A 56,320-nucleotide genomic window follows, 5' to 3' on the forward strand; every position below is an offset into this window, starting at 1 on the left:
GTGAGTGGTACGGCCCCGTCGCCACGATCACGGTGTCCGCGGCGATCCGGCTCGCATCGGTGGAGACCAGGAAGCCGGTGCCGGCCGGCTGCGCGGTGACCGAGGTGACCTCGGTGCCGAAGCGGACCGGCGGACCGAACGAGGCGGCGTAGTCCTGCAGATAGTCGACCACGCCTGCCCGGCTGAGGAAGCCGTCCGGGTCGTCGCCGTCGTAGCTGAAGCCGGGCAGCCGCAGCGACCAGTTCGGCGAGACAAGCGTGAGCGAGTCCCACCGATCGGTCCGCCACCGTTCCCCGACCTGCCCCGCCCGCTCCAGCAGTACGTGGTCCCGGCCCTGCTCGGTGAGGTGGCGGCTGGCGGCGAGACCGGCCTGCCCGGCGCCGATGACGGCGACCTCGATCCGTTCGTCCACTGTGGACCTCCTGGCTTCGGTGGTCTCCCGACGCTAGGAGTGGCACCGCGCAGGCCGCCTCGGCAGAACGGTCCAAGTCCCGGATTACGCGGTGGGTATTTCTGCGCAGCGGCTCACCGCAGGCCGTGCTCGAAGGCGTAGAGCGCGGCCGCGGTCCGGGACCCCACGCTGAGCTTGGTGAAGATGTTGCTGACGTGGCGGGCCACGGTCCTCTCGCTGAGGACGAGCTCGACAGCGATGGCGTGGTTGGTCCGGCCGGCGGCGATCAGCCGGAGCACCTCGATCTCGCGGAGGCTGAGCCCGGACGCCTCGCCGGCCCGATACCGGCGGGTCAGCGCCTCGATGATGGCGAGGTCGGGGGCGGCGCCCAGCCGGCGGAAGGCCTGCCGCGCGGCGTCCAGCTCCATCGCGGCCGTGTCCTCGTCCCCCAACATCCGGCAAGCCCGCCCGACCAGCACCCGCACCCGCGCCTCCTCGTACGGCGCGTCCAGCTCGCGCCAGAGCTGACACGCCTGGCGGAGAGCGGGCAGCGCGACCTGGGCGCGGCCGTCCCCGAGGTCGACGGCACCCTGCCCGTGCGCCGACCGGGCGCTGAGGGCGGGCCGGTCGTGCTGCCGGGCGATGGCGGCCAGCTCGGTCGCGCCGGCCCGTGCCGCATCGGCGTCGCCGGCCGCCAGCATGATCTCGATCTGTGCCGGCAGCAGGTGCGACCGCTCCAGCGGATCGGTCCGCTCGCCGAGCGAACGCCGGATCGCTGCTCCCGCCAGGTCCGCCCGGCCCTGGGCGAGCCGGAGCAGAGCCAGGCCCGGCTGCGTCTCCCAGCCGTACTGGCTGGCCCGGCGGTAGGCATCCTCCGCGTCGGTGGTCTCCCCGAGCAGCCGGAGTACCTCCGCCAGCTCGTAGAAGGCCGCGCCCGCCAGGCCCGCTCCGTACCCCTGGGTCAGCTGCTCGCAGGCGAGCCGGGCCTCCCGGGCCGCGTCCGACCACGCGCCGCCCAGCCGCAGGAGCTCGGCGCGATGGATCCGACAGACACCCGAGTAGGCGCCGGTGAACTGGGGTTGCGAGTCGCACCAGGCGTTCAGCGCCCTGATCCACTCCCGCGCCCGGCGTACCTCGTGCAGTTCGTGGCAGGCGACGATCGTGCTGCAGTAGACCCAGCCGGTGACGCGGACGGAAGTGTCCCCGGCCGTGACGCCCACCATGGCCTCGTCGAGAAATGCGAGACCCTCGACCGGCCGCTCCTGCTTGATCCGGGCGCGGCCCTGCAGATGGGTGGCCAGAGTGACGAGGTCGAGGTCGCCGCACCGGGTCCCGAGATCCGCCGCGCGGGCAGCCGTCGCGAACGCGGACTCAACGTCACCCCCGGCGAACAGGTGCTCTGCCTCGGGAATCAGCAGGTACCCGGCCTCGTCACCGCCGGACCGGACCTCGGCCAACCGGCCGGCCCTAGCGATCCACCCACCCGCGTGCCCGAACTCGCCGAGCAGCGCCAGTGCCTCATGCAGCCAGAACGCGCACCGCATCGCCGGACCCACCGTCCCGGCGTCGACGTGCGCCCCGTAGGCGCGCTCCAGTAGCCGTGCTGCCTGGTCGCCGCGGCCGAGGATCTGCACCGACTCGGCAAACCGCTCCAGGTCGTCGACCGTCAGCGGCGAGACGGCGTCGACGACAGCGAACTGGTCGCACGCGTCCGCCCACGCTTGCCGGCGGTGTAACTCCCGGGCGCGCTCGAGGTCGGCGAGCTTTTCCATGACGCTCCGCCGACAGTCAAGCGCACAGACGCGGGCTTTGTCATGTCTTTGGACGGCGTGAACTCGTACGTCGTCGACGGTCGACTCACGAGCGGTACGAGGCTGCCCATCCCTACCGGGCTGCCGGCTTCCGGCAGGTACCGCCGCCACAGTCACCTGCCGCCGTCCGTGCTCGTCTCGGGACGGTGTCGTTCCGGCGCGCTTGTCGCGCGACCATGACGACGATCCGCAGCTCAGGCGCGGCCCGTGCCCGCCGGTGAGGCTGATCCGCCACCATGCGGTGGAGCGTTGACCCTTGGCCATCGACCGGCAGCTCCAGTGCGTCTCGCCTTCCGGCTTGGACTCCTGGGCGGCCGGGGTGAGCCCAGCGATGGTGCAGCGTGTGTGGTCTGCTCGTGGGCTCAAGCCGGATCTGGTGCGCACCTTCAAGCCCTCCAATGACCGCCGTTTCGATGAGAAGCTGATCGATGTGGTCGGCGTCTATCTGAACCCGCCCGACAAGGCGGTGGTGCTGTGCATGGACGAGAAGAGCCAGATCCAGGCGCTCGACCGGACGCAGCCGTCGCTGCCTTTGAAGGAAGGCCGGGCCGGAACCATTACCCACGACTACAAGCGCAACGGGACAACGACCCTGTTCGCCGCGCTGAACGTGCTGACCGGAGTGGTGATCGGCCAATGTCTTCCCAGGCACCGCAACGGCGAGTTCTTGAAGTTCTTGCGCACCATTGACCATCAGGTCCCCAAGGGACTCCAGATCCACATGATCCTCGACAACTACGGCACCCACACCCACGACAACGTCGTGGCCTGGCTGGACAAGCATCCCCGGTTCCACCTGCATTTCATCCCGACGTCGAGCTCATGGCTGAACATGGTCGAACGCTGGTTCCGCGAGCTCACCGAGAAAGCCATCCGCCGCGGTGTCTTCAAGTCGGTGCCCGACCTGATCGCTGCGATCGAGGCATACCTCCAAGCCAACAACAACGATCCCAAGCCGTTCGTATGGACCGCCACGGCAGAGGAGATCCTCGAGAAAGTCAGCCGAGGCGGGGTCGCACTCGCATCAATCCCCGGCTAATAACGAGACACCACACTAGATACCGGAGGTTTCCGCGCGGCCGAAGGCGACTTCGGGAATGCGAAGCACCGTCGATTCGTACCCGCACGACGACACGGTGTGAGGCTCACCCGTCCGACGAACTCGTTGTCCCTCCAGGTGATCAGGTAGTCCACCTCGCCCGCCTGCTCCATCGCGAACCGTTCCAGATGGTGACGCCCCTGACGAATAGACTGGCGCTCATGACCGCCGGCGACTGGAGGGATGGCGGGTTCAGGCAGCGTCGGCCCTCCGCGGAGACTCTCGCCTGGGTTGCGGCGTCGATGGGCCGGGGCAGTCGCATCGTTGGCCATCGCCGATTGACCGGTGGCGTCTGCTCCGCCGTGCATCGGCTGACTGTCGAGCGACGTGGAATGCGAACGTTCGTCGTGCTACGGCAGTACCCGGGCGGGCTTGGCCTGCAGGGGAGCTTGGCGAAGGAGATCGCCAACCTTGGTGTGGTGGCGGGAAGCGGGCTCCCGGTTCCGGGCATCCTGGCTGCTGATGTTGCTGGTGCCTCGACGGGTGGCGCGCCATCGTTGCTGATGACACGGTTGCCGGGGCATGTTGACCTCAATCCGGCGGAACCGCGGTCGTGGTTGACGAGGATCGCGGAGATTGCTGTATTGCTGCATTCCCTCGATCTGCCCGCGAAGAAGTTCAGACCTTGGACGGATTCTTGGATCGCTCCTCGAGACGGGTTCCGGGTGCCGGTCGGCGCGCAGAAGCCGGCGGTGTGGAAGGCGGCGTTCGGTGTCATGGCGGCGGCGCCGCCAAAGGACACTGCCGTCTTTCTGCACGGCGATCTTCTGCCCGTCAACATGCTGTGGTCGCGCGGGAAGATTACTGGACTCACCGACTGGAACTCCATCCATCGGGGGCCACGCGCGATTGACGTCGGGCACTGTCGGCGATATTTGGCGGCACTCTATTCGCCCGAGTGGGCGGAGCAGCTTCGGTCGCTCTATGAGTCGATCGCCGGGGCGACTCTCGATCCGTGGTGGGACCTGTATGCCCTGCTGCACTATGACGACAGCGGGCCGAAGTGGATCCGTGGTCAGGTCGCTGGGCGCCGTCCCGTCGATGTGCCCGGCATGACTTCCCGGGTCGAGGTCGCTATCGAGACAGCGCTGCGGCGCCTCGGATAACTGCGGGTTCCCTGCTGGTCGCCCTTCCGGTTCTGGCATGCCGCACAGACCCCTGCACGAAGGCCGGTCGCACTCGCATCAATCACCGGCTAATAACGAGACACCACACTAGGGCAGGACCGGGGCCCCTACAGGTCCACGACGAGGTCGGTGTCGGGCCGGGCGCAGCAGATGAGCACCTGGCCGTCCGGCGGGAGATCCAGCGGCGTGGGGGAGTACGTCACGGCGCCGGCGAGCAGGGTCGTGCTGCAGGTGTGGCAGACCCCGGTCCGGCAACTCCACCGGGTCGGGACGTCGCAGGCCTCGGCGAGTTCCAGCACGCTGGCCGCGGGGGCCGGGTACGGCGTGGCGATGCCGCTGCGGGCGAAGGTGACCAGCGGGCCGGTCCCGGCCGGCCCCGCCGGTTGGTGCGGCGACCGCAGAGCGCTGCCGATCACGCCGGGGTTGATCGGCGGGAGCGTCCCGAACAGCTCGGTGTGGATGCGGCCGGGGTCGACGCCGAGGCCGGTGAGCGCGTCCCGCATGTCGGCCATGAAACCGGCCGGGCCGCAGACGTACGCGTCCGCGCCGGGCGGCAGGCCGAGGCCGGCCAGCGTGCCGGCGGACAGCCGGCCGGACCCGCCGGCCCGATCGGACCGGCTGAAGAACACGTGCTCGTGGGCGTTCCGCAGGGTGGCGAGCAGCGCGTGCGCCTCGGCGCCGAGCGCCTGCTCGCGGGGTTCGCGGGCCCCGTGGATCCACCAGACGTCGCGGTCGGCGTGCGCCTGCGCCAGCGCCTGCAGCATGGCCAGGACCGGTGTCACGCCGATGCCGGCGGAGACGAGCAGGACGGGGCCGGTGCCCTCGCCCAGGACGAACTCGCCGCGCGGCGCCGCCGCGTCGAGGACGGCGCCGGGATGCAGGTCGCGGTTCAGGTAACCGCTGACCACGCCGTGCGGCTCGTGCTTGACGCTGATCCGGTACGTACCGGCGCCCGGTGCGGACGACAGCGAGTAGGAACGCACCGCGGCGGGCGGCCCGACGCCGGGGATCCGCAGGGTGAGGTACTGGCCGGCCAGGGCGGCCGGCAGCGGCTGCCCGTCCGGCGCGGCCAGCTGGATCGAGGAGACGTCGGAGGTCTCGGGCACCACCCCGGTCACGCGCAGCGGCCGGAAGCCGGCCCAGGCGGGCTGGGATCGAGGCGTCGGCTCGAGGCCGGAGGCCGGCGCGGTGCCGCCGGCGAGCATGTCCCGGAACGACTGTTGCCAGCCCGGGCTCAGCGCCGGGATCCCGGCCGCCCGCCGCAGCGTGGCGAGGTCGTGTCCGGGCAGGTAGAGCAGCGCGTCGATGTCGGCGACGCTGAGGGCCTGCGGGCCGACCCTGGTCCGGACGACCTCGTCGCCGGCCCGGACGTGGCCCTCGGTGATGACGCGCAGGTAGAAGCCGGGCCGGTGATGGCTGACCAGCAGTGCGGCCATGTCCGGCTCGCCCAGGCGGAGGCCGACGCGGTAGCAGGTGACCCGGGGCTGGGTCACCTCGAACTCGGCCTCGCCGATGCGGTACCGGTCCCCGATGCAGACCTGGTCGTCCGGCAGCCCGTCGACGGTGAGGTTCTCGCCGAACATGCCGTAGCTGAGGTCCGCGCGCCCGAGGTGCTTCTGCCAGTGCCGGTAGGACTCGGCCTGGTAGACGAGCACGGCCCGCTGCTCGCCGCCGTGCCCGGCCAGGTCGCCCTGTCCGTCGCCGTCGATGTTCAGCCGGCGCACCATCGCCGGACCCGGCACCGGGAACTTCCACGCTCCCGTGTGGACGGTCCGGCCCTGCCAGGCGACGTCCCGCGGCAGGCCGACGTTGACGGACAGCAACACCATCGATGCGTCCTCCCTGGTGGTCCGACCAGGGTCACTATCGCGGGTCTGCGGTGTGCTCGCGCCGGTGTGACTCCCTGGTCGGATGCCGGGGCCGACGGCGTGGGCGCTGAGGACCTCGCTCATGAGCCGACCTGGGCCCGGACGAGGTGCAGCCCGTCAGTCAGCCCGGGCGGGTCTGGAGTCCGGCGGCGTGGTCCGGCACGTAGGTCTGCATGTCGCGGGGCGTGCGGCGGTAGCCGGTCGAGGGCGGCCGGTCCGGTAGCGCCAGGGGCGATGCCGGGACCGGCGCGTACGGAACGGATGTCAGCAGGTGGGAGATCATGTTGAGGCGGGCGCGGCGCTTGTCGTCGGCCTCGACCACGTGCCAGGGCGCTTCCGGTAGGTCGGTGTGCACGAACATCTCGTCCTTGGCCCGGGAGTAGTCCTCCCAGCGCTGTATCGACTCGAGGTCCATCGGCGACAGCTTCCAGCGCCGCATCGGATCGTCCAGCCGGGCCGCGAATCGTTGCTGCTGCACGGCGTCGCTGACCGAGAACCAGTACTTGCGGAGCAGGATGCCGTCCTCGATGAGGAGCCGTTCGAAGATCGGCGCCTGGTGCAGGAACCGCTGGTGCTCCTGCTTGGTGCAGAAACCCATGACCCATTCCACGCCGGCCCGGTTGTACCAGCTGCGGTCGAACAGGACGATCTCGCCGGCCGCGGGCAACTGCTCGACGTAGCGCTGGAAGTACCACTGGCCGCGCTGCCGCTCGGTCGGCGCCGGCAGCGCGGCGATCCGGGCCACCCGGGTGTTGAGGAACTGGGTGACGCGCTTGATCGCGCCACCCTTGCCCGCCGCATCCCGGCCCTCGAAGATCACGACCAGCCGCGCGTTCTCGGCTCTGACCCATTCCTGCATGACGACCAGTTCGCTCTGCAGGCGGACCAGCTCGCGCTCGTAGACCTTCCGCGTCAGTGTCGGGCGCGGCTCGTCGCCGTCGGCCATCGCGTCCCCTCCCCGAGGGCGGCTGCCGTACCGGCCGGTGCCGGAGCGCCGGCCTCAGGCTCTCACCGACCCCGACGCCGGTCCACCGGGACGGTTCCTCCGGGCGGGCAGTCATTTCCAGGCGAAGACCGGCTGCTCGAGGTGGGCGACGCGGGTGTGCCGGCCGTGCAGGGCGACCTGGCAGAACTGGAAGATGATGGCGGCGGTCGGCGCGTGCAGGTACCGGCCGAGGAACGGCAGCTGGATCACCGGCGCGTCCGATTCCGGGATCTGGAGCAGGCGCGGGGGCACGTCGAGATCCGCCAGCGGTACGACGTGGATCCGCTGGACCTCGGTCTCCGCGCCGGCGTAGTCGTCCCGGCCGGGACCGCCCCAGCAGACGACCGGCGTCATCACGTAGCCGGACCGGGTCACGTAGTCGTCGAGCACGCCGAGTACGTCCTCGGGGCCGAGCGCGAGACCGGTCTCCTCGGCGAGCTCCCGCAGGGCGGCACCCTCGGCGGTCTCCGCGGCGTCGCGGCGGCCGCCGGGCAGCGCCCACTGCCCGGCGTGCGCCCGGAGTCCGGCGGCTCGGCGGGTGACCAGCAGGGAGGGGACGGAGTCGGCCCGGACGACGCAGAGGGCGACCGAGGCCGCCTTCAGCTCGGGCCGGTCGCTGGGCCGCCGGTCGAAGCCGGCCAGGTTCGCGCCGATGCGGGCGCGCAGGTCCTCGCTCATGCCGAGCCCCGCAACGCCCGATGGGGCAGGCCGGCCAGGGCGCCGGCGTCGACCGCGATGGCCCGGTCGATCAGTTCCGGACCGATGACGGCGTCGTCGGCGCAGAACGCGTGCACCCCCGGCACCGGGACGTCGGTCTCCCGCAACGCCCGCAGGACCCGGTGTTCTCGCCGCAGGTCGTGGGCCGAGGGCAGGACGGGCCCCAGCGGCGGCCGGCGCAGCACCCACTGCCGCTCGCCCCGGGAGACGAAGAAGGTGAGGTTCGACCGGCCGCCGGGGGCGAGCTCGATGTCCGGGGGCGCCGATCCGTCGGCGCCGGCATTGCCGGCCATCCACCGCCCGAGGGCGGTCACGTCCAGCGCGCCGGGAGGAATGACGGTCACGGTGGGCTCCCAGCGTGCGCTTCGATTGGGCGGACCGACCACCCGTACGCCTGATGAGCAAGCGCTCGCTCACTGTACTATGACGGTGTCCCGCGGGCCCCGGCCCGGGCGCTCGATCGGCTACCGACCGGATCTACGCGATGAATCGGTGAGAGGGAGCGATACCGAAATGCCCAAGGAATCAAGAGCTGCCGAGCAGGTGCGGGCCTTGATCTCCGGAGGTTTCTTCGACAGCCCCTGGCATTCGTCCGACGAGAAGATCTTCCGCGCCGCCCTGGAGCTCTTCGCGGAGAAGGGCTACCACGGCACCTCGACGCGGGCGATCGCGCAACGGGCCGACATGAGCCCGGGCGCCCTCTACTCCCACTACGAGTCGAAGGGCGACATCCTCTACCGCATCGTCCGGATCACCCACGAGGGCATGCTGCGCCAGCTGCAGATCGCCATGACCCGCCAGACCGATCCGATCGAGCGACTCCGGGACCTGGTCGCCTGCCACGTGCGTTACCACGCGGAGATGAGCATCGCCGCCCGCGTGGCGAACTACGAGTTGCACTGTCTCGACCCGGACCGGATGGCGGAGATCTCCCAGCTGCGGCAGCTGATCGAGGCGACGGTGAAGGACACGCTGCTGCTCGCCGAGGGTGCCGGGCTGGTCAAGACCGGCGACATCACGCTGGCCACGATCATGGTGATATCGCTGGGCATCGACGTCTCGCGGTGGTTCCGGCCGGACCACGGAAGCAGCCCGGACGAACTCGCCGCGTTCTACTCCGCCCACGTCATCACCATGTTCCGGGTTCCGTAGGCGGCGGTCCCAGCTCGGCGAGCACGTCCTCCGTGTCGTCGCCCGGCCGCGGCGGCCGCCGGCCGATCCGCGGGGGCGTACGGCTGAAGCGCGGTGCCGGGGCCGGCTGGACGATGCCGTCGATCGTGGTGAACGTCGCCCGGGCGGCCAGGTGCGGGTGCCGCGGGGCCTCGGCCCAGTCCAGGACCGGCTGGGCGCAGGCGTCGGAGTCGCCGACCAGCGCCGCCCACTCGTCCCTGGTCCGCGTCCGGAACAGCGCGGCCCACTCGGCCCGGTGTTGCGCCCACTCCGCCGGCGGCGGCTGCCGGAACCGGTCGTCCCGGCCGGCCCGGAAGCCGGTGCGCTCGACCAGCTCGACGTAGAACCGGTCCTCGATCGCGCCGACAGCGAGGAATCCGCCGTCCGCGCAGCCGTACACGCCGTAGTAGGGGCAGGCGCCGTCGACGACGTTGGCGCCGCGCCGGTCCGTCCACTCGCCGGTGGCCCGCAGCGCGGCGAACAGCGTCGTCAGTACGGCGGTGCCGTCGACCATCGCGGCGTCGATCACCTGGCCGCGGCCGCTGCGGGTGCGCTCCAGCAGCGCGGCGAGCACGCCGACGACGAGGAACATCGCGCCGCCGCCGTAGTCGCCGACGAGGTTGAGCGGCGGGGGCGGCGGCTCGTCGGGCCGGCCGATGGCCCACAGCGCCCCGGTGAGCGCGATGTAGTCGATGTCGTGCCCGGCGCGTGCGGCGAGCGGCCCGTCCTGGCCCCAGCCGGTCATCCGCCCGTAGACCAGCCGCGGGTTCACGGCGGCACAGTCGTCCGGTCCGAGGCCGAGACGCTCCATCACCCCCGGCCGGAAGCCCTCGACGAGTACGTCGGCGCTGCCGGCCAGGCGCAGCGCCAGGTCGCGGCCCGGCCCGGACTTCAGGTCGGCGGTCACCGAGCGCTTGCCCCGGTTGACCACGTCCAGGCGCGGGTCGGGGACCGCCGTCCCGGTGCCGGGCCGGTCCACCCGGATCACGTCCGCGCCGAGGTCGGCCAGCACCATCGTCGCGAACGGGGCCGGACCGATGCCGCCCACCTCGACCACCCGTACGCCGCTCAGCGGTCCACCCGGACCGTCCTCTGTGGACGGTGTCACCGGGCACGCCAGACCGGGGCGCGCTTCTCCGCGAACGCCGCGAGCCCCTCCCGGGTGTCCTCGGTCCGCAGCATCTCCGCCGCCAGCCGGAGCGAGCGCTCCCAGGCCGCGGCCTCCCCGGGCACCCCGTCGGGGTCGAGCCCGAGCGCGATCGTCTTGCTCGCCCGGACGGCGAGCGGCGCGTTCCGGCCGATCCGCTCGGCCAGCTCCAGCGCCGCCGGCAGCACCTCCGCCGCCGGGACGACCCGGTTGACCAGCCCCATCTCCAGGGCCCGCGCGGCCGGGACCGGCTCGCCGGTCAGGATGAGCTCCATGGCCAGCTTGCGGGGTACCTGGTCGGGCAGCCGGAAGACCCCGCCCGCGGCGGCGATGAGACCGCGGCGGACCTCGGGCAGCCCGAACGACGCCTCCTGCGAGGCCACCGCCAGGTCGCTCGCCAGCACGAGCTCGGTCCCGCCGCCGAGCGCGAAGCCGTTCACCGCCGCGATCGTCGGGGTCGCGACCGGGTGCGAGACCCACCCGGCGAAGCCCCACGCGGCCCGCGGGCCGTCGGCCGGCTTGACCGGCTCACCGCGGGCGACGGCCTTCAGATCGGCGCCGGCGCAGAACGAGAGCCGGCCCGCGCCGGTCAGCACGATCGCCCGGATCTCCGGGTCGCGGTCGGCCGCCTCCAGCGCGTCGCCGAGCGCGACCGACACCGCCAGGTCGACGGCGTTGCGCGCCTCGGGCCGGTTGATCGTGAGCACGACCGTGTGGCCGTGCCGCTCACTGAGTACGACAGGCGTCATCGCGGTGCGAGTCCTCTCAGCGCGGCCGTCAGCGCGACCGTCGTCGCGGGTTCGTCCAGCCCGGTCACGGCGACCTGGAGGACCAGCTCCCGGACGCCGCTGCGGGCCAGCGACTCCTCGATCCGCCCCACCTGGTCGCGGCCCTCGGCGGCGGTCCCGGCGATGCAGTAGTCCTCGACCATCTCCTCCGGTACGTCCCGGGCGAGCCGTTCCCAGTCGGGACCGATCTCCCGGAACCGGGCCGCCACCACGGCGGGGACCTGCTCCCACGGCGAGCCTTCGAGGCGGCGCCCGTAGCTGGGCGTGGACAGGTAGAACGCGAGCGTGCGGCGGGCCGTGTCGCGGGCCTGGCCGCCGTCGTCGGAGATCGCGGTGATCACCCATTGGCTCAGCCACAGGTCCGCCGGGTCCGCGGCGGCCAGCGCGGCGCGGACCTGCTGCTGGCCCTGCTCGCTCGCCGCCAGCGGGTGCAGCAGGATGCCGTCGGTCCAGGCCGCGGCGCCGGCCATCATCGCGGCGTTGAAGCCGGAGCCGTAGACCGGCAGCGGCGGCAGCCCGGCGAGCCGGGCCTTGCTGTCGACGCCGTCGACCTCCACGTCGTAGAACGCGCCGTGGAACGACACCAGTCCGGTCGAGGCCTCGAGGACCCGGATGACCGCCACGGTCTCCCGCAGCCGGGCCACCGGCTTCTCGTCCCGGATGCCGAACCACCGCCAGCGCATGCCCTTCGTGCCGGCTCCGAGGCCGAGGGCGAAGCGGCCGCCGGTGGCCTCCTGCAGGTCGAGGGCCGCGGCGGCCAGCGCCAGCGGATGCCGGGTGAAGCCGTACGCGATGCCGGTCCCGACCCGCAGCGTCGTGGTGGCCGCGGCGATCACGCCGCAGCGGACGAGCGCGTCCCGCCCGGGGAACTCGGTGGTCCAGGCCCGGTCGAAACCCGACGCCTCGGCCAGCCGGGCCAGCTCGGGCAGCGGTTTCAGGTGCGGGGTGGCGAAGACGATCGATCTCTGCACGGCCGTCGGCCTCCTCACTGCAGGGCGTCGAGACCGGCCTGGTGCTCGCCCGCGCCGAAGGCGCGGATCGTCTCCTTCAGGCCGTCCCGCAGGATCATCTCGTTGAGGTACCGGACGCTCCTCGTCCCGTGCAGGAAGGCGTCGGTCTCCGCACCGAGCGGCATGATCGTGCTCCAGCCGGCGATGTCGGCGGCCCGGTTCACCGCCGCCTTCTTGATCGACAGCACGTCCGGCGGGGTCAGCGCGATCCGGTGGCCGAGCGCCCGGACGTCGTCGAACACCTCGTCGTCCGGGACGGCGTAGTTGGCCCAGCCCCACTCGGCGGCGGTGGCGCCGCTGATCCGCTGGCCGCCCTGGAACGAGAGCTGCTTGGCCCGCTTGGGCCCGACGAGCGGCACCCACATCGGGCTGACGTAGCCGCCGCCGACCGGGATGCTGGGCACCCCGATCTGGGCGTTCTCGCCGACCACGGTCAGGTCGCAGAGGGTGGCGAGCTGGGTGCCGCCGGCCATGCAGTAGCCGTGCACGGCGGCGATGACCGGCTTCGGGTGCCGCCACGCCTTCATGAAGATCTCGACGTTGCGCTCGAGCCGGCGCCGGTCCTCGACCACCGATCGGTGGGCCAGGCCGGCGATCTCCTCCTCGTCCCGCTCGATGTCGTAGCCCGCGCAGAAGGCCCGGCCGGCCCCGCGGATCGCGATCACCCGCGTCGCCCGGTCGGTGGCCAGGTGGTCCAGGGCCGCGTCGAGGCCGTCGAGCAGAGCCCCGTTCATCGCGTTCAGCCGCTGCGGGCGGTCCAGGATCAGCCAGGTGAGCGGACCGTCCGCCTCCAGCCGGATGTGCGGGAACTCCTGTGCCACGGCGTCGTCCTCCTGCGTTCTCGGGGTCACCAGGTGAAGAAGCCCGCGCCGGACTTCTGGCCGAGGCGTCCCTCCGCGACCATCCGCTCCAGCAGCGGCGGCGGGGCGAACCGGTCGCCGTAGACGGTCGCGAGGTAGCGGGCGATGTCCAGGCGGACGTCCAGCCCGACGAGGTCGGTCAGCCGCAGCGGTCCCATCGGGTGCCCGTAGCCGCCGGTCATCGACCGGTCGATGTCCTCGGCCGTGGCGATGCCGGACTCGAGGATCCGGATCGCCTCCAGGCCCAGCAGGACGCCGAGCCGGCTGGTGGCGAAGCCCGGCGAGTCCCGTACGGTGATCGCCTCCTTGCCGATCGCGCGCACGATGTCGAGGGCCTGCCGCAGCGCCGGATCACCCGTCGCGGGGGCGACGACGATCTCGACGAGCTGCTTGGCCCACACCGGGTTGAAGAAGTGGAAGCCGAGGACGCGGTCCGGGTGCCGGAGCGGGCGGCTCAGCTCCTCGATGGACAGCGAGCTGGTGTTGGACCCCAGCAGGATCGGATTGCGACCCTCGATCTCGCGCAGCACCTCGTGCTTGAGGGCGAGCCGCTCGGGCGCGGACTCGATGACGACGTCCGCGCCGGCCGGGAGGTCGCCGATCCGCGGCACCAGCCGGAAGCAGTCCCGGGCCCGCTGAGCGTCCACTTCGGACAGTTTGCCGCGGCGTACGCCGTCCTGGACCACGGCTCCGAACCGGACCGCGGCCCGGTCGCGCGCCGCCTCGTCCGGCTCGCAGGCGACGACCGGGATGCCGCGGACGGCGAAGGCGTGGGCGATGCCGAGACCCATCGAGCCGACCCCGACCACCCCGGCGATCATTCGGCCAGCTCCACGGCCACCGCGATGCCCTGGCCGACCCCGATGCACATCGTCGCGATCCCGCGCCGGCTGCCCTCGCACCGCATGCGGGAGACCAGGGTCATGAGCAGCCGGGCACCGGAGGCGCCGAGCGGGTGCCCGATCGCGATGGCCCCGCCCCAGGCGTTGACCCGGTTCGGCTTCCACTCCAGCTCCTCGATGCACGCGACCGCCTGGGCGGCGAAGGCCTCGGTGAGCTCGATGGTGCCGACGCTGGCGTGGTCCCAGCCGATCTTGGCCAGCAGCCGGCGGGTCGCGGTGACCGGGCCGTCCAGCGCGTCGGGGTGCACCCCGACCGAGACGGCACCGGCGATGCGGCCCAGCGGGGTGAGACCGAGGCGTCGTACGGCCTGCGGGCCGGCGAGCAGGATGGCGGCCGCGCCGTCGTTCATCGGCGAGGAGTTGCCGGCGGTGACCGTGCCGCCGGGCCGGAACGCGGGCCGCAGCCGGGCCAGCGACTCCGGGTCCGCGGCCGGCCGGATGCTCTCGTCGCGGGTCAGCAGCGCCAGGCCGTCCGGGTCGCGACCGGGGATCGTGTCGGCGTCGAAGCTGCCGCCGTCCCAGGCCCGGGCGGCGAGCTCGTGGCTGCGGGCGGCGTACTCGTCCTGCCGGGCCCGGGAGACGCCGTACCGCTCGGCGGTCAGCTCCGCGCACTCGCCGAGGGTCAGCGCGCCGTACCGCTGCGCCCAGCGCGGATTGACGCCCCGCCATCCCAGCCGGCTGTCGTACAGCTCCTGCGTACGCGGGTAGGCCCGATCGGGGCGCGGCAGGATGAACGGGGCCCGGCTCATCGACTCCGAGCCCCCGGCGATGCAGAGGTCGACGTCGCCGGAGCGGATGGCCCGGGAGGCGGTCGCCGCCGCCTCCAGACCCGAGCCGCAGAGCCGGTTGACCGTGTAGCCGGCGGTGCCCTCCGGCATCCCGGCCAGCAGGGCGGCGGTCCGCCCGACGTTGCGGGAGTCGTCCCCGGCCTGGTTGGTCGCGCCCCACACGACGTCGTCGACCTTGTCCGGCGGCAGTTGCGGGTTGCGGGCCAGCAGCTCGGCGATCGCCGAGGCGGCGAGGTCGTCGGCGCGGACGCCGGCCAGGGCACCGCCGGCCTTGCCGAACACCGTACGGACGCCGTCGATGAAGTACGCGTCTGCCATGGGCCACAGATCCCGGGGTTGGGTGGTCGGCGCCACATCATCAGGCACCGACCATGAAAACTAACGTACGTTCGCTCTACTCGCAATGAGCCCGCGTGTGCTCCGTCTGGCCCTGCTGACCTGCGCGGTAATGAGTCCTTGACAACGCGGACCGGTGTCGGCAATCCTCTCCAGGCACAGAGCGGACGCTCGTTCGCTTAACTCTTCCCAAGCCACATCGGATCAGCGATGTCACTTCGAGCGACAGACGGGAAGCGCCGCTGTGCCGACCACCGGAGAGCTCGACACCGCACCCGGGGACACCTCGGTGGTGCTGGTCGGCGTCGTCAAGGCGTTCGGCGCGTTCCGGGCGGTCAACGACGTCAGCCTGTCGTTCCGGGCCCGCGAGACGGTCGGCGTCGTCGGGCCGAACGGGGCCGGTAAGACGACCCTCTTCGGCCTCATCTCCGGTGCGCACCGGGTCACCTCGGGCCGGGTCCAGCTCCGCGGGGTCGACGTCACCCGGCTCGGGCCGCTGCGGCGGGCCCGCAAGGGGGTGTCCCGGACCTTCCAGACCGCCCGCGTCTTCCCGGCCCTGACCGTCCGGGAACACCTGGTGCTGACCCTGCCGGAATGCCGCGACCGGCGGTTCGCCTGGGCGCGGTCCCGCACGGCGCTCCCGGCGGGGGTCGAGGACCGCATCGACGCGGTCGCCGCCGACTACGGGCTGGACGGCGTCCTGGGGGAGCCGGCCGCGAGCCTGCCGCAGGCCCAGCGCAAGATCCTCGACCTGGCCATGGCCCTGCTGGGCGACCCGGACGTGCTGCTGCTGGACGAGCCGACCGCGGGGGTCGCCAGCGACGACCTCGCCGTCATCCAGAGCCTGCTCGCCGACCTGCGCCGACGGCACCCGGACATGACCGTCATCCTGTCCTCGCACGACGCCGACCTCATCGCCCGGCTGTGCTCGCGGATCGTCGTGCTGGTGCGGGGCGAGGTCCTGGCCGACGGCCCGACCGAGGAGATCGTCCAGGACGAGCGGGTCCGCGCGGCGTACTTCGGGGACGTGCTCGATGTCTGAGGGCACCGGCGGCGCGCTGCTCGCGGTCGAGGACCTGCAGGCCTGGTACGGCCGGGCGCAGGTCCTTTTCGGAGTGTCGCTCGAGGTCGCGCCCGGGCAGATCGTCGGGCTGGTCGGGCGCAACGGGGCCGGCAAGACCTCCCTGCTGCGGTCGATCATGGCGGCCGGGATCAGCCGGGCCGGCCGGATCTCGCTCGCCGGGCGCGACGTCTCGTCGCTGCCCACCGAACGGCTGGCCCGGGCCGGGATCGCCTGGGTACCCGACGACCGCCGCATTCTCGCCGGCCTGACCGTCCGGCAGAACCTGGAGATGGCCCGCAACGCCGCCGTCGGCCGGACCGCGATCCCGGTCCGCGAGCTGTGCGACACCTTCCCGATGCTCGGCGAGCTGCTCGGCAAGCACGGCGACGAGCTCAGCGGCGGCCAGCAGCAGATGATCGCGATCGCCCGCGGGCTGGCCACCCGGCCGCGGGCGCTGCTGCTGGACGAGCCGACCGAGGGGCTGGCCCCGCTGGTCGTGCAGGAGCTCATCGCCGTCATCAAGGAGATCCCGCGGTCCTTCGGCGTCGGCGTCCTGCTGGTCGAGGAGAACCTGCGGGCCGCCGCCGCGCTGTGCACCGACGTCTGCGCGCTGAAGCTCGGCCACGTCGCCTACCGCGGGCCCTTCGAGCAGCTGATGAACGACCGTGCCGCGCTCGACCGGATCCTCGCCCTGGCCAGTACCTCCGAGCTGGAGGAGATCGACGGCTGAGCTCGCTCGGCCGCTCCACGATGCCCGTCCGCCATTCCCGAAGGGAAACTCCATGAAGAGAAACCACGCGGGCGCCGCGGCCTTCGTGCTCGCCTCGATGCTCGCCCTGTCGGCGTGCGGGGGCGGCGGCTCCTCCGGAGGCGGCGGCGCGTCCTCCGACACCGTGTCCGTCGGCCTGCTCGCCCCGCTGACCGGTGCGCTCGCCGGGGTCGGCACCGGCTACAAGCTCGGCCTCCAGGCCGCCTTCGACGAGGCGAACGCCGGGGGAGGAGTGCTCAACGGCAAGAAGCTCACGATCACCACCGTCGACGAGAGCCCGACCGACAGCTCGGTGTCCACCCAGGCGATGCGGAAGTTCGCGAGCGGCGGCTCGAAGATCGTCGTGGGGGCGGCGCTCTCCCAGGACTGCATCGCCTCGGCCCCGGTCGCCCAGCAGCTGAAGATCCTCAACATCTCGCCCGGATGTGGCGTCGCCAAGCTCATCGGCCCGAACCGGCTGTCCAAGACGTTCTTCTCCTCCGCCGGCAACGACGCGATGCAGGCGTACGGCCTGTCGAAGACGCTCACCGAGAAGTTCCCGAACGTCACGACGCTCTACTCGGTGAACTACGACTACGTCACCGGCCGCGAGGTCTCGGGCGCGATCCGCAAGAGCTTCCAGGAGACCCTCAAGGTCGGCGGCAACGACTACTTCGTGCCGCTGAACGCGGTCGACTACGGCGCGACCGTGTCCGCCCTGGCGGCCAAGGCGACCGGTACGGCGGCGACGCAGGGCCTGATCCTCACCAACTACGGCTCCGGGGCGCTGGCCTTCCTCAAGCAGGCCGGACAGGCGGGCCTGCTCGACCGGTTCGCCTTCATCGGCACGGCGTACCAGTTCTACGCGCCGGCGGTCGCCTTCAAGGGCGCGTCCCCGAAGGTCTGGGACGCCTACGTCTACGTGCACCACGACATCCACGACAACGCGGCGAACACGAAGTTCGTGGCCGAGTACCGCAAGCTCTCCAGCGGCGCCTACCCGAACGACTGGGGCTTCTCCGGCTACATCACCGGGCTCGCCATCGTCCAGGCCCTGAAGAAGGCCAACAGTGACGACGTCACCGCGCTGAACACCGCGCTGGAAGGCATGACGATCGACGGGCCGACCGGGTCGTTCACCATCGACGCCAACACCCACCACTTCCAGATGCCGGAGGTCGTCGGCGAGATCGGGGGCGATCCGGCGGCGACGGAGGGCGTCAAGCTCTACGACAGCGAGGTCATCCCCGGCGCCGAGGCCAACAGCAAGCCGCTCGGCTAGCGGCGCGCCGGACCTCGACCGCGGAAGGCGGGCTCATGCTGCAGTTCATCGTCTCGGTGATCTCCGGAGTGACGGCCGCGGCTCCGCTGTTCCTGATCGCCAGCGGGCTCACCCTGATCTACGGCGTGATGCGCGTGCTCAACTTCGCGCACGCGGCGCTGTTCATGCTGGGTGCCTACTTCGCGGTCGAGCTCTCCGGGGGAAACAACTACGGGGTAGGGAAGTTCGTCCTGCTCGGGCTCGGGTCGGCGGCCATCGTCGGCGCCATCGGCCTGGTCGTGGAGCGGCTGGCGTTCCGGCCGCTCTACGACCGGCCGCCCGAGATCACGCTGCTCGCCTCGTTCGGCCTGTCCCTGTTCCTGGTGGGTCTGACGAACAAGGTGTGGGGCACGGACCCGCTGACGCAGCCGCTGCCGGCGGCCCTGTCCAAGCCGGTGCACATCGACCGGGCGTCGATCTCGCTGTACTCGCTCGTCCAGCTGGCGATCGCGGTCGCGGTCGCCGTCGGCCTCATCCTCGTCCTGCGCCGGACCCGGTTCGGGACGAACGCCCTCGCGGTGGCCGAGGACCGGGAGATGGCCGCGGTGATGGGCATCTCGGCCCGGCGGGTGAGCATGCTGGTGTTCGTGCTCGGCAGCGCGCTGGCCGGGCTGGCCGGCGCGCTGATCGCCCCGACCGTCTCGGTCGACGTGGGTCTGGTCCCGTCCACCCTGATCTCCGTGTTCGCGGTCGTCGTGATGGGCGGCCTGGGCACGATCGAGGGCGCGGCGCTGGCCGCGCTCGCGATCGGGCTCGTCCAGAGCCTGACCACGAGCTACCTGCCGACGATCCAGCCGTACTCCTTCGTCCTGCTGCTCGCGGTGTTCCTGGTCCTCCGGCCGCAGGGGATCCTCGGCCGCCGGCAGCTCAGCAGTGAGGCGTAGATGGCTCTGACGAGACCAGCACCGCCCGCGGGCCCGTCGCGGTCCCGGGTCTCGACCCTGTGGCGGCGCCCGCCGGCCGGCTCCGGTCGAGTCGCCCTGCTCTGGCAGGTCCTGGCCGTGGCGGCGGTGCTGCTGGCGGCCGGGTTCGCGGTGCCGAACTCGGCCGGCCCCGAGCTGCTCGCGGTCCTCACCGTGGCGCTGTGCTACGTGCTGCTGGCGTTGGGGACGAACGTCGTCCTCGGCTGGTCCGGGCTGGTCACCTTCGGCCAGGCGGCGTTCTTCGGCACCGGGGCGTACACGGTCGCGCTGACCCGCGAGAAGGAATGGTCCGGGCAGAAGACGGTCCTGCTCGCGCTCGTGGTCGCCGCCGTCCTCGGGTACGTCTCGTTCTGGCTGCTCTCGCGCTACACGCACATCGCCTTCGCGATGCTGACCCTGGTCTTCGGGCAGTTCCTGGTGCTGCTGGTGTCGGGCACGCACCGGCTCGGGGCCACGGACGGCTTCGGCGGGATCCTCCGCGCGCCCTTCTTCGGCGCCGACACGATCACCGACGTCCAGTTCTGGTGGCTGGTGTTCGCCGTGCTGGTGGTCGCGGTCGCCCTGTACTGGTGGCTCTACCGCCGGGTGCTGGTGCTGCGGATGTTCGCCGGCCGGGAGGACGCCGGCCGGCTGGAGACCCTCGGTTACGACGTGCGCCGGCTCCGCGCGACGGCCGGGTCGATCGGGGCGGTGTTCAGCGCCGCCGGCGGGGCGCTGTTCGCCCAGTACACCGGTGCGGTCAGCCCGACCGTGCTGCAGTTCGAGCTGTCCGGCATCGCCGTGTTCATGTGCGTGATCGGCGGCATGCGCCACCTCTGGGGACCGGTGATCGGCGCGGTGCTCTACACCCTCACCGTCAACTACTGGCTACAGTCCAGCCAGCTGGCCACGCTCTACCTCGGCGCCATCTTCGTCGTGGTCATGCTCGTGCTGCCGAGCGGCCTGCTCAGCATCGGCACGCTCGTCCGGTCCCGGCTGCGGCCCGGCGGTCTCCGCCCGGTGGGCCGCCGGCGACCAGCGGGGAAATCGGCCCGCGGGACGGCGGCATGACCGCGGCGGGCACCAACGCGGTCGGCCGCCGCGGGGTCGAGGTGCCGTTCGACGCCCTGCCGGAGCTCGGCTCCTCGGGCCTGCGGCACGCCTGGGACGTGTTCGGACGCGACGACGAGATCGGGACGCTGAACCGGGTCACGGCCGAGGCCACCAGGGCCGCGGCCGCGCTGGTCCGGACCGGCGAGCGGGTCTCGCTGGACCTGCCGATCACGATCCCGGACCCGCCGCTGTTCAACCGGCAGCCGGTCAGCCACGTCGTCTACGAGCTGGACCGCAACACCTGGGACGACCGGCTCGACGGCCTGCAGCTGCAGGGCTCGACGCAGTGGGACGGCCTGCGGCACATCAGGGCCCGGGAGTTCGGCTTCTACGGCGGGTGGCAGGGCCCCCCGGACAGCGAGCCCACCCGGCTGGGCATCGCGCACTGGACCGACCACGGCATCGTCACCCGCGGCGTGCTGGTCGACCTGACCGGCGGCGACTCGCTCGACCCGTTCCGCACCCGGGCGTTCACCGCCGAGCAGCTCGCCGACGCGGTCGCGACCCAGTGCGGGCCGCTGCGTCCCGGCGACGTCCTGTGCATCCGTACCGGGTGGACCTCGCGGTACCAGGCGATGACCGCCGAGCAGCGCAGGGCGCTCGCCGCCCGGGACGCCGACGCGGCCACCCGGCAGTGGGCGGGCCTGGCCGGCAGCGACGACATGGCCCGTTTCCTCTGGGACGCCGGCGTCGCCGCGGTGGTCTGCGACAACCCGGCCCTGGAGGTGGCGCCCGGCGATCCCCGGGTCGGTGATCTGCACCGGCGGCTGATCCCGTGCCTCGGGTTCGCCGTCGGGGAGCTGTTCGCCCTGGACGGGCTGCTGGCCGCCTGCCGCCGGCTGGGCCGGCGCGAGTTCCTGTTCGTGAGCGTGCCGATGAAGCTGGCCGGCGGGGTCGGCTCGCCCGGCAACGCGGTGGCGGTGCTGTGACGGAGGCGGTGGGATGAGACCAGCTCGTACGCAGTCCGACCTCGTCGGGGACATGCTGGCCCGGGGCGCGCGGGCGACACCGGACCGGGTGCTGTTCTCGCAGGGCGGCGAGGGCGGCCGCACGTACGGGGAGGCCGACGGCCGGGCCAACCGGTTCGCCAACGGGCTGCTGGCCGCGGGCCTGGTGCCCGGGGACCGCGTCGCCGTCTGGGCCGACGACTCCGTCGAGTACCTGGAGACCTACCTGGCCGCCGCCCGGGCCGGGCTGGTCATGGTGCCGATCAACGCCCGGCTGACGCCGATCGAGGCCCGGGTGCTCGTCGGCGACGCGGCGCCGCGCGCGGTGCTGTTCTCCGACCGGCTGGCGCCCGCCGTCGAGTCGCTGTTCGACCCGGCCGAGCTGGCCTACGTGGGCGCGTTCGGGTCCGAGCGGGTGCTGGGCGCCGTCCGGACCGAGGACACGATCGCGGCCGGCCGCGACTCGGCCCCGCCCGCACCGGACGAGGACGACCTGTTCGTCATCGCCTACACCAGCGGGACGACCGGCGTGCCCAAGGGCGCGATGCTCACCCACCGCTCGGTCAAGGCGACCGCGCGGATGAACGCGCAGTCCTACCGGCTGCCGATCGGCAGCGTCGGCGCGTACACGGGGTCGATGTCGTTCGTCGGTACGGTCTGCGCCTTCGCCATGAGCCACCTCTACGTCCGCGGCTCGGTGCACCTGCTCGGCCGGTGGGACCCGGCCGCCGCCGTCGACCTGGTCGAGCGGCAGCGCGCGAACTGGATCTACGTGCCGTCCCCGGCGATGGAGGACATGCGGGCCGAGCTGTCCCGCCGGCCGGCGGCCCTGGATGCGCTGACGTCGGTCTTCCACTCGGCGTCGAAGGTCTCGCCGGAGAAGGTGGCGCGGCTGATCGAGGTCGTCGGGCACCGCTACGTCGAGGGCTGGGGGATGACCGAGTTCAGCGGTGGCATCTGCACCGCGACGACGGCGATCGACAGCGCCGGGCTCGGCGACGCCGTGGACATCTTCGACTCGGTCGGGCGCCCGACCGTGGACGCCGAGATCGACGTCTGGGACGGCGAGGGCAACCCGCTGCCGCACGACGGCCGCGCCGAGGGCGAGCTGGTGGTCCGCGCGGCGAACCTGATGGCCGGTTACTGGCAGCGTCCGGAGGTCAACGAGAAGGTGCTGGCCGGCGGCTGGTTCCGCTCCGGCGACATCGGGCGGATCGATCCGGCCGGGTACGTCTACGTCTCCGAGCGCCGGACGGACATGATCTCCTCCGGCGGGATGAACGTGTATCCGCGCGAGGTCGAGGACACGATCCTGCAGCTGGCCGGTGTCCGGGAGTGCGCGGTGGTCGGCGTGCCGCACGAACGATGGGGTCAGACCGTCGTCGCGGTCATCGTCGCCGACGGCGCGATCACCCGGGAGCGGGTGCTCGCGCACTGCCGGGAACGGCTGGCGGGCTACAAGAAGCCGACGCGGGTGGTGTTCACCGGCTCCCTGCCGCGGACGGTCAGCGACAAGGTCCGCCGTACGGAGATCCGCGAGTGGGTGACGGCAGGAGCGTCCGGGGCGACCGGACCGCTGGGTGCCTGACACCCTGGTGGTCCGGTGCCGGTCGGCGGTGCGCGAGCCGGTCCGTACCAGTGGTGGCAGGATGCCGTCTTGGTCAGCACGAGAGGCATCGCGACGATGACAGCAGCAACCACGCCCGGCCCGGGTGCGCAGCGCCGGCAGGGCAAGCGCACCCAAGAGGCGATCTACCAGGCGGCGATCAAGGCGTTCGCCGAACGCGGCTACCTCGGCACCAGCCTCCGCTCGCTCGCGGCCGAGGTCGGGCTGGAGGTCGGCAGCCTCTACCGGCACTTCCCGTCCAAGGAGGACCTGCTCTACAACATCATCCGGACGGCCAGCGACGACTTCTACGCGCGGCTCACCGAGGCGGTCGCCCGGGCGGACGCCGACCCGGTGTCGCGGCTGCGGGCGCTGATCGAGGAGACCGCCCGCTACCACGCCCTGCACCGGGCGCAGAGCTTCGTCGGCAGCGTGGAGATCCGGGAGCTGACCCGCCTGCACTACAAGCACGTGATCAAGCAGCGGAACATGGTCGAGAGCCTCTACAAGTCGCTGATCGCCGAGTGCGTGCAGATCGGCTACTTCCCGGCCGGCACCAACATCTCGATCACGGCGAACTTCCTCGTCTCGATCGGCACCAACGTCGCGTCCTGGTACGACCCGTCCGGCGCCCTGACGCCAGAAGAGGTGGCCAGGATGGCCGCGGACTTCGGGGTCCCGGTCGGCGGGCGCGGCTAGCGCGCGTCGAGCAGGAAGCCGGTCACCTGGTCCCGCAGCCGGGACCGGCCGCCGAGCAGGGCCTCCAGGACCTCGGTGGTGCTCCGCGTCGCCGCCGCGGCGGCCAGCTCGGCCCGGTCCGCCTGCGAGCCCGCCACCCGGCCGATCTCCTCCAGCAGGAGGTCCACCGCGACGAGCCCCTCGTGCGCGGCGACGGCGCTGTGCAGCCCGCGGCCGGCCCCGGTGCTCGACTCGATGGCCCGCGCCGCCTCCAGCCAGGCGACGTCGCGGGTGGCGGCGACGTCGGCCAGCCGGTGCTTGGCCGCCTGCCCGACCCAGCGGTCGCCCCGCCCGCCGGCCAGCCGGCTCAGCGTGCCGGCCAGGTACGGAAGACGCGCGTCGGCCAGCCCGACCAGGATTCCGGCGGCCCCGGTCCGCAGCAGGTCCCGTACCCGGGTCATCGCGGCCGGATCGAGGGTCGCGAGCAGGTCGCCCTCGGCCCGGGGGAGACCGTCGAGGGTCACCCGCCAGTCGGGGGCGTCGGGGGACAGCGTGAACAGCAGCGCGCCGTCGCCGTCCGCCGCCAGCACGGCCGCCGGCGTCCCGGCGCCCAGCCGGACCGCCTCGCCGCGCAGCGACCAGCCGGCCGCCGTCCGCTCGGCCCGCAGGCCGGCCGCGGCCAGGAACGGCTCGTCGTCGCCGGGGAGCAGCAGGCCGACCGGCCCGGCCGGCAGCGCGCTGGTCACCGCGCGGACGGCGAGATTGCCGAGGAGCGTGAGGGCGAAGGTGCCGTCGACCCGGGCTGCCTCGGCCAGCCCGGTCACGTGCCTCGCCAGGTCCGCGAGCACCGCCCCGGAGTCGGCGAGGGCGGCCTGGGGCGAGCCCGCGGGATCGGCTGCCGCGTACGCACGGCATTCCGCGGCGAAGGCGGACTCCGCTTCGTCGAGACCCGCGTACACCGCTATGCCCCCGCCGCGAGCAGGAGTTCCTGGGCCACGATGTTGCGCTGGATCTCGTTGGACCCGCCGGCGATCGGATGGATCAGGGCGTCGCGCAGGAACCGCTGCATCGGGTACTCCATCGTGTACGAGTAGCCGCCGAGCACCTGCATGCCGAGCCGGGCCGCGTCGACCGCCGCATCGGTGCACTTGATCTTGGCGGCCGAGGCGGCCGTGGTCGACGGCATCCCGGCGGTCTCCAGCGTGGCCGCCCGCAGCATCAGGGCCCGGGCGCCCTCCACGGCGATCGTCATCCGGGCCAGGTGCTGGCGGACCGCCTGGAAGTCGCCGATGGCCACCCCGAACTGCTTGCGCTGTCCGACGTACGCCGCGGCGACGTCGAGAGCGGCCTGGGCCATCCCGGTGCACATGGCGCTGATCGCCAGCCGTTCCCGGTTCAGGCTGGACACCAGGTGCAGCCAGCCCGAGCTCGGATCGCCCAGCAGCTGCGAGTCCTCGACCAGCACGTCGTCGAAGAAGATCATGCAGGACGGGTACGGATGCAGGCCCAGCTTGGGGATCGTGCTGATCGTGACGCCGGGGGTGTCGGTGTCCACGACGAACATGCCGATGGCCGACTTGGCCGGGCCGTCCGAGGTCCGCATCATCACCAGCAGCCGCTCGGACAGGGACGCGCCGGTGCAGAAGATCTTCTGCCCGTTCAGCCGCCAGCCGCCGTCGGCGCGGGTGGCCCGGCTGCGGATGGCGGCCGCGTCGGAGCCCGCGTCGGGTTCGGTGAGCGCGAACGCCATCATCGACTCGCCGCTGATCAGCGGCGGCAGCCAGCGTTCCCGCTGCTCCTCGGTGCCCAGGTCGCGGACGGTCTTGCCGCACGTCAGCACGCTGATCACGAACGCCGAGGCGAGCGGGCCCATGGCCCGGCCCAGTTGCTCCACGATGATGGCCTCGTCGAGCGGATCGCCCTCGGAGCCGCCGTACCGCGCGTCGAAGGGGATGCCCTGCCACCCGAGCTTCGCCATCTCGCGGAACAGCTCGGACGGGAACTCCTCCCGCTCGTCGCAGGCCCGGGCGAGCTCCGGCGGGCAGCGGTCGGTGAGGAACTCCCGGGCCATGTCCCGCAGTACCGACCGGTCGCCGGTGAGCTCGACGTTCATGGGCCTCCGTCGCGATGGTGGACGAGCAAACGTACGTTCGCTTATCGTCAGGGTCGGCTGATCGGCTGTCAAGACGAGGTCCCTTGACCAGGCGCGACCGATCCGGATTGGATGTCGCTATGCGATCGCTCAGTAAAGACAGTCCGATCGTTCAGGAGCCGGGCGAGCTCCTCGTCGAACACCGGGGTCGCGTCCGCTGGGTGACGCTCAACCGGCCGCACCGGCTCAACGCCTTCACCTGGGACCTGCGCGACCGCCTGCTGGCGGCGCTCACGGTCGCACCGGGCGACGACCTCGACGCGATCGTCCTCACCGGCGCCGGCCGGGGTTTCTGCGCCGGCGTCGACCTGGACGTGCTGCGGGACGAGGCGGACGTGCCCCCGCCCGCACGCCGGGCCGACCTGGAGCGGGCCCAGCAGATCGTGCAGCTGATGAGCGGCGCGCCCTGCCCGGTCGTCGCGGCGGTCAACGGCGTCGCCGCCGGCGGCGGCTGGGGGCTGGCGCTGGCGGCCGACGTGGTGGTCGCGGTCGAGTCCGCCCGGTTCGTGACCGCCTTCGTCCAGCTCGGGCTCGTCCCCGATCTGGGCTTCGGCTACCACCTGACCCGGCGGGTCGGGCCGATGGCGGCGAAGTCGATCATCATGCGCGGGCGCCGGCTGGACGCCGCCGAGGCGCTGGCGCTCGGGGCGGTCGACGTCGTGGTGCCCGCCGGCGAGCTGGTCGCCCGGGTCGAGGCGCTGCTGCCGGGGATCGTCGCCGACGGCAAGCGACCGGCCGCGCGATGAAGGTCGGCTACGTCCTGGACACCCACTTCGGCCCGTACCGGCAGCCGGTGCCCGCCCCGGCACTCACCCGGACCCGGCTGGAACTGCTGGCCGAGGAGGCCCGCCGGGCCGACGCGGCCGGCTTCGAGGGCGTGTACGTCCCCGACCGGCACGCCCGGACGGAATGCGCGGTGGCCTCGCCGCTGGTCCTGCTGTCCGCCCTGGTGCCGCACGTGCCCCGGGCCCGGCTGGGCGTCTTCTCGCTCGTGCTCACCGCGTACCACCCGATGCTGGTGGCCGAGGAGGCCGCGCTGGTCGACCTGCTCAGCGCCGGCCGGCTGACCCTGACGATCTCGATGGGCTACCACGAGGCGTACTGGCGGCAGTTCGGGATCGACGGCCGGCAGCGGATGTCCCGGTTCGAGGAGTCGATCGACATCCTCAAGCTGGCCTGGCGGGGCGAGCCGTTCAGCTACGACGGGCGGCGCTTCCCGCTGGACCGGGTGCTGTGCACGCCCCCGCCGTACCAGCCGGGCGGGCCGCCGCTCTGGATCGGCGGGGAGTCCGGCAAGCAGATCTCCCGGGCCGCCCGGCTGGCCGAGGGCTGGGCGGCCGGCATCACGCCGCTGGACCCGGCCCGGTGGGCGGCCAAGGTGGAGCGGTACCGGACCGAGGCCGGCGAGCTCGGCCGGCCGTCCGAGGTCGTGCTCATGCGGGACGCGTACCTGGCCGAGGACTACGCGACCGCGGCCGCGCTGGCCGGCCCGGGCATCGTCGGCGAGCAGCTCTTCTACTTCCAGGAGAACGGGCTGCAGCCGATGAACCGGGACTTCGCCTCGGCGGCGGACTTCACCATCGACAAGCTCCGCCCGCACGTCGTGATCGGCGGACCGGCCGACTGCCTCGAGCAGATCCAGCGGCTGGAGGCCGACTTCGGGGTGGACACGCTGCTGCTGCGGCTGCGCCGGCCGCTCGGCCCGGAGCCGGAGCAGGTGCTGGAGTCGATCGACCGGTTCGCGGCCGACGTCCTGCCTCACGTCTGAGCGGGCCGCTCCCCGGCGCGGGCCGCCATCCCGGCCACGATCCGCCGATGGGCCGGGCTGGTCAGCAACGCGGTCTGCAGGTCGCTCTCGAGCGCGAGCGCCGCGGTGAGGTCGGCCCCGGCGACCGAGTCGACCATCCGCTTGGTGCTGGCCAGGGCGCCGCCGGCGAACGACCCCAGCTCGGCGGCGAGCGCCGCGGCGGCGGCCTCGGCGTCGTCGGCGGTCTCGATCGCGAGCCCCAGCCGGACCGCGTCGGCGCCGGTGGCCGCGCCGTCCCAGACCGCGTCGGTGGCGGTGACGACCAGGTCGCAGGCGCCCAGGACGGTCGCCGCGGCCGGGGTCACCCGGCCGGTGGCGACGCCGACCGAGATCAGGTCGTACGCGCCCAGCTCCGCCGCCAGCCGGGCCGCCTCCGCGGGCGCCGGATCCGGCTGTCCCACCGACACGACGACGACCTCGGCGTCGTCGCCGCGGGGAGCCCGCCCGCGCAGCCGGGCCGGGGTCGCGCCGGTCACGACGACGCGGCGGGGTCGGGTGTCGCTCACGGTGCTGCCTCCCGGAAGCTGGGGGATGTCTTCCACGCCCGGGCCAGGGTGCCGAGCGCGGCGGTGCGGCCGACCGGATCCTCCAGCCCGGACAGGCCGAGCGGGTCGACGACCCGGCGCAGGAGGTCGAGCTCCTCGGCCGACGGCTCCGGGATCGGGCGGGCGCCGTCCTGTGCGACCGGGAAGCCGGTCAGCTCGGCGAGCTCGGCCGCGGACACCGACGTGCCGCGGCCGGTCACCAGCGTCGAGTCCCCGGGTCGTTCCAGGACGGCGAGCGGGGTGATCACCCGGGCCAGCCGGCCGCGCCCGCCGGGCCGTGGCGCGGTGACCGTGTCGACCTCGGGCACGAGGGACGCGGGATCGTGCCGCGGCAGGTACGCGACGACCCGGCCGGCCCGTTCCAGCAGGTCCGGCAACGCCACCGGCCCGACGAGGTGCCGGATCCCGCGCGGGCTGCGAACCAGCTCGGTGTTGATGCGCAGCCGCTCGTCGACCTGGGCCGGCCGGACGAACTGCAGCGTCACCGCTCCGGCCGCGATGGCATCGAGAATGTCCATTCTGGACAGTCGGGCCCGCGCGCTACCGCCGCCGGACCAGGGGCGGACGAGGTAGTCGGCCAGGTCCCGGGCGGCCGGGTCCAGCGCCCCCGGCATCAGCAGCCGTACGGCGGGGGCGTGCAGTTCCCGGGCGAGCAGGACGGCGGCCAGCGCCAGCGGGGTCCCGACGCCGACGACGACGCTGTCGTCGGGAGCGACCTCCCGGGCGAGCGCGACGATCAGCCGCTCCCGCTCGCCGGCCGGGCCGGTCACGGCCGCGCTCCCGCCGCGTCGATCAGGTCGAGGTCGGGCGGGTACGCCCCGGCCATCCCCAGCGGCCGCGCCCCGCCCGGCTGGACCGCGACGGCGGTCACCTCGGCCGCGGGCAGCAGCAGGACCGACCCCGGCGGTGCGACCCGGACCCGGCGCTCCACCGTCACCAGCACCCGGTCGGCCGCGCCGGCCAGCAGGCGGTCGTCCTCCTCCATCGCGTCCAGCGGGCAGCTGTGGACGTCGCCGGCGCCGTCGATCAGCGCGGCGTGCAGCAGGCACACGTCGTACCGGGCGGCGGGGACCGGACGGCCGAACGCGTCGGGCAGCGTGGCGACGCCGGTGGCGGTCGCCCGCAGCGCCGCCCAGTACTCGAACTCCGTACGGAGCCGGCGGTCGAGGTCGTCCGTTGTGGACAGTGCCCGGCTGATGCCGAGCACGTCCCGGCCGAGGTAGCCGTACTCCAGCTCGGCCAGGCAGCCGGCCGCGGCCAGGATCTCCGCGTCCAGCGAGGCGAGGAAGGCCGAGTAGCGCAGCGACCGCCGCCCGGCGGCGGCCACGGCCCGGACCAGGGCGATCGGCTTGCGCCACAGCGGCAGCCCGCCGGCCACGACCCGGTCGCCGTCGCGCACCAGCGCGGCGAGCGCGGCGAGCGGCGGCCCGGCGTCGGTCATCCGGCCGGGCGGTCGCGCGGCATTCCGAGCGACCGCGCGACGAACGACTTGGACACCTCGTTGGTGCTCGGCCCGAGCAGGGCGACGTGCGCGTCCCGGAAGTAGCGCTGCATCGGCGTCTCCATCAGGTAGCCCTGCCCGCCGAGGATGCGCATGCCGGCGTGGCTGGCGGCGAAGCCGGCCTCGGTCGCCGCGACCTTGGCCATCATCGAGAAGCGGGCGGCGGCCGGGTCGCCCGCGTCCTGGAGGCGGGAGGCCTCGTACAGGAGCTGGCGGGCCGACTCCAGCGCGATCGCCGCGTCCGCGACGTAGTGCTGGATGACCTGGTTCGCGCCGATGGGGCGGCCGAACGCCTCGCGCTGGCCGGCGTACGCGATCGCGTCGTCGAGGGCGGCCCACCCGTTCCCCAGGGCCCAGGCCCCGGCCAGGATGCGTTCCTTGTTGAGCATCGGCACCAGGACCCGCCAGCCGTTGCCGACCTCGCCGAGCACCTGGTCGGCGGAGACCCGGACGTCGTCGAGGAACACCTCGTTGGTGCCGGTCGAGCGCAGGCCCAGCGGCCGCAGCGGCCGGACCTCCAGACCGGGCGCGGTCGTCGGCACCAGGAACACCGTCAGCCCGTCGCTGCGCCGCTCCTCCCGGCTGGTCCGGGCCAGCAGGACGAGGTGGTCGGCGACCTGGGCCGAGGTGATGTACGTCTTCTGCCCGTTGAGCACGAAGTCCGCGCCGTCCCGGACGGCCGAGGTGCGCAGGGCGAACAGGTCGCTGCCGCCGCCGGGCTCGGTGAACGCTCCGGACAGCCGGATCTCGCCCCGGGCGATGCGCGGCAGGAACCACGCCCGCTGCTCCGGGGTGCCGGACCTGTCGATCGTCAGGCCGCCGAAGCAGACGGTGATGAGGAACGCGAACGCGGCGGCCACCGAGTGCCGGGCCAGCTCCTCCATCACCAGCGTGGTCTCCAGCAACCCGGCGCCCTGCCCGTCGAACTCCTCCGGCAGCGGCAGGCCGAGCAGCTCGCTGTCGGCCAGGGCCTTCCAGATCTCCTCGGGGAAGCGACCCTCCTCGTCCCAGGCCCGGACCAGGTCCCGGTCGGCGGTGCGGGCGCACAGGGTGCGCACGGTGTCCTGGAGGGCGCGCTGCTCGGCGGTCAGCATCGGGTCGATCAGCTCCAGGATGCTCGGGGCGGCGATCAATCGCTCGCTCTATGGTGAGCGGACGCTCAGCGTAAGATGCCGAGTGCCGACGGTCAAAGGCGGTTGGATCCCGTTGACGGTAGCTCAGCGCGCTCGTTAGTGTGAGTGAACGTTCGTTCGCATAGTCGACGATGGTGTCCGCGAAGGGGTGGCGATGGGCGCACCGGAAGCGGTGTCGGAGCGGCCCGCCTTCTACGCGCCGCCCGAGGACGTGCTGCTCCGCCGAGCCGCCCTCCGGCGGTTGCTGACGGACCGGCACGGCCCGGCCGCGGTGCACCCGCGGATCGTCGGCGACGAGCCGGCCGACCCGGCGCTGTGGCGGGAGCTGGCGGCGGAGATGGGCGTCTGCGCCGTGCTCGTGCCGGCCGAGCTGGACGGCCTCGACCTCGGGTACGCCGACCTCGCCATGATCGCGGGTGAGCTGGGCGCGGTGCTCTACGGCGGCCCGTTCTGGGGCACCGCGGTGCTCGCCCTGCCCGCGCTGCTCGCCGTCCGGGACGAGCCGGGAGAAGCCGCCGACCTCGTCCGGGCCGCGGCGGCCGGCGAACTGACCCTCGCCCTCGCCTTCCGCGGCGCCACGGCGACCCTGCCCCGAGAGGTGGACGGTCGGCTCAGCGGGCGGGCCGCGCTCGTGGTGGACGCGGATGCCGCCGACGTGCTGTGCGTGGTGGCGGCGAGCGGGGACGGGCTCGGGCTGTTCGCGGTCGACCGGGCCGACGCCGGGGTGGTTCCGGTGGAGAGCATCGACCCGACCCGCCGGCTGGCCGACGTCACGTTCGGCGGCGCCCCGGCCCGGCGGCTGGCCGGTGACGCCGGGACCCGACACGCGATCGCGGCCGCCGTCCGCGCCGGCCGGATCGCCGCGGCCGCGGAGGCCGTGCGCGGCGCCGAGGAGACCCTCCGGCTGGCCGTCGCGTACGCCCGGCAGCGCGTCCAGTTCGGCCGGCCGATCGGCGTGCACCAGGCCGTCAAGCACAAGTGCGCCGACGGGCTCATCGCGGTGGAGACGGCGAAGGCGACGCTCGGCTATGCCTGTGCCGCGGCCGACGACGGTGCGCCCGGCGCGGACGACGCGGTGCTGGCGGCGAAGGTGACCGCGACGGACGCGTACGTCCGGGTCGCGGCCGACTCCATCCAGATCCACGGGACCTTCGGGTACACCCGCGAGGCGCTGCCCCAGTCGTACTTCCGCCGGGCCCGCTGGCTCTCGCTGCAGCTCGGCTCGGCCGGCCCGGACCGCTCCGCGCTCGCCGCGTCCGTGCTGGCCGAGCCGGCCGGGGACGAGCTGTTCCCGGCCCGGATGCCGGCCGCGGACGACCCGCGCCGGGAGCCGGTCCGGGAATGGCTGGGGGAGCACCCGGCGCCGACCGGGCGGGACCTGCTGGACGGCGGCTACCTGGTGCCGCACTGGCCGCCGCCGACCGGGCTCGGCGCGAGCGGCGACCACCTCGTGGTCATCGAGCAGGAGCTGGGCCGGGCCGGCGTCGCGCGGCCGCCGTACCCGCTCGCCCGCGACTTCGTCGCCCCGCTCATCGCCGGGTCCGGTTCGCCGGCGCAGCAGGACCGCTACCTGGGCCCGATGCTCAGCGGCGAGGAGATCTGGTGCGAGCTGTTCAGCGAGCCGGAGGCCGGTTCCGACCTCGCGTCGCTGACCACGTCGGCCACCCGCTCCGGCGACGGCTACCTGGTCAACGGCGTGAAGATCTGGACCTCACAGGCGCACCTGGCCACCTGGGGCCTGCTGCTGGCGCGTACCGACCCGGACGCGCCCAAGCATCGGGGCATCTCGTGCTTCGTGGTGTCGATGTCGGCGCCGGGGGTGACGCTGCGGCCGATCGCCAGCATGGAGAACGAGCCGAAGTGGTGCATGGTCTTCCTGGACGACGTCCGGCTGACCGACGAGGACCGCATCGGCGCGGAGAACGCGGGCTGGCGGATCGCCCTGGACGTCCTCGCCAACGAGCGGCTGTCCATGTCGGCCACCCCGGGCCTGCTGTGGGGGGAGGGGCCGACCTTCGCCGACCTGCTCGGCGTGGCCCGCGGCCTCGACCTGCCCGACGACCTGCGGCAGCGGCTGGCCACCGGGTACGCCGAGGCCCTCGCGCTGCACGTCATGCGGACCGAGGCGCTCGGCGGTCTCGGCTACGCCAGCAGCCGGGACCCGGAGACCGTGCCCGAGGTACGCCGGGCGCTGGCCGACGCGCACGGGCAGGCGATGCTGGAACTCTGGCGGGACCTGTACGGCGACGCCGGCGTCGCGCTCGATCCCGCCGGTCCGGACGACTGGAGCCGGCACTACTTCGCCGCGCGCTCGCTGACCCTCGGCGGCGGTACGTCGGAGATCCAGCGCAACATTTTGGCCGAGCGCGTGCTGGGTCTTCCGCGCGCATGAGGCCGCCAGTGACACCGTCGGAAAGGGGCCCGGTCGGGATGGACATCCGGACTGAGAGCGACATCCCCGTCGCCGAGTCGTACGGGCCGGGCGACGTGGGCGCGGCACCCGAGCCGGCGGGCACGTTCCCGTTCACCCGGGGCGTGCACCACGAGATGTACCGCTCCCGCCCGTGGCGCATGCGCCAGTACGCCGGCTACGGCACGGCGACGGAGACCGTCGAGCGCTGGCAGACCCTGCTGCGGGAGGGCCAGAACGGCATCAGCTGCGCGTTCGACCTGGCCACGCAGCTCGGGCTGGACTCCGACGACCCCGAGGCGACGCCGGAGGTGGGCCGTCTCGGCGTGGCCGTGGACACCCTGGCCGACATGGAGGGCCTGTTCGCCGCGCTGCCGCTGGACAAGATCGCGGCCACGTTCAACATCAACGCGCCGTCGGCGATCATCTACGCGCTCTTCCTCGCCACCGCCCGGCAGCAGGGCGCGGACCTCACCCGGGTATCGGGCACGCTCAGCAACGATCCGCTGGTCGAGTTCATCGCCCGGGGGCTGTGGCGGGTGCCGCCGCGGGCCGCCCTGCGGCTGTTCGCCGACACGTTCGAGTCCAGCCTGGAGAACACCCCGAACTTCTACCCGATCAACATCCGGGGCTGCCTGTTCTACGAGGCCGGCGCCTCGGACATCCAGGAGATGGCGTTCGTGCTCTCCTGCGCGAAGGAGTACCTGCGGACCCTGGTCGCCCGGGGCATGGACGTGAACGTCGTCGGCCGGCGGTTCTCCTTCATGATGTTCGCCGACCACAACCTGCTGGAGCAGGCGGCGAAGTTCCGCGCCGCCCGGCGGATGTGGGCGCACATCTGCCGGGACGAGTTCGGCGCGACCGACCCGTCGGCGATGAAGTTCCGGGTGACCGCGCCGGTCGGCAGCTACAACTTCAAGATCCAGCAACCGGAGCTGAACATCGTGCGCGGGGCGTACGGGGCGCTCGCGGCGGTGCTCGGCGGGTGCCAGGCGATGCTCGTGGCCGGCTACGACGAGGCGTACGACATCCCGACCGAGCACGCCGCGCTGCTGGCGCTGCGGACCCAGCAGGTGCTCGCCGAGGAGTCCGGGGTCACCAAGGCGGTCGACCCGCTCGGCGGCTCCTACTACGTCGAGGCGCTGACCGACGAGATGGAGTCGCGGGCCGCGGCCCTGATCGCCGAGATCGACGGGCTGGGCGGCATCGTGCCGGCCATCGAGCAGGGCTTCCCGCAGCGGGCGATCGCCGACACCGCCTTCCAGACCGAGCAGAGCATCGAGTCCGGGACCAAGCGGGTCGTCGGCGTGAACTGCTACGTCATGGACGAGGACCGGGACAACCCGGTCCCGCTGCACCAGGTCGACGACACCGCGCGGACCCGCCAGCTGGCCGCGCTCGCCGAGCACCGGCGGACCCGTGACCCCGGTCCGCTGGCCGGCGGGCTGGCCGCGCTGGAGACCGCCGCCCGCGGCGAGGCGAACCTGATCGAGCCGGTCATCCGCGCGGCCGAGGCCGGCGCGACGCTGGGCGAGATGATGGACCTGCTGGTGGCCGAGTTCGGGGAATACCGTGAGTCGTTCTCCGCGTGAGCCGTACCGGGGCCGGGTGCTGCTGGCCAAGCCCGGTCTGGACGGCCACGACCGCGGCGCGCTGGTCATCATGCGCGCGCTGCGGGACGCCGGCTTCGAGGTCATCTACACCGGACGGCGGCAGACCTCGGCCCAGATCGCGGTCGCGGCGATCCAGGAGTCGGTCGACGTGATCGGGCTGTCCATCCTGTCCGGATCCCACGTGGAGCTGAGCCGCCGCGTCCTGGCCGAGCTGGCCCGCCGGGACGCGGCCGACATCCCCGTCGTGGTCGGCGGGACCGTCCGGCCGCAGGAGCACGCGGAGCTGGAGCGGCTGGGCGTGGCGGCGGTGTTTCCCACCGGGACCCCGCTGGCGCAGTGCGTCGAGGGCGTCGCCCGGGTGCTGGCCGAGGACCCCGAGGACCCCGAGTCCGTCGTGAGCAGCCATGCGGCTGGCTGAGTGCTGGGGCCGGGACGGCATCCAGGCCGAGCGTCCCGTCCGGACCGAGGACAAGCTGGCCGTGATCGCGGCCGCGGGCACGTTCGGGGCCGGGCGGGTGGAGGTCGCCTCGTTCGCGCGGCCGCAGACCTGGCCGCAGTTCGCGGACGCCACCGAGGTCGTCGCCCGCTTCGACCGCCGCCCCGGCGTCGACTACCTGGTCTACGTGCCGAACCTGCGTGGCTACCAGCGGCTGGCCTCGGTGCCGGGTTTCGCCGAGCGCGTCGACTCGGTGCTCGTGGCGATCGCGTCGTCGGAGTCGTACAACCGCAAGAACGTCCGGCGCGGCACCCGCGAGGCCCTGGCCGAGATCGACGAGGTGGTCCGGGCGGCGACCGAGGACGGCTTGAAGGTGATCGGCTGCGTCGGCACCGCCTGGTCGTGCCCGATCGAAGGGCCGGTGCCGCCGGCGCAGGTCGTCGAGCTCGTCGGCTCGCTGCTGGCCGCCGGGGCCACGGAGGCGATGCTCGGCGACACGACCGGCGAGGCCGACCCGCGCACGGCCGCCGCCCTCGTCGACCTGGTACGGACCGAGTGCGGGGTCCCGCTCACCGGCCACTTCCACGACATGCGCGGCACCGCCCTGGCCAACGCGATCGCGGCGGCCGGCGCCGGCGCCGACTGGATCGACTGCGCGCTCGGCGGGATCGGCGGCCACCCGCCGGACGAGCACCAGGCCGCCTCCGCCGGAAACCTGTGCACCGAGGACTTCGCGGCCGTCGCGACGAGCAGCGGGCTGGTCGACGGCATCGACCTGGAGGCGGCGCTGGCCGCGGGGCGGCTGGCCGAGTCGGTGCTGGGGCGGCCGCTGCTGAGCCGGGTGCAGCGGTCGGGGCTGCCCGCGGCCCGCGCCCCGGGGGGACCGTCGTGACCGAGCTGATGACGTACGACCGGATGGCGCTGGGCCGGCGGTTCACGCCGGTCGGGTTCACCGTCGATGCGGCGACGCTGGCGGCGTACCGGTCGATCGCCGGACGCGTGTCGGACACTCCGACCGGCCTGCTGGCGATCCAGGCGCGCCGCGCGTACCTCAGCGAGGGGACGATGCCCAGCGGCGGCGTCATGGCGAGCCTGGAGGTGGAGACCCTCGGGCCGCTGCCGCCGGACACCCCGCTCCGGGCCTCCGCCGTCGTGACCGACCGGGCCGAGCGCAAGGGCCGCGGCTGGGTCACGATCGACGTGAGCTTCGCCGCCGGTGCCGCGGAGTTCGCCCGGGTCCGCGTGCTCGGGGTGTGGCCGCTGTGAGCGAGCAGGTCGTGATCGACGCCGAGCTCGTCCGGGCCTGGGCCGACCTGTCCGGGGACCACAACCGGCTGCACACCGACCCGGAGTTCGCCGCCACCACCCGCTACGGCCGGTGCATCGCGCACGGCCCGATCCTCGCCTCGATCGTGGGCGAGCTGCTGGCCACGTACGCGCCCCGATCTGCGGTGGCGTACCGGTTCGTCGCCCCGGTGTACGTGCCCAGCACCGTCACCGTGTCCGTCACCCGCCACCCGGCCGGCGCGGACGTGGAGTGCGTCGACCAGGACGGGACCACCGTGCTGACCGCCCGGGCGTCCTGGACGTCCTGGACGGATGGCGCGCCGTGACCGACTCCGCTCAGGACGCGTGGCGGTCGCTGGCCGGCGCCCGGGTGCTGCTCCCGTCCGGGTGCGGGTTCCCGGCCGAGTTCGTGGGCGCGATCGGCGGCGCGCTGACCGGCCGCGAGCAGGTCGAGATCGTCGCCGGCCTCGTGCTGACCGGCTACGGCTTCCTGGCCGAGCTGGCCCCGTACGTGCGCCTCACCACCTGGCAGTACGCGCCCGGGGTCGCCGCGGCCGGGAACGTGTCCTTCCTGCCGCTGCGCTACTCGCAGATCGTCGGGACGTTCGGTCCCGGCGGCGCGTACCCGGTCGACGCGCTGGTGCTGCACCTGTCCCCGCCGGCCGCGGACGGCTTCTGCACGCTCGGGGTGTCGCCGTCGTACCTGGCGCCGCTGGCCGACCGCGTCCCCCGCCTGATCGGCGTCGTCAACGAGCACATGCCCACCACCACCGGACATCGGCGGGTGCACGTCGACCAGCTGGAGCGCCTGGTCCGGCTGGACGCGCCGCTGACGGAGTTCGGCCGCAGCGGCTGGGACGAGGTCGATCGCGCGGTCGCCGGCAACGTCGCCGGCCTCGTCCGCGACGGCGACACCCTGCAGATCGGCCTCGGTGGCATCCCCGAGGCGCTGCTGCAGCACCTGTCCGGACACCGCGACCTCGGCCTGGTCGGGATGCTCACCGACGGCGCGATGCAGCTGATGGAGGCCGGGGTGGTGACCGGGGCGCGGTACACGCCGCACCCGGGCGCGGTCGAGGTCGGCGAGGTCATGGGCAGCCGGGCCCTGGCCGAGTACGCCGCGGCCCACGACACCGTCCGCGTCGTCGGGGCCGACTACGCGATGAGCCCGGACACGTTCGCCCGGGTGCCGGGTCTGGTCGCGGTGAACTCCGCCATCGAGGTGGATCTCGGCGGCCAGGTGAACGCCGAGACGGTCGGCCACCGGATCGTCTCCGGGGCCGGCGGCCAGTGCGACTACATGCAGGGCGCGCTGCTGTCGCCGGGCGGCCGGTCGGTGATCGCGATGCGCTCCACCGCCCGCGGCGGCCGGTCCCGGATCGTGTCCGCGCTGGGCGAGGGCTCCGTCGTCACCACCCCGCGTACCGCGGTGACCCACGTGGTCACCGAGCACGGCGTCGCCGGCCTGGCCGGCCGCACCCTGCCCGAGCGGGCGGCCGCGCTGGCGGCCATCGCCGACCCCGCCCATCGGGCCGAACTGCTCGACGCCGCCAAGCGGTGGGGCTGACCATGACGTACCCGACCCGACGCGAGGAGGCCCCGTGACCGCTCAGGGCGTACGACCCGACCTCATCGGGGACATGCTCACCTTCGGAGCGCAGCGCAGCCCCGATCGGGTGCTGTTCGCGATCGAGGGCGGCGACTCGCGTACTTACTCCGAAGTGGACGGACGCGCGACCCGGTTGGCGAAGAGCCTGCTGGGCCGCGGGTTGCGGCGCGGCGATCGCCTCGCCGTCTGGGCGGACGACTCCGTCGAGTACCTGGAGACGTACATGGCGGCGGCCCGGGCCGGGCTGGTCATGGTCCCGGTGAACAACCGGCTGACCCCGCAGGAGGCCCGCTACATCGTCGAGGACGCCGACGCGCGGGCCCTCCTGGTCTCCGACGGTCTGGCCGAGCGGGCCGACGCGACGTTCTCCGCCGGCGACTTCGCGCTCGTCGGCACGTACGGCCAGGACACCGCGCTGGGCGCGACCCGCTTCGAGGACCTCGTTGCCGGCGACGGCGTGGACGCGCTGCCGCAGCTGGACGAGGAGGACCTGTACATCATCGCGTACACCAGCGGCACGACCGGTTTCCCCAAGGGGGCGATGCTGACCCACCGGTCGCTGAAGAACCTGGCCCGGATGAACACGGTCTCCTATCACCTGCCGCTGGCCTCCGTCGCCGCGTACACCGGCTCGATGTCGTTCACGGCCACCGTGTGCGCCTTCGCGATGAGCCACCTGTTCGTCGGCGGGTCGATGCACCTGCTCGGCAAGTGGGACGCGGGCCGCGCGGTCGACCTCGTCATCCGCCGCAGCGCGACCTTCGTCTACGTCCCGACCCCCGGCATGGCGGACTTCGGTGCGGCCGTACGGGAGCGGCCGGAGGCGCTCGACACGCTGACCACGGTCCTGCACTCGGCCTCCAAGGCCCCGGCGCAGCGGCTGGCCGGCCTCGCCGAGGTCGTCGGGCCCCGGCTGGTCGAGGGCTGGGGGATGACCGAGATCAGCGGCGGGATCGTCACCGCCTTCACCGGCCGCGACATCCTCGGGCCGTGCGACGCGATGGACCTCTACGACTCCGTCGGCCGGGTGACGGTGGACGCGTCGGTCGAGATCGTCGATGAGCAACGGCGGCCGCTGCCGCACGACGGCAAGTCCGAGGGCGAGCTGGCCGTGCGGTCGACCTCGCTGATGGCCGGCTACTGGCATCGTCCGGAGGCGACCGCCCAGTCGATGCAGGACGGCTGGTACTACAGCGGGGACATCGGTTCCATCGACCCCGCCGGCTACGTGTACGTCCGCGAGCGCCGGGTGGACATGATCGTCTCCGGGGGCATGAACATCTACCCGGCCGAGGTCGAGGGCGTGATCGCCACCCTCGAGGGCGTGGAGGAGGTGGCCGTCGTCGCCGCTCCCCACGAGCGGTACGGCCAGACGGTGGCTGCCGCCGTGGTCGTCGCCCGCGGCGCGCGGCTGACGGAGGCCGACGTGATCGAGCACTGCCGCCGGCACCTGGCCAGCTACAAGAAGCCGACCGTGGTGCGATTCGTCGGCGAGCTGCCGAAGACCGTGAGCATGAAGCTCAAGCGCCAGGCGATCCGCGCGGCCCTGTTCGACGGGGACCGACCGTCGTGACCGGAACGGCCTGACGTGGATTTCGCCGCCGACGAGCGCACCCGCGGGCTGTCCGGACAGGTTTCGGACTTCCTGAAGGAGCAGGTGTATCCGGCGGAAGCCGTCCTGGCGGCCGGTCAGTCTCGCAGGCCGCGCCAGCGGGGGTGGCGGAGGCGGCCGTCGGAGCCGAGTTCGGCGTAGGCGACCTCGCCGCCGAGTTCCGGTCGGACCCAGTGGGCGCGGCGGGCGAACTCGCGGGGGACGGGGACGGCGTCGAACGGTGACGTCGGGGTCGACAGTGGTTCGAGGCGGCGCAGGAGGTCACGCAGAACGGCGTCGGTGAAGCCGGTGCCGACGTTGCCGATGTAGGCGAGTCCGTCCGGTGTGGACAGTCCCATGAGGAGGGAGCCGACGGTGCCCGCACGGCGGCCTTCGCCGGGGTTCCAGCCGCCGATGAGGATGTCGGCGGTCTGCAGGTTCTTGATCTTGCGCCACTCCTTGCTGCGCTGCCCGGGTCGGTAGGTCGAGCTGGTCCGCTTGGCGATGACCCCTTCCAGGCCCTGGGCGGCGGTGGCGGCGACGAGGTCCGGGCCGCCGCCGATCCAGGACGGCGGGGTCTGCCAGGCCGGCCCGGCGAGGTCGAGGTCGTTGAGCCGGGTCCGGCGTTCGACGTAGGGCCGGTCGAGGAGTGAGCGTCCGTCGGCGACCAGGACGTCGAAGATCATGTAGGTGACGGGGTAGCGGCCGACGAGGCCGCGGGCCTCGGCGTCGTCGGTGACGTGCATCCGGTGCTGCAGCCGCCCGAAGGACGGCCGGGCGTCGGCGTCGAGGGAGACGAGCTCGCCGTCGAGGACGACGGACATACCGGCGAGAGCGGCCCCGAGGGGATGGAGCTCGGGGTAGCGAACGGTGATGTCACGGTCGGTCCGGGACATCAGCCGCAGCCCGCCGTCCTCGGCGTAGGCGACGGCGCGGACGCCGTCCCACTTCACCTCGTACGCCCAGAGGTCGTCCTGCGCCGCCGGCGGGAGCTCGCTGAGCGTGGCCATCATCGGCCGGATCAACGCCGGCAGCCGACCCCGGCCGGCCGGGTCCCTCGGTTCCGCCATTCCGGCAGTGTCCCTTGCCGCCGTCGCCGGTTCAGCGCCGGTCGAGGCCCGGCCAGGACTTCCAACGGGGCCCGGTCAGGGAGCGGGTGGGAGGTTCTGGACGTGCTGGAAGCCGAAGCGGCCCTTGATGCAGAGGTGGCCGTGGGTGACCGAGTGGTCCGCCGGGCTGGTGACGTTGACGATCGAGTTCTGCTGGACGTGCAGTTCCAGGTTGCAGCCGACGCCGCAGAACGAGCAGATGGTCGTGGTGACGACCTCCTCGTCGGGGTGCCAGTCGTCGGCCTCGCGCAGCTCGTGCTCGCGGACGGACTTCAGGGCTCCGGTAGGGCAGACGCCGATGCAGTTGCCGCAGTAGACGCAGGCGGACTCGGGCAGCTCCGCGTTGAACTCGGTCGCGATGCGCGCGTCGAAGCCGCGGCCGGCGGCCGCGATCGCGAAGGTGAACTGGGCGTCCGTACCGCAGGCCTTGACGCACTTGTAGCACATGATGCAGCGGGAGTAGTCCCGTACGTAGAGGTCGTTGTCGACCTTCACCGGCTGCTCGACCGTCGCGGCCGTCGTGCCGTCGGGGGCGTGGTGGTGGCCGGCGTGCCGGGAGTCGCGGTCGGTCGAGGGTGGTGCCGGCGGGCCGTAGCGGGCCGCGTCGACCCCGTACGCGCCCATCCAGCGCTGGACGTCCGGGCTGGCCTGGGACATGTCCGCGGACGAGGCCAGCAGCTCCAGCACCATCCGGCGGCTGTGCCGCACCTTCTCCGAGTCGGTGCGCACCACCATCCCGTCCTCGGCCTTGCGCGCGCAGGACGGCACCAGCGCCCGGGAGTTCTCGACCTCCACCACGCACACCCGGCAGGCGTTGACCGGGTTCAGGTTCGGCGCCCAGCACAGCGTCGGGGTGTCGGCCTGCTCGGGCGTGCCCTGGTCGTGCAGCGCGTCCAGGATCGTCGCGCCCTCGGGTACGCGGACCTCCGTGCCGTCGATGGTCAGGGTGACCAGGCGGCCGATCTGCCCCAGCATCACCGGGCTGGTAACGGTCATCAGTGCGGACCCCTTCCCGTGCGCGAGCCGTTGAGCGAGGGCGGTGCGTCGAGCAGACCCAGCGACAGCGCGGAGCGGATCGCCGCCGGCGCGGTCTGCCCGAGCCCGCAGATCGAGGCGTCCTGCATGACCCGGGCCAGGTCGTCGAGCAGCGCGAGCTCGGTGTCCCGCGAGCCGATCGGAGCGTTGCGCTCCAGCCGGGCCAGCGCCTCCTCCTGCCGGACGGTGCCCACCCGGCAGGGCACGCACTGCCCGCAGGACTCGTCGCGGAAGAACGCGGCGATGCGCCGCAGGGTACCGGTGAGGTCCGCGGCGGTGTCGAAGGCCATCACGACGCCCGAGCCCAGCGTGGCGCCGATCTCGCGGGCGCCCTCCAGGGTCAGCACGACGTCGAGCTGGTCGGGCGGGACGAACCCGCCCGCCGCGCCGCCGAGCAGGATCGTGCGCAGCTCCCCGCGGATCCCGCCGGCGAGCACGAGCAGCTCGCGCAGCGTGGTGCCGAACTCCACCTCGTAGACACCGGGCGTGCCGACCGCACCGGACACGCAGAACAGCTTGGTCCCGGTGGAGCGCCCGCCGCCGATCGACGCGAACGCCGGCCCGCCGACGGCGAGCACCTCGAGCACGTTGTAGAGCGTCTCGACGTTGTTGATCACCGTGGGCTTGCCGAACAGCCCGCTCACGCTCGGGAACGGCGGCTTGTTGCGGGGCTCGCCGCGGAAGCCCTCGATCGAGTTGAGCAGGGCGGTCTCCTCGCCGCAGATGTACGCCCCCGCGCCGCGGCGCAGCTCGATGTCGAACGCGAACCCCTCGCCCATGACGTCGTCGCCGAGGTAGCCGCGCAGCCGGGCCGCCGCGATCGCCGTCTCCAGCCGCCGGGTGGCCAGCGGGTACTCACCGCGGATGTAGAGGTAGCCGCGCTCGCAGCCGGCGGCGTACCCGGCGATCGTCATCGCCTCGATCAGGCCGAACGGGTCGCTCTCCATGAGGACCCGGTCCTTGAACGTGCCGGGCTCGGACTCGTCGGCGTTGCAGACCAGGTAGTGCGGCCGCTCCGGCGCCTTGGCGACGCCGTCCCACTTCATCCCGGTGGGGAACGCGGCGCCGCCGCGACCGGTCAGCGACGCGTCCGTGATCTCCCGGACGACCCGGCCGGCGCCCATCTCGACCGCCCGCCGCAGGGCCGTGTAGCCGCCGGCGGCGCGGTAGCTGTCCAGGCTCTCCGGGTCGACGACCCCGACGCGGCGCAGCAGCCGCAGTCCCGCCTGCCCGGTCTGCGGAACGCTCACCGAGGTGTCGCCGAACGCCGCGTCCGCCGCGGCGAAGTCGGCGCCCAGGACGGTCTCGGTACGGGCCGGGGCCAGGCTGAAGTCCGGCGCGCCGGCCCGCTGGAACAGCACCGCCGGCGCCCGCTCGCACAGCCCGAGGCACGGGCTGCGTACCACGGTGGACTGCTCGGGATCGAGGCCGTCGAGCCCGGCGATGATCTCCTCACCGCCGAACGGGCCGCAGGCCACGTCGTCGCAGACATGCACGACGCGGGGCGGCCGGGGCTCGGTCGAGAACATCGCGTAGAAGGTCGCGACCCCGTACACGTCGGCCGGGGGGACGGCGAGCACCCGGGCGACGTGGTTCAGCGCCCCCGGGCTGATGTGGCCCACCGCGTCGGACACCGCGTGCAGCGCCGGGAGCAGCATGTGCCGCCGTCCCCGGGCCGCGTGGCCGCCGTCCACGAACCGCCGGTCGGGTCCCGGTACGTCGTCGGCGCCGCGGAGCGCGTCGAAGACCGCGTCGACGACCTCGGTCTCCTGCGGGGTCGCTTCGGCATCGGACAGGCGAAGATCCACTCAGTTCCCACTCCCGGCCGGAGCCTTCTCGATCCGTACGGCCGTCGCCTTGAACTCCGAGGTCCCCGACTTGGGGTCCCAGGCGTCGTTGGTGAGGACGTTGACGTCGACCTCCTCGGTGAAGTGCGGCGTGAACGACGCGAGCCCGGGCCGCAGGGACCGGTCCAGCCACACCGGTGCCTGCACCGACCCCCGCCGGGACGTGACGAGGACGTGGTCGCCGTTGGCGATGCCCAGCCCGGCGGCGTCGGTCGCGTCCATCCGCAGCGACTCCTGGCGGCGCAGCGGCGAGCTGTACCCGCCGGTCTGCACGCCGGAGTTGTAGCCGTCGAGCACCCGGACGGTGGTGAGCCGGATCGGGTACTCGGGCGTGAGCGTGTCCACCGGCGGCACGTGCTCCACCGGCGTGAACGGTGCCGGCGTCCCGAGAGCCTCGCCGGACGCCCACAGCCGCGCGTGCAGCATCGGCGTACCCGGGTGGTCGAGCTCGGGGCACGGCCACTGGAGGCCGCCGAGCTCGTCGAGCCGGGCGTAGCTCATGCCCTGGTGCCAGTTGAGCGAGACCGAGCGCAGCTCGTCCCAGACCTGCTCGGCGGTCGGCTGGCCCCAGTCGTGACCCATCCGGTCGGCGATCGCACAGATGATGTGCGTGTCCGGGCGGGCCTGGCCGGGTGGGTCGAGGGCCTTGCGGATGCGCTGCACGCGCCGTTCGGAGTTGGTGACGGTGCCCTCGTACTCGCACCAGTCGGCCGCGGCCGGCAGCACCACGTCGGCCATGTCGGCCGTCGCGGTCCGGAAGATGTCCTGCACGACCAGGTGGTCGAGCCCTTCGAGCATCTTGCGCGCGTGGCCGGCGTTGGCCTCGGACTCGGCCGGGTTCTCCCCGATGCAATACAACGCCTTGAGCTGGCCGGTCTCCATGGCCTCGAACATCTGGGACAGGTGCATGCCGGTCTTCGGCGGGATGGTGGCGCCCCAGACCTTCTCGAAGCGGTCGCGGGCGACGTCGTCGGCGAGGTCGTAGCCGCCCGGCAGCTTGGACGGGATGGCGCCCATGTCGCCGCCGCCCTGCACGTTGTTCTGCCCGCGCAGCGGGACGAGGCCCGAGCCGTAGCGCCCGACGTGCCCGGTGAGCAGCGCCAGGTTGATCAGCGCGAACACGTAGTCGGCCGCGTTGTGGTGCTCGGTGATGCCCAGCGTCCAGCAGATCTGGGCCCGGTCGGCCCGCGCGTACGCATGCGCCAGCTCCCGGATCAGCACGGCCGGGACCTTGGTGATCTCCTCACCGCGCTCCAGCGTGTAGGGCTCGACCGTGGCCTTGTAGTCCTCGAACCCGGACGTGGCCCGGCCGACGAAGGCCTCGTTGGCCAGGCCGGCGTGGATGATCTCCCGCCCGATGGTGTTGGCCAGCGCGATGTCCGTGCCCACGTCGAGGCCCAGCCAGCCGTCGGCCCACTGCGCCGTGGACGTCCGGCGGGGATCCACCGAGTACATCCGGCAGCCGCGCTTCAGCCCCTGCAGGGCATGGTGGAAGAAGATCGGGTGCGTCTCGCGTGCGTTCGAACCCCACAGGATCAGCAGGTCGGCGTGCTCAGCTTCCTCGTACGCCGAGGTGCCGCCACCCGCTCCGAAGACTGTCGTCAGACCGACGACGGAAGGAGCGTGTCAAGTTCGGTTGCAGGAGTCGACGTTGTTACTGCCCATCACCGCTCGCGCGAACTTCTGCGCGGTGTAGTTCATCTCGTTCGTGGCCTTGGAGCAGCTGAACATGCCGAACTCGTCCGGCCCGACGCCGCGGAAGCCGGCGGCGGCCCGGTCCAGTGCTTCGTCCCAGGTGGCGGGGCGGAGCACGCCGTTCTCCCGCACCAGCGGCTCGGTGATCCTGACGTGACGGGGACGGCGACGCCTCATCGACCCTCCAACTGGCGAGGACAGGACTGTGTAACACCCACGATAGTTGACCGAACGCGGTCCTCGGCACCCTCAGGATCGGGCAGCCGCCGCTACAGCCGGACGCGGGCCTCGTGGAGTCGTTCGTAGTGCGGGCGACTGCGGTCCGCCGCCTCCCGGGCGGCGCCGGCGAGCTCGACCGGCCGCGGCCGGTACGGCCGGAAGCCGGTGGAGGCGAGCACGGCGCCGTACCAGTGCGGCGCCCAGACGCCGTCGGAGTCCCGCGGCCCGGCCGGCCAGCGCAGCATCCGGTCGGTGAACTCCACGCCGGCGACGTCGCAGAGCCAGCGCAGGTGTCCCTCCGGGTCGCGCAGGAAGTCCGCGGCGTCGATGACGGGGACGCCGGCGCCGAGCTGGTCGTAGAGCTCGCCCTGCTGGACCAGTCCGATGTCCTCGGCCAGGACGTCCGCGCGCGAGCGGACGTAGGACGCGACGACCTCGGCCGGGTCGCGGATCAGCAGCACGTTCGTCAGCGCCGCGATCCAGTCCCGGGGCAGCTGCGGGAGGAGGTGGTGCGTCATGTGCTTCTGGTAGTAGACGCCCTCGACCGGCGCGGTGAGCTCGTGGACCACCAGCGGCCAGGAGGTCTCGCCCGCGGCGATCACCTCGTCACGGGCGGGATGGTCCAGGCCGGTCTCGCGCAGGTAGTAGGCGTAGAGCGGCTCGTCGACCACGCGCGTGTCCGGCCGGTTCTCCCACGAGCGCATCAGCGCGGTCGAGATGTTGCGCGGGCCCGACCACACCGCCAGCCGCACCCCGCCGGTCACGGCGCGCGCCGCCCGGCGACGTCCTCGCGGACGAGCTCGCGGTAGAGCTCCTGCAGTCGTCCGACCATCGGACCGCGGCGGCCGTCGCCGATGCGCCGGCCGTCGACCGTGTGCACCGGCACCAGGCCGGCGAACGTCCCGGTGACGAAGGCCTCGTCCGCGCTGTAGACCTCGGTCAGGCTGAAGCTGCGCTCGCGGGCCGGGATGCCGGCCCGCTCGCAGACCCGCAGCACGTTGCCGCGGGTGATGCCGCCGAGGCAGTACATGCCGGTCGAGGTCCACACCTCGTCGCCGCGCACGATGAAGAAGTGCGTCGAGTTGCAGGTGGCGACGAACCCGTGCGGGTCGAGCATCAGCGCCTCGTCCGCGCCGGCGGTGTAGGCCTGGATGCAGGCGGTGATGTCGTTGAGCTTGCTGTGCGAGTTGAGCTTCGGGTCGAGCGTGTCCGGCTGGGCCCGGCGTACGTGGACGGTGAACAGCGTCAGGCCTGTCACGGCTGTGGCCGGCAGCGGGTCCTTGTGCTCGGCGATGATCACCAGCGTGGCCGGGCCGGCCGACATGCGCGGGTCCTGGTACGGCGTCGACTTCGGCCCCCGGGTCACCATCAGCCGGACATGCACACCGTCGCCGTCCATGCCGTTCGCCTGGAGCGTCCGGTAGATCTCGGCGGTCAGCTCGTCCCGGCTGCGGCCGACGTCCAGCGCGATCGCGGCGGCGCCCTCCCACAGCCGGTCGAGGTGCTGCTCGAGGAACGCGGGGTGCCCGGCGCTGACCCGCAGCCCCTCCCAGACGCCGTCGCCGAGCACGAATCCGGCGTCGAACACGCTCACCACGGCCTGCCCGCGCGGGACGAGCCGGCCGTCGACGTTGACCAGGACGTCCGCGTTGCGCGGGTCGTCGGCATGGTCGTGGGTGCCGTGCGCGGTCGGGTGGTCCATCACCCCTGTGTTCTACCGGACCCCACCGCCGCGGCTTCGACCGCGGCGGCGGGGTGGCCGGTCAGGTGGCGGGGATGAGGGTGTCGGTGGTCGCGGTGTAGTCGGTCTGGTGGACCTGGCCGTCCAGGTCGATGCGGGTGCTGCGGTGCCGGAAGGTGCGCCGGGCCGGGTTGTGGATGGCGATGTGGACGTCGCGGGTCGCGACGTCGGTGCCGGCGAACTCCACCCGCAGCGTGCGGTGGTAGGCGGCGTCCGGGTCCTCGTACTCGAGGTCGATCGCGACGCTGCGGACCGTCGCGGGGTTCCAGGCCGGGACGATGCTGATGTCCAGGCGTGCGGCGAACGGGTCCACGACCGCGACCCGGGTGGACGTGGTCGTCACCGGGTCGGTCGTGACGACGGAGCCGTCCGGGAGCGTGTGCACGAAGCGGTACGTGAACTCCTGATGCGTACGGTCGGGCATCCGGATCCGCCAGGTCTGCACCGGGCTGTCGGCCTTCACCGTCAGCGTCGAGTGCTGCTCCCAGCCGCCGGGGTCGGCGTACGTCAGCTGCACCTCGGTGAACGAGAGGGAGTCGGGGTCGATGTCGGTGGGCTCGACCGTGACCTCCAGGAAGCCCAGCCGGCGGGACGGGTCCAGCTCCAGGGTCCGGTCGTCCGTCTCGCCGCTGAACGTGTACGAGATGTCCTGGGCGTGCCACGGGCCGGACGCCGCGAAGTTGTACTCGACGCGGTACCGGTAGTCCATGTCCAGGGCGGCGTTCATGAACGGCGTGAACTGCTGGGTGCCGGTGTGCGCCTGGTCGAAGATCAGGTCCGTGGTCTTCGGACCGCCCGGATCGTCGTCCCGGCCGTAGCTGAGGGCGACGTTGATGCTGACCAGCCCGAGCGCGGCGAAGTCGACGCCGCACTGCACGTCCACGGTGAAGACCCGGAAGAACGGGTCGTCCAGGTCGACATCCAGGAAGTGGGTCGGGCCGGAGAGGGACCCGGCCAGCTCGCTGAAGAAGCCCTGCGGGGCGTAGACGCGCTGGACGGCCTCGGAGCGGTCCAGTTCCAGCGAGACGTGCTTCTGCTCGGTCTTGCTGACGTACTTCAGCTTGAACGAGACCAGGGCCGAGCTGCCGCCGGCCGGAAGGCCGCCGGCTCCGGGCGTGCCCGTCGCGCCGGGCGGACGGACCGGGCCGGCCGGGGGAGTCGCGGTTCCGCCGGGCGGGCGGACCGGGCCGGCCGGCGGAGTGCCGGTGGCACTGCCGACCTGGCCGCCGCCGAGGGCGCCCGAGACCGCGTTGCCGACCGCGGCACCGACGGCGGTCCCGAGCGGGTTGCCCGCCGCGCCGGCGGCCGGGATCGCGCCGCCGGGCGGGATGGCGCCGCCGGGCGGGACGGGTCCGCCGGGCGGGATGGCGCCGCCGGGCGGGATCGCGCCGCCGGGCGGGACGGGTCCGCCGGGCCGTACGGGTCCTCCCGGCGGGACCGGACCTCCGGGCGGGACGGGCCCTCCGGGCGGGACGGGCCCTCCGGGCGGGACGGGCCCGCCGGGCGGGACGGGCCCGCCGGGCGGGACGGGCCCGCCGGGCGGCGTCGGAGGCCGTACCACCCCGGCGGGCGGCGGCTGCACCAGCGGCGGCCGGACCACGCCCGGCGCCGCCCCCACGGCCGGCGCCGGCGTCGTCGGCGTCGACCCGGGCGACAGCGACGGCTCGAACCAGTCCTTCAGCAGCTTGTCGCGGAAGAAGTCCAGGGCCCACTGCTCCTGCGTCGACACCTGGTTGTCCGGTACGAAGTCGGCCACGGTGATCTTGATCGCCCCGGTCTGCTTGAGCCATTCGAACGCGGCTTCCAGACCCGCCTTCACCCAGTACACCTGGGCTTCCAGGCCCACCGAGAGCTGCTGGTAGCAGACGGCGAGGTCGGCCTCGATCGTGACGTGCAGGGCCGGCCGCAGCCCGGTGAAGGTGAGCTCGTAGATCACCCCGATCGGCGCGGCGCCCTGCTGGAACGCCTGCTTCAGGATGGTGGCGCCGGTGGTCGACAGCTTCAGGCTGAACGCGGCCTGGTTGTCGCCGTACAGCGAGGGCACCGACGCGCCGAGGATCTCCTCCACGGCGACGAAGGCACCCGGCGTCGCGGTGGTGCCCGCGGACCCCTGCACGTTCAGGGCGATGCACTGCACCTCGCCCTGGTCGAACGGGACGGGCGAGAGCACCGGCCGCCCCGGCGCCAGCTGCTCCAGCTGAGCCTTGATCGACTCCGCCTCGCCGGCGTCCAGCCGCAGGTCGACCTCGAACATGAGGAACCCGCCGCCCCGGCCGCCCTCGTCGACGGCCGCGTTGCGGAAGGTGATCAGCGTGAACTCCGGCTCGTCGGTGACCGGCCGGTGGGCCAGCCGGACGGGCGCCGGCAGGTACCAGAACAGGTTCTCGTCGGCGTGGTCGCGGAAGACCGTGACGCCGTCGATCACCAGTGAGCTCGCTCCGAGCTGCAGCATGGCGCAGTCCCCTCAGTCGCGCGCGACGGCCAGGTCGGTGGCCCGCGTCTGCGTCCAGCCCCTGGTCTTCTTCAGGCCGTTGGTGTGGTGGTAGGTCAGCCGGTACCGGTAGGACGGGTCGTCGGTGTAGTCGAGCCCGAAGGTCTGCGGCGGTCCGCCCGGCACGAACGTGAGCTCGGCCAGCGGGGTCTCCGAGTCCAGCGGCGCGGCCGTCACGACCACGTCCCGCAGGCCGGTGGCGTCGGCTCCGGCGAGGTCGGCCGAGACCATGACCACGTTGTGCCGCGGCAGGTCGGGCCGGACGATCAGCCGGGTGTCCACTGTGGACGACGGTCCGGCCGCGACCGAACGGCCGTCGTGGTAGAGGATCGTGGCCTTCCAGGTGACCCGGCGTTCCTGCGGGTCCTGCAGGTCGACGCTGAAGGTCTGGGTGGCGTTCGCCTGGGTGGTGAACTCCATCGACTGGTCATAGCTGACGCCGTGCGGCGTGTTCTCGTAGTGCAGGTCGACGAACATCCGGTCGATCTGGGTCCAGTCGACCTGGGGGCTCACCGAGATCGTGCGCTTGGCCGGGAACGGATCGCGGATCCGGATCTCGCCCTCGTCGGTGCTCGTCCAGTCCTGCAGATGGTCCTGGCGGCCGTCCGCGCCGAGGTAGCGCACGCGGTAGTCGAAGGCGGCGGACGCGCCGGCCATCACGAACTGCACGTAGTTCCAGCCCGGCACGGCGGCGGACAGCTCGACCGTGGACTGCTGCAGTACGTCGTGCTGCGGGTCCGCGTACCGCAGCGAGACCTCCAGCGAGGACCAGCGGTCCCACGGCACGCCCTCGGTCCGGATCGGGACCGTCTCCAGCCGGAACAGGTCGTCGGTCCGGACCTCCCAGACCTCGGTGTCGTTCGGCTGCGGCTGGGTGTGCAGGGTCAGCGGGCGCTGCAGGTCCTCGACCTGGGTCAGGTTCACCGTGAGCGAGACCTGGACCGGCATGTCCATCCGGTCGCCGTCGAGGACCGACGTCCAGTCGACCTCCTTGTCCACGCCCGGGCCGTCGATCACCACCGACTTCGCCTGGTCGTGGTAGCGGAGCTCGGCGTCCACCGAGGAGATGTGGCCGGTGCCGGTGTCCACTCTGGACAGAACCCGGACCATGCGCCGCTGGAACCACGGGTCGTCCAGGTCGATGTCGTTGACGAAGGTCGGCGTCCGCGGCAGCCCGGAGGCGGCGATGGTGGCGGCGATCGCGTTCAGGTGGCCCTGTGGGTAGATCGAGCGCTTGACCGTGACGCGCTCGCTCATCGTGACGTCCAGCCGCTTCTTGTCGATCCGGCTGTAGTGGGTCTGGTTGTAGTGGAACGAGGGCAGCAGGCCGCCGCCGGTGGCGTGCTGCCGGTTCCAGGTCTCGAGCAGCTCGGTGGCCTTGTCCCAGCCGTCCGGCTGCGGCTTGGTGGGGTCGATGGTGGCCGTGAAGAACGCGTCGGTGATCATGTCGCGGACCTCGGCCACCGCGCGGTCCCGGCTGGTGATGACCGACTTGGTGTCCTCGCCCTCCGGCACGAACGTGTCGACCTGCAGGTCGATGACCCGGTCCTCGATGAGCTTGTCGACCGCGTCGGAGATCTCGGTGGAGAAGAACGCCGAGTCGACGCCGAAGCTCGTGTCCAGCCGGTCCTGCAGCCGGTCCCAGTCGATGTGCAGCCGGACCGAGTACGCCGGGCGCAGGGCGAGGAAGCTCAGCGAGTACACGACGCCGATCGGCGCCAGCTCGCCGTCCAGCGATCGGACCACGAGCACGGACGAGTCCTGGTCCAGCTCGGCCGAGACGGCGGCGCGGTTGGTGCCGTACAGGCTCGGCTTGGCCGGGTGCGAGATCTTCACGACGAACCGGGGGGAGCCGTCCGGGGCCGGTGCCGCGGCGGCGTCGTCCTGGGTGCCGAGGATCGTGAGGTTGACGGTGCCGTCCTCGAGCGGCACCGGCACCAGCCGCGGTACGTCGGTCAGGTGCAGCGCGTTGCGGATCGCCTGCGCGGCGCCGGTGAGCACGTCCTGGTCGACCCGCAGGTCGACGTCGAAGTTCAGCATCCCGCCGTTGTGGCCGGCGCCGGACTTGAAGCGCAGCAGGGAGAACGCGGGGATCTCCCGGCCCTGGTCGTCCACCCGGACCGACAGCCGCGGCTGGGCCGGCAGGTAGTACCACTGCAGCGGGTCGGCGTGGTCGGGATAGCAGGTGAGCCCGTCCACCGCGACGTACGGGGGGTTCAGGTAGAGCATGGTCGACCTCCTGGAGGCGAGCGGTGGCGGGGGTCAGACCGGGGGCAGCGGCGGCAGGACGAGCTCGAGGTCGTCGGTGCTCGCCTCGGCCAGCGGCCGCTGGCTGCCGTCCTTGAGGTAGTACACGGCCGACATCGAGTAGTCGCGCGGCGAGCTCTTGTCCGGCAGCTCGACCGTCCACGTCACCGAGGTGCCGTCGCGGAAGAGGAGGTCCTTGTCCTGGCGGGTGTCCGGATCGGTGCCGTACCGCAGGGCCACCCGCACCAGCGCGACCTGGCTGAAGTCGATCAGGTCCGGGACCACGGTGACGGCCAGCTTCCGCTCGACGTGCTCGCCGATCGTGATGGTGCCGGTGGTGGCGGTCGTCGGCTCGATCGTCTCGACGGTCCCGTCCTGGCGGCGGATGCTCCCGCTGTAGGTCACCGTTCCGGCGGCATGGTCGAGCACCGGGAACGACCAGTCGAGGAACGTGTTGTCCTTGTCCAGCGCGCCGGAGAAGTGCGTCGAGTAGTCGTTGGGCGCGTCGGTGTAGGTCAGGTCGACCATGATCGACTCGATCTCGGTGCTGAGGTCGCCCTCGGCGACGACCATCACCTGGCGCAGGTCGTTGAAGGGCGAGTTCACGTAGATCTGGCGGGCGGTCTCGCGCCACGGGGTCGACAGCGTCTTGCCGTCGGCGGTCCGGTAGTCGATCTTGTACGTCACCGCGTTCGTCCGCGGTTCGAAGATCGCCTTCTCCAGCCGGTGGGTCGGGTGGCCGGAGTCCAGGACGTACTGCTCCTCGATGGGGGGCAGCGTCGATGGCGTGTAGCGCACGGTCACCAGGGCGGTGGGGATCTTGGCGAAGTCGATGTTGCCGGCGGTGACGTCGACCAGCAGCAGGCCGGTGTCGTCGACGCCGATCGTCAGCTCTTCCAGCTTGCTGGTCCGCGCGGCCACCTCGTACGGCTGGGCGGTGTCCTTGAAGTTGACCCGGTAGCTGTACCGGTACTCCGGCGGCTTGCCGTCCAGGAAGCAGGAGAACGTGCCGGTGTCGTCGGCCTTGCCGAAGTGGAGGTCCTGGACCACAGGGTGGTTGCCGTCGAACTCCAGGTGGACGTCGACGCTGTGGATCGGCAGGTTCTCCAGGTCCGCGTTCAGCCGGACGGTCACGTCGAGGGTGCGGAAGAACGGGTCGTCCAGGTCGATCGTCTGCGCGTAGTCCCCCCACACGATCGGCTTTCCGCCGCCGTCGGTGAGCGAGGTGATGTTCGGCAGGGTGCCCTGCGGGTTGAAGGGCCAGAGGCTGGCGCTGCTCTCGGTGATCGTGTAGCTGAAGTCGTCGATCTTGATCTTCTTGTAGCTGCGCCGGATGTCCTCGTAGTCCTCGATCATCCCGCGGTCGCCGTCGTACTGGCCGAGCTGTTCGAGCATCTTCTTCGCGACCGTCTGCTCCAGCGTGTTCATCAGGCTGGCGCGGATGTTGTCGACGACGGTGGTGTTGGTGACGATGCTCGAGGTGATCTCGACCTTCATGACCTCGGACGACCGGATCTTCTCCTGGATCTCCTCGGTCCGCAGGTCGTCACCGCAGGTGGGGTTGTCGTCGGTGATGTGCTGGACGAACTCGTAGTACTTGTTCGAGTGGAAGCTCGCGGTGCCGCTGATCGGCGGGAGCTTGACCCAGGCGTTCATCTCGTAGCTGACCTGGATCACGCCGCCGCTGCCCTGCAGGGCCTGCTCGAAGAAGGTGGCCCCCTCCTGCGAGAGCTCCATCGTGAACGGCGTGATGTTGTTGCCGAACAGCGACGGGCTCATCGGGTTGGTCACCGACTCGATCAGCATGCCGCCGTCGGAGACGAAGTTCAGCTTGGCCGTGCCCTTGGCCCACTGGATGGTGCCCAGCTTGACCTTGGCGCCCGGCCGGGCCCGGCCGGCCTGGGCGGTCAGGTCCGCGATGATCTTCGTACGGACGTCCTCGTCGACCGCGAACTCCGCGTCGAAGATGATGAAGCCGCCGCCGAACGAGCCGTCCGGACGCTTGCGGGGGCTGCGGAACTTCAGGTACTTGAACACCAGCTTGCCCTGGTTCCAGCGGAACCGCGGCTGCTCGGGCAGGACGTAGTAGGTCAGCTCGTCCCGGTCGTCGCCGTACACCTGCAGGCCCTGCAGGGTCTGCACCTGGTCGATCTTCAACATGACGGTCTCCCCGTGGTCAGAGCTGGACGGTGGCGATGGTGGAGCGGACGGAGGACTGGACCCCGGGTACGCCGCCCGGGGTCACCAGCAGGCTGAGCAGGAGCTGGCCGGCCAGCTCCGGACCGCGGCTGACCACGAACCAGCTGGCCTGCCAGGTGTCCGGGCCGAACCGGACGGTCCGGCGGTCCGGCGAGCCGCGGTCCTCGGGCTGGTAGAAGACGTCGGCGTCGACGGCGGTCGCGCCGGCCTCGTGCAGGTGGGTGGCGTCGACGGTGACCTGGGTCAGGCCGAGGTCGGCGGGGGAGAGGTGCCAGGGGCCGCGCCCCCGGGGCAGGGTCGCGCTGTACGCGGGACCGGCCGCGTACCGGGTGGTGACGGCCAGCGAGTCGCCGTCGGGGACGGACACCGGGTCGCTGAACGGGGCGGCCAGGACCGCGCTCCCGCCCGCGGTGGCGACCTCGACCCGGGCCAGCGGCGCGTCCTGGGCCGCGAAGCCGAGGGCGACCGGCACCTGGGCCGCGGGCCCGTCGGGCGGCCCGGGGTCCGCAGCGCCTCCCGCCACCAGCACGTGCGCCGAGGGGGAGCCGCGCAGCCACTGGCCGACGTCGGCCGTCCGGACCAGCGGCTGGTGGTGCGGGCGGTGCGCGGTCGCAGCCGCCGTCACCACCGTCGTGCCGTCCGTCCCGATCGGCGGTCCGGGCGGCGGTGCCGTCATGCCGATGGCGGACGGCCCGGCCGGTGGTGCGGCCGAGGCGATGGCCGCGAGCAGGCGCTGGGACGCGTTCCGGTCGGCCTCGGCCGCCAGGTCCGCCTCCTCGGCGTCCGGCCCGTCCGGTCCGGGCCCGGGGGCGGCCGACCGGGTGCGCTCGATCAGGCCCGCGGCGACCAGCGCCTCGATCCGGCCCACCAGCGCGTCGGTGTCCGCGCCGGGCAGGTCCTGCGCCCAGGGCCCGAGCTCCGCGGCCAGCACGGTGGTCGCGCTGCGGCCGCGGGTCAGCGTGGCCTGGACCTCGATCTGGAGCAGACCGGGCTCGCCGACGCAGGCGCGCCGCACCAGCTCCAGGTGCTCGCTCACGTCGACGGAGAACAGGGCCGTGTACGGCGGCGTGCCCGACGAGCCGACCCGGGCCAGCTCGATGCGCTCACCCCGGACGGGCATCAGGACGAGCGCGACGGAGGAGACGATGAACGCGTCCGGGCTGACCGCGAAGTCCGCGGGCGTCCGTTTCAGCGACGCCGCGACCCGGTCGCGGATCGCCGCCAGCTCCGGCTCCGCCGGCCACCAGCGCACGCCGAGGGTGAGCAGTCCCGTCCGGTCGGAGACGTAGAGCATCGCGGCCGGGACGCCGTCGGCGTTCGTCTCGGGACCGGGGTCGGCGGGGACGATCCGGATCGCGGCCGGGACGCCGTCGTCCACCTCGTACGTGACGGTTGCGGGCCGGGTCATGGCCTCGTCGACTCACTCATGGGCGGGTTGCCTCCGGATCGGCCGAGCGGGATGCGACTCCCCATGTAGAGCGGCGCCGGCCGTCCCAGATACCGAAGTGCGAGCAGAACCTGCACCGGACCGCGATGTATCTCAGCGGGTCACCCGCGCTCTTGTACTCGAACGGCGCACCGGACCGGTGCGGCCACGGCAGCGGGCCGACAGCCCTGCTGCACAAGGGAATTCGACGACGGGCGCCGGCGACGCGCGTGCGGCACCGCAGATCGGGATCGCTCACGGGGGAGGCAGGAATGCTGGTGTTGCCGGAGCTGCCGCTGGGCTTCGCCTCGTCGGTGTACGCCGACGACGCCGATCCCCGCGTGTTCTACGTGGTTCCGGCGGTCCCGCGCATCCGGACGGACGACCAGGGCGGGCGCGCGCTGGTGTTCTACAAGTACCGGTCGGTGCCGCCGGGGGAGACCGAGGCCACCGGCGGCGGCTTCCTGGAGTTCCAGACCGAGCTCGCCCTCGACGACGCCGAACGCGACCGGATCCTGCAGGCGCTGCGGTCCCGGGCGGCCGATCCGGTGCTGAGCACGCCGGTCTATCTGGACGGTACGGCCGAGCTCGTCACGTTCACGCCGGCGCCCGGTGGTCTGGTCGAGGCCATCGAGGGATCCGCCCATCCATCGCTGTTCGGGGACAACGCGGCCGCCTTCGCGCTGACGCTCTCGCGGGACGGGGCCGTCCTGCTCTGGGACCAGCTGCGGGAGAGCCCGTCCCCGGTGGCGGTCCGCTATCAGCTCAGCATGCTGGCGCGGCTGCCGGCCGGGAAGGTGCACGTCTGGCTCCGGCCGGGGCCGCTGCGGGACGCCTGGGACCAGGTGGC

48 protein-coding genes and 2 pseudogenes are annotated in these 56,320 nt (G+C 72.7%); 22 read left to right on the plus strand and 28 right to left on the minus strand.

Features of this window, described 5'->3' with window-relative positions; genetic code table 11:
- Positions 1-412 (minus strand): NAD(P)-binding domain-containing protein (locus tag VGP36_18445; GenBank protein HEV7656699.1); only part of this gene is annotated, 412 nt, incomplete at its 3' end.
- 113 nt (positions 413-525) lie between these two features.
- A complete protein-coding gene (locus tag VGP36_18450; GenBank protein ID HEV7656700.1) occupies positions 526-2,163 on the minus strand; it encodes a LuxR C-terminal-related transcriptional regulator in 1,638 nt (545 codons plus the stop codon).
- Between the two features lie 355 nt (positions 2,164-2,518).
- On the opposite strand from VGP36_18450, the pseudogene VGP36_18455 reads away from it, so the two are divergent.
- Positions 2,519-3,241: pseudogene (locus VGP36_18455) on the plus strand (IS630 family transposase).
- Positions 3,242-3,462: 221 nt separating this feature from the next.
- Complete coding sequence (locus VGP36_18460) at positions 3,463-4,407, plus strand: aminoglycoside phosphotransferase family protein (protein ID HEV7656701.1); 945 nt, start codon at positions 3,463-3,465, stop codon at positions 4,405-4,407.
- Between the two features lie 128 nt (positions 4,408-4,535).
- On the opposite strand, the gene VGP36_18465 is transcribed toward VGP36_18460, so the two are convergent.
- The 4 genes from VGP36_18465 to VGP36_18480 all read right to left on the minus strand — a co-directional run bounded on the left by VGP36_18465 (position 4,536) and on the right by VGP36_18480 (position 8,342).
- A complete protein-coding gene (locus VGP36_18465; protein HEV7656702.1) occupies positions 4,536-6,257 on the minus strand; it encodes an MOSC and FAD-binding oxidoreductase domain-containing protein in 1,722 nt (573 codons plus the stop codon).
- 160 nt (positions 6,258-6,417) lie between these two features.
- Positions 6,418-7,242 (minus strand): polyphosphate kinase 2, encoded by an 825-nt coding sequence (gene ppk2 / locus VGP36_18470; protein ID HEV7656703.1) that lies wholly within the window; start codon positions 7,240-7,242, stop codon positions 6,418-6,420.
- Between the two features lie 111 nt (positions 7,243-7,353).
- Positions 7,354-7,959, minus strand: a complete 606-nt coding sequence (locus VGP36_18475) for a CoA pyrophosphatase (GenBank protein HEV7656704.1) — start codon at positions 7,957-7,959, stop codon at positions 7,354-7,356.
- Entirely contained in the window at positions 7,956-8,342 is a 387-nt protein-coding gene (locus VGP36_18480) for a phosphotransferase (GenBank protein ID HEV7656705.1), read from the minus strand. Before VGP36_18480 ends, VGP36_18475 begins: the two co-directional genes overlap by 4 nt.
- A gap of 208 nt (positions 8,343-8,550) precedes the next feature.
- Here VGP36_18480 and VGP36_18485 point away from each other — a divergent pair, with 208 nt between their 5' ends.
- On the plus strand, positions 8,551-9,150 hold the full coding sequence (locus VGP36_18485) for a TetR/AcrR family transcriptional regulator (GenBank protein ID HEV7656706.1): 600 nt from the start codon (positions 8,551-8,553) through the stop codon (positions 9,148-9,150).
- Here VGP36_18485 and VGP36_18490 read toward each other — a convergent pair.
- The 6 genes from VGP36_18490 to VGP36_18515 are packed head-to-tail and all read right to left on the minus strand — an operon-like array spanning position 9,128 to position 14,981.
- Positions 9,128-10,276, minus strand: coding sequence for a CaiB/BaiF CoA-transferase family protein (locus tag VGP36_18490; protein ID HEV7656707.1), 1,149 nt, complete (start codon positions 10,274-10,276; stop codon positions 9,128-9,130). The two genes, VGP36_18485 and VGP36_18490, sit on opposite strands and share 23 nt — an antisense overlap.
- On the minus strand, positions 10,273-11,064 hold the full coding sequence (locus VGP36_18495; protein ID HEV7656708.1) for a crotonase/enoyl-CoA hydratase family protein: 792 nt from the start codon (positions 11,062-11,064) through the stop codon (positions 10,273-10,275). The genes VGP36_18490 and VGP36_18495 overlap by 4 nt, the downstream gene beginning before the upstream one ends.
- Complete coding sequence (locus tag VGP36_18500) at positions 11,061-12,074, minus strand: LLM class flavin-dependent oxidoreductase (GenBank protein HEV7656709.1); 1,014 nt, start codon at positions 12,072-12,074, stop codon at positions 11,061-11,063. The genes VGP36_18495 and VGP36_18500 overlap by 4 nt, the downstream gene beginning before the upstream one ends.
- 14 nt (positions 12,075-12,088) lie before the next feature.
- Positions 12,089-12,934, minus strand: a complete 846-nt coding sequence (locus VGP36_18505; GenBank protein ID HEV7656710.1) for an enoyl-CoA hydratase-related protein — start codon at positions 12,932-12,934, stop codon at positions 12,089-12,091.
- Between the two features lie 26 nt (positions 12,935-12,960).
- On the minus strand, positions 12,961-13,794 hold the full coding sequence (locus VGP36_18510) for a 3-hydroxyacyl-CoA dehydrogenase family protein (GenBank protein ID HEV7656711.1): 834 nt from the start codon (positions 13,792-13,794) through the stop codon (positions 12,961-12,963).
- Complete coding sequence (locus VGP36_18515; GenBank protein HEV7656712.1) at positions 13,791-14,981, minus strand: thiolase family protein; 1,191 nt, start codon at positions 14,979-14,981, stop codon at positions 13,791-13,793. Before VGP36_18515 ends, VGP36_18510 begins: the two co-directional genes overlap by 4 nt.
- Before the next feature lie 262 nt (positions 14,982-15,243).
- Here VGP36_18515 and VGP36_18520 point away from each other — a divergent pair, with 262 nt between their 5' ends.
- The 8 genes from VGP36_18520 (at position 15,244) to VGP36_18555 (ending at position 23,398) form a co-directional block, all read left to right on the plus strand.
- On the plus strand, positions 15,244-16,041 hold the full coding sequence (locus VGP36_18520; GenBank protein HEV7656713.1) for an ATP-binding cassette domain-containing protein: 798 nt from the start codon (positions 15,244-15,246) through the stop codon (positions 16,039-16,041).
- Positions 16,034-16,792, plus strand: coding sequence for an ABC transporter ATP-binding protein (locus tag VGP36_18525; protein ID HEV7656714.1), 759 nt, complete (start codon positions 16,034-16,036; stop codon positions 16,790-16,792). Before VGP36_18520 ends, VGP36_18525 begins: the two co-directional genes overlap by 8 nt.
- 52 nt (positions 16,793-16,844) lie before the next feature.
- Positions 16,845-18,092 (plus strand): ABC transporter substrate-binding protein, encoded by a 1,248-nt coding sequence (locus VGP36_18530; protein ID HEV7656715.1) that lies wholly within the window; start codon positions 16,845-16,847, stop codon positions 18,090-18,092.
- Positions 18,093-18,127: 35 nt separating this feature from the next.
- Complete coding sequence (locus VGP36_18535) at positions 18,128-19,015, plus strand: branched-chain amino acid ABC transporter permease (GenBank protein ID HEV7656716.1); 888 nt, start codon at positions 18,128-18,130, stop codon at positions 19,013-19,015.
- Positions 19,016-20,104 carry a branched-chain amino acid ABC transporter permease gene (locus VGP36_18540; protein HEV7656717.1) on the plus strand — a complete coding sequence of 363 codons (1,089 nt, stop codon included), beginning with the start codon at positions 19,016-19,018 and terminating at the stop codon, positions 20,102-20,104.
- The gene (locus VGP36_18545; GenBank protein ID HEV7656718.1) at positions 20,101-21,075 is read left to right on the plus strand and encodes a cyclase family protein; all 975 of its coding nucleotides are present in this window, start codon (positions 20,101-20,103) and stop codon (positions 21,073-21,075) included. The genes VGP36_18540 and VGP36_18545 overlap by 4 nt, the downstream gene beginning before the upstream one ends.
- A gap of 13 nt (positions 21,076-21,088) precedes the next feature.
- Positions 21,089-22,681, plus strand: coding sequence for a class I adenylate-forming enzyme family protein (locus VGP36_18550; protein HEV7656719.1), 1,593 nt, complete (start codon positions 21,089-21,091; stop codon positions 22,679-22,681).
- Between the two features lie 69 nt (positions 22,682-22,750).
- The gene (locus VGP36_18555) at positions 22,751-23,398 is read left to right on the plus strand and encodes a TetR/AcrR family transcriptional regulator (GenBank protein ID HEV7656720.1); all 648 of its coding nucleotides are present in this window, start codon (positions 22,751-22,753) and stop codon (positions 23,396-23,398) included.
- Here the strand turns inward: VGP36_18555 and VGP36_18560 are convergent.
- The gene (locus VGP36_18560) at positions 23,395-24,336 is read right to left on the minus strand and encodes a hypothetical protein (GenBank protein ID HEV7656721.1); all 942 of its coding nucleotides are present in this window, start codon (positions 24,334-24,336) and stop codon (positions 23,395-23,397) included. The two genes, VGP36_18555 and VGP36_18560, sit on opposite strands and share 4 nt — an antisense overlap.
- Positions 24,337-24,338: 2 nt before the next feature.
- The gene (locus VGP36_18565) at positions 24,339-25,490 is read right to left on the minus strand and encodes an acyl-CoA dehydrogenase family protein (protein ID HEV7656722.1); all 1,152 of its coding nucleotides are present in this window, start codon (positions 25,488-25,490) and stop codon (positions 24,339-24,341) included.
- A 200-nt stretch (positions 25,491-25,690) separates the two neighbouring features.
- Between VGP36_18565 and VGP36_18570 the strand changes: the two genes are divergently transcribed.
- Both VGP36_18570 and VGP36_18575 read left to right on the plus strand, forming a co-directional pair.
- Entirely contained in the window at positions 25,691-26,275 is a 585-nt protein-coding gene (locus VGP36_18570) for an enoyl-CoA hydratase/isomerase family protein (GenBank protein ID HEV7656723.1), read from the plus strand.
- A complete protein-coding gene (locus VGP36_18575; GenBank protein HEV7656724.1) occupies positions 26,272-27,297 on the plus strand; it encodes an LLM class flavin-dependent oxidoreductase in 1,026 nt (341 codons plus the stop codon). Before VGP36_18570 ends, VGP36_18575 begins: the two co-directional genes overlap by 4 nt.
- Here VGP36_18575 and VGP36_18580 read toward each other — a convergent pair.
- The 4 genes from VGP36_18580 to VGP36_18595 are packed head-to-tail and all read right to left on the minus strand — an operon-like array spanning position 27,288 to position 30,515.
- Complete coding sequence (locus tag VGP36_18580) at positions 27,288-27,842, minus strand: hypothetical protein (GenBank protein ID HEV7656725.1); 555 nt, start codon at positions 27,840-27,842, stop codon at positions 27,288-27,290. The genes VGP36_18575 and VGP36_18580 overlap by 10 nt on opposite strands.
- A complete protein-coding gene (locus tag VGP36_18585; GenBank protein ID HEV7656726.1) occupies positions 27,839-28,651 on the minus strand; it encodes a hypothetical protein in 813 nt (270 codons plus the stop codon). The genes VGP36_18580 and VGP36_18585 overlap by 4 nt, the downstream gene beginning before the upstream one ends.
- Positions 28,648-29,322: a hypothetical protein gene (locus VGP36_18590; protein ID HEV7656727.1), complete on the minus strand. Its 675-nt coding sequence runs from the start codon at positions 29,320-29,322 to the stop codon at positions 28,648-28,650. Before VGP36_18590 ends, VGP36_18585 begins: the two co-directional genes overlap by 4 nt.
- On the minus strand, positions 29,319-30,515 hold the full coding sequence (locus tag VGP36_18595) for an acyl-CoA dehydrogenase family protein (protein HEV7656728.1): 1,197 nt from the start codon (positions 30,513-30,515) through the stop codon (positions 29,319-29,321). The genes VGP36_18590 and VGP36_18595 overlap by 4 nt, the downstream gene beginning before the upstream one ends.
- Positions 30,516-30,669: 154 nt before the next feature.
- On the opposite strand from VGP36_18595, the gene VGP36_18600 reads away from it, so the two are divergent.
- The 8 genes from VGP36_18600 to VGP36_18635 are packed head-to-tail and all read left to right on the plus strand — an operon-like array spanning position 30,670 to position 39,443.
- Positions 30,670-32,907: an acyl-CoA dehydrogenase gene (locus VGP36_18600; GenBank protein ID HEV7656729.1), complete on the plus strand. Its 2,238-nt coding sequence runs from the start codon at positions 30,670-30,672 to the stop codon at positions 32,905-32,907.
- A 38-nt stretch (positions 32,908-32,945) separates the two neighbouring features.
- The gene (locus VGP36_18605; protein ID HEV7656730.1) at positions 32,946-34,517 is read left to right on the plus strand and encodes a methylmalonyl-CoA mutase family protein; all 1,572 of its coding nucleotides are present in this window, start codon (positions 32,946-32,948) and stop codon (positions 34,515-34,517) included.
- A complete protein-coding gene (locus VGP36_18610) occupies positions 34,498-34,956 on the plus strand; it encodes a cobalamin B12-binding domain-containing protein (protein HEV7656731.1) in 459 nt (152 codons plus the stop codon). The genes VGP36_18605 and VGP36_18610 overlap by 20 nt, the downstream gene beginning before the upstream one ends.
- Entirely contained in the window at positions 34,943-35,866 is a 924-nt protein-coding gene (locus VGP36_18615; protein HEV7656732.1) for a hypothetical protein, read from the plus strand. Before VGP36_18610 ends, VGP36_18615 begins: the two co-directional genes overlap by 14 nt.
- Positions 35,863-36,240, plus strand: coding sequence for a hypothetical protein (locus VGP36_18620; protein HEV7656733.1), 378 nt, complete (start codon positions 35,863-35,865; stop codon positions 36,238-36,240). The genes VGP36_18615 and VGP36_18620 overlap by 4 nt, the downstream gene beginning before the upstream one ends.
- Positions 36,237-36,587 (plus strand): MaoC/PaaZ C-terminal domain-containing protein, encoded by a 351-nt coding sequence (locus VGP36_18625; protein ID HEV7656734.1) that lies wholly within the window; start codon positions 36,237-36,239, stop codon positions 36,585-36,587. Before VGP36_18620 ends, VGP36_18625 begins: the two co-directional genes overlap by 4 nt.
- Positions 36,584-37,828: an acetyl-CoA hydrolase/transferase C-terminal domain-containing protein gene (locus VGP36_18630; GenBank protein HEV7656735.1), complete on the plus strand. Its 1,245-nt coding sequence runs from the start codon at positions 36,584-36,586 to the stop codon at positions 37,826-37,828. The genes VGP36_18625 and VGP36_18630 overlap by 4 nt, the downstream gene beginning before the upstream one ends.
- Positions 37,829-37,862: 34 nt before the next feature.
- Positions 37,863-39,443 carry an AMP-binding protein gene (locus VGP36_18635; protein HEV7656736.1) on the plus strand — a complete coding sequence of 527 codons (1,581 nt, stop codon included), beginning with the start codon at positions 37,863-37,865 and terminating at the stop codon, positions 39,441-39,443.
- A 116-nt stretch (positions 39,444-39,559) separates the two neighbouring features.
- On the opposite strand, the gene ligD is transcribed toward VGP36_18635, so the two are convergent.
- The 10 genes and pseudogenes from ligD to VGP36_18685 all read right to left on the minus strand — a co-directional run bounded on the left by ligD (position 39,560) and on the right by VGP36_18685 (position 55,452).
- The gene (gene ligD, locus VGP36_18640) at positions 39,560-40,531 is read right to left on the minus strand and encodes a non-homologous end-joining DNA ligase (protein ID HEV7656737.1); all 972 of its coding nucleotides are present in this window, start codon (positions 40,529-40,531) and stop codon (positions 39,560-39,562) included.
- A 75-nt stretch (positions 40,532-40,606) separates the two neighbouring features.
- Positions 40,607-41,566 carry a 2Fe-2S iron-sulfur cluster-binding protein gene (locus VGP36_18645; protein ID HEV7656738.1) on the minus strand — a complete coding sequence of 320 codons (960 nt, stop codon included), beginning with the start codon at positions 41,564-41,566 and terminating at the stop codon, positions 40,607-40,609.
- Positions 41,566-43,413: an NAD(P)H-dependent oxidoreductase subunit E gene (locus tag VGP36_18650; protein ID HEV7656739.1), complete on the minus strand. Its 1,848-nt coding sequence runs from the start codon at positions 43,411-43,413 to the stop codon at positions 41,566-41,568. The genes VGP36_18645 and VGP36_18650 overlap by 1 nt, the downstream gene beginning before the upstream one ends.
- Positions 43,414-45,361, minus strand: a pseudogene (locus VGP36_18655) (molybdopterin-dependent oxidoreductase).
- Between the two features lie 55 nt (positions 45,362-45,416).
- Positions 45,417-46,130 (minus strand): hypothetical protein, encoded by a 714-nt coding sequence (locus VGP36_18660; GenBank protein ID HEV7656740.1) that lies wholly within the window; start codon positions 46,128-46,130, stop codon positions 45,417-45,419.
- The gene (locus tag VGP36_18665; GenBank protein ID HEV7656741.1) at positions 46,127-47,068 is read right to left on the minus strand and encodes an aminotransferase class IV; all 942 of its coding nucleotides are present in this window, start codon (positions 47,066-47,068) and stop codon (positions 46,127-46,129) included. Before VGP36_18665 ends, VGP36_18660 begins: the two co-directional genes overlap by 4 nt.
- A 61-nt stretch (positions 47,069-47,129) precedes the next feature.
- Entirely contained in the window at positions 47,130-49,559 is a 2,430-nt protein-coding gene (locus VGP36_18670; protein HEV7656742.1) for a hypothetical protein, read from the minus strand.
- Between the two features lie 12 nt (positions 49,560-49,571).
- On the minus strand, positions 49,572-51,827 hold the full coding sequence (locus tag VGP36_18675) for a hypothetical protein (protein ID HEV7656743.1): 2,256 nt from the start codon (positions 51,825-51,827) through the stop codon (positions 49,572-49,574).
- A gap of 33 nt (positions 51,828-51,860) precedes the next feature.
- Positions 51,861-54,005 (minus strand): hypothetical protein, encoded by a 2,145-nt coding sequence (locus VGP36_18680; GenBank protein HEV7656744.1) that lies wholly within the window; start codon positions 54,003-54,005, stop codon positions 51,861-51,863.
- A gap of 16 nt (positions 54,006-54,021) precedes the next feature.
- Positions 54,022-55,452 (minus strand): hypothetical protein, encoded by a 1,431-nt coding sequence (locus VGP36_18685; GenBank protein HEV7656745.1) that lies wholly within the window; start codon positions 55,450-55,452, stop codon positions 54,022-54,024.
- Positions 55,453-55,742: 290 nt separating this feature from the next.
- Between VGP36_18685 and VGP36_18690 the strand changes: the two genes are divergently transcribed.
- A partial coding sequence (locus VGP36_18690; protein HEV7656746.1) for a hypothetical protein occupies positions 55,743-56,320 on the plus strand: 578 nt, incomplete at its 3' end.

The sequence above is a fragment of the Mycobacteriales bacterium genome (assembly GCA_035995165.1).
Lineage (GTDB): Bacteria > Actinomycetota > Actinomycetes > Mycobacteriales > CADCTP01 > CADCTP01.

What these genes read in the sequence shown, in the direction of transcription:
- ligD (HEV7656737.1), bottom strand. Translation starts at nt 40,531, where the DNA reads ATGGCGGAACCGAGGGACCCGGCCGGCCGGGGTCGGCTGCCGGCGTTG.
- VGP36_18465 (HEV7656702.1), bottom strand. Translation starts at nt 6,257, where the DNA reads ATGGTGTTGCTGTCCGTCAACGTCGGCCTGCCGCGGGACGTCGCCTGG.
- VGP36_18680 (HEV7656744.1), bottom strand. Translation starts at nt 54,005, where the DNA reads ATGTTGAAGATCGACCAGGTGCAGACCCTGCAGGGCCTGCAGGTGTAC.
- VGP36_18675 (HEV7656743.1), bottom strand. Translation starts at nt 51,827, where the DNA reads ATGCTCTACCTGAACCCCCCGTACGTCGCGGTGGACGGGCTCACCTGC.
- VGP36_18495 (HEV7656708.1), bottom strand. Translation starts at nt 11,064, where the DNA reads ATGACGCCTGTCGTACTCAGTGAGCGGCACGGCCACACGGTCGTGCTC.
- VGP36_18605 (HEV7656730.1), top strand. Translation starts at nt 32,946, where the DNA reads ATGGACATCCGGACTGAGAGCGACATCCCCGTCGCCGAGTCGTACGGG.
- VGP36_18670 (HEV7656742.1), bottom strand. Translation starts at nt 49,559, where the DNA reads ATGCTGCAGCTCGGAGCGAGCTCACTGGTGATCGACGGCGTCACGGTC.
- VGP36_18475 (HEV7656704.1), bottom strand. Translation starts at nt 7,959, where the DNA reads ATGAGCGAGGACCTGCGCGCCCGCATCGGCGCGAACCTGGCCGGCTTC.
- VGP36_18590 (HEV7656727.1), bottom strand. Translation starts at nt 29,322, where the DNA reads ATGACCGACGCCGGGCCGCCGCTCGCCGCGCTCGCCGCGCTGGTGCGC.
- VGP36_18530 (HEV7656715.1), top strand. Translation starts at nt 16,845, where the DNA reads ATGAAGAGAAACCACGCGGGCGCCGCGGCCTTCGTGCTCGCCTCGATG.
- VGP36_18460 (HEV7656701.1), top strand. Translation starts at nt 3,463, where the DNA reads ATGACCGCCGGCGACTGGAGGGATGGCGGGTTCAGGCAGCGTCGGCCC.
- ppk2 (HEV7656703.1), bottom strand. Translation starts at nt 7,242, where the DNA reads ATGGCCGACGGCGACGAGCCGCGCCCGACACTGACGCGGAAGGTCTAC.
- VGP36_18550 (HEV7656719.1), top strand. Translation starts at nt 21,089, where the DNA reads ATGAGACCAGCTCGTACGCAGTCCGACCTCGTCGGGGACATGCTGGCC.
- VGP36_18450 (HEV7656700.1), bottom strand. Translation starts at nt 2,163, where the DNA reads ATGGAAAAGCTCGCCGACCTCGAGCGCGCCCGGGAGTTACACCGCCGG.
- VGP36_18515 (HEV7656712.1), bottom strand. Translation starts at nt 14,981, where the DNA reads ATGGCAGACGCGTACTTCATCGACGGCGTCCGTACGGTGTTCGGCAAG.
- VGP36_18575 (HEV7656724.1), top strand. Translation starts at nt 26,272, where the DNA reads ATGAAGGTCGGCTACGTCCTGGACACCCACTTCGGCCCGTACCGGCAG.
- VGP36_18645 (HEV7656738.1), bottom strand. Translation starts at nt 41,566, where the DNA reads ATGACCGTTACCAGCCCGGTGATGCTGGGGCAGATCGGCCGCCTGGTC.
- VGP36_18600 (HEV7656729.1), top strand. Translation starts at nt 30,670, where the DNA reads ATGGGCGCACCGGAAGCGGTGTCGGAGCGGCCCGCCTTCTACGCGCCG.
- VGP36_18510 (HEV7656711.1), bottom strand. Translation starts at nt 13,794, where the DNA reads ATGATCGCCGGGGTGGTCGGGGTCGGCTCGATGGGTCTCGGCATCGCC.
- VGP36_18565 (HEV7656722.1), bottom strand. Translation starts at nt 25,490, where the DNA reads ATGAACGTCGAGCTCACCGGCGACCGGTCGGTACTGCGGGACATGGCC.
- VGP36_18525 (HEV7656714.1), top strand. Translation starts at nt 16,034, where the DNA reads ATGTCTGAGGGCACCGGCGGCGCGCTGCTCGCGGTCGAGGACCTGCAG.
- VGP36_18540 (HEV7656717.1), top strand. Translation starts at nt 19,016, where the DNA reads ATGGCTCTGACGAGACCAGCACCGCCCGCGGGCCCGTCGCGGTCCCGG.
- VGP36_18545 (HEV7656718.1), top strand. Translation starts at nt 20,101, where the DNA reads ATGACCGCGGCGGGCACCAACGCGGTCGGCCGCCGCGGGGTCGAGGTG.
- VGP36_18685 (HEV7656745.1), bottom strand. Translation starts at nt 55,452, where the DNA reads ATGACCCGGCCCGCAACCGTCACGTACGAGGTGGACGACGGCGTCCCG.
- VGP36_18665 (HEV7656741.1), bottom strand. Translation starts at nt 47,068, where the DNA reads ATGGACCACCCGACCGCGCACGGCACCCACGACCATGCCGACGACCCG.
- VGP36_18615 (HEV7656732.1), top strand. Translation starts at nt 34,943, where the DNA reads ATGCGGCTGGCTGAGTGCTGGGGCCGGGACGGCATCCAGGCCGAGCGT.
- VGP36_18535 (HEV7656716.1), top strand. Translation starts at nt 18,128, where the DNA reads ATGCTGCAGTTCATCGTCTCGGTGATCTCCGGAGTGACGGCCGCGGCT.